Source organism: Streptomyces sp. NPDC033966 (genome assembly GCF_055575955.1).
Genome location: NZ_JBVIRQ010000014.1, coordinates 87,798 through 143,801, shown reverse-complemented (window position 1 = coordinate 143,801; position 56,004 = coordinate 87,798). Strand labels below are relative to the sequence as shown.

The 56,004-nt window shown below is 73.3% G+C and carries 48 protein-coding genes and 6 pseudogenes (1 of these 54 cut by a window edge); 24 read left to right on the top strand and 30 right to left on the bottom strand.

Translation table 11 applies throughout. The features are described from left to right. On the top strand, window positions 1-372 hold the 3' end of the coding sequence (locus ACZ518_RS32155; protein ID WP_469116547.1) for an MFS transporter. 873 nt of this gene lie to the left of the window's left edge; only the last 372 of its 1,245 coding nucleotides appear in the window; the start codon falls outside the window, past its left edge; its stop codon occupies window positions 370-372. Between the two features lie 200 nt (window positions 373-572). Here ACZ518_RS32155 and ACZ518_RS32150 read toward each other — a convergent pair whose 3' ends face one another. Together ACZ518_RS32150 and ACZ518_RS32145 are read right to left on the bottom strand one after the other, a co-directional pair. After that, window positions 573-1,934 carry a tetratricopeptide repeat protein gene (locus ACZ518_RS32150; RefSeq protein WP_469116546.1) on the bottom strand — a complete coding sequence of 454 codons (1,362 nt, stop codon included), beginning with the start codon at window positions 1,932-1,934 and terminating at the stop codon, window positions 573-575. Between the two features lie 15 nt (window positions 1,935-1,949). After that, window positions 1,950-2,612 carry a GOLPH3/VPS74 family protein gene (locus ACZ518_RS32145; protein WP_469116545.1) on the bottom strand — a complete coding sequence of 221 codons (663 nt, stop codon included), beginning with the start codon at window positions 2,610-2,612 and terminating at the stop codon, window positions 1,950-1,952. A gap of 396 nt (window positions 2,613-3,008) precedes the next feature. On the opposite strand from ACZ518_RS32145, the gene ACZ518_RS32140 reads away from it, so the two are divergent. Further along, on the top strand, window positions 3,009-3,479 hold the full coding sequence (locus ACZ518_RS32140; protein WP_469116544.1) for a type II toxin-antitoxin system PemK/MazF family toxin: 471 nt from the start codon (window positions 3,009-3,011) through the stop codon (window positions 3,477-3,479). A gap of 4 nt (window positions 3,480-3,483) precedes the next feature. On the opposite strand, the gene ACZ518_RS32135 is transcribed toward ACZ518_RS32140, so the two are convergent. After that, window positions 3,484-4,434, bottom strand: a complete 951-nt coding sequence (locus ACZ518_RS32135) for a helix-turn-helix transcriptional regulator (protein ID WP_469116543.1) — start codon at window positions 4,432-4,434, stop codon at window positions 3,484-3,486. 92 nt (window positions 4,435-4,526) lie between these two features. Here ACZ518_RS32135 and ACZ518_RS32130 point away from each other — a divergent pair, with 92 nt between their 5' ends. Further along, entirely contained in the window at window positions 4,527-5,240 is a 714-nt protein-coding gene (locus ACZ518_RS32130; protein WP_469116542.1) for an NADPH-dependent F420 reductase, read from the top strand. Between the two features lie 24 nt (window positions 5,241-5,264). Here the strand turns inward: ACZ518_RS32130 and ACZ518_RS32125 are convergent, their stop codons facing one another. Beyond that, window positions 5,265-6,089, bottom strand: a complete 825-nt coding sequence (locus tag ACZ518_RS32125) for a TIGR02452 family protein (RefSeq protein WP_469116541.1) — start codon at window positions 6,087-6,089, stop codon at window positions 5,265-5,267. 108 nt (window positions 6,090-6,197) lie between these two features. Here ACZ518_RS32125 and egtA point away from each other — a divergent pair, with 108 nt between their 5' ends. The 4 genes from egtA to egtD are packed head-to-tail and all read left to right on the top strand — an operon-like array spanning window position 6,198 to window position 10,637. Beyond that, entirely contained in the window at window positions 6,198-7,598 is a 1,401-nt protein-coding gene (egtA, locus tag ACZ518_RS32120; protein WP_469116540.1) for an ergothioneine biosynthesis glutamate--cysteine ligase EgtA, read from the top strand. Further along, complete coding sequence (gene egtB / locus ACZ518_RS32115) at window positions 7,595-8,917, top strand: ergothioneine biosynthesis protein EgtB (RefSeq protein WP_469116539.1); 1,323 nt, start codon at window positions 7,595-7,597, stop codon at window positions 8,915-8,917. Before egtA ends, egtB begins: the two co-directional genes overlap by 4 nt. Next, window positions 8,917-9,675, top strand: a complete 759-nt coding sequence (gene egtC, locus ACZ518_RS32110; protein WP_469116538.1) for an ergothioneine biosynthesis protein EgtC — start codon at window positions 8,917-8,919, stop codon at window positions 9,673-9,675. Before egtB ends, egtC begins: the two co-directional genes overlap by 1 nt. Next, window positions 9,672-10,637, top strand: coding sequence for an L-histidine N(alpha)-methyltransferase (gene egtD / locus ACZ518_RS32105; protein WP_469116537.1), 966 nt, complete (start codon window positions 9,672-9,674; stop codon window positions 10,635-10,637). Before egtC ends, egtD begins: the two co-directional genes overlap by 4 nt. On the opposite strand, the gene ACZ518_RS32100 is transcribed toward egtD, so the two are convergent. The 3 genes from ACZ518_RS32100 to ACZ518_RS32090 form a co-directional block, all read right to left on the bottom strand. Then, window positions 10,529-11,491 (bottom strand): lysophospholipid acyltransferase family protein, encoded by a 963-nt coding sequence (locus ACZ518_RS32100; RefSeq protein WP_469116536.1) that lies wholly within the window; start codon window positions 11,489-11,491, stop codon window positions 10,529-10,531. The two genes, egtD and ACZ518_RS32100, sit on opposite strands and share 109 nt — an antisense overlap. Then, a complete protein-coding gene (locus ACZ518_RS32095) occupies window positions 11,488-12,297 on the bottom strand; it encodes a GNAT family N-acetyltransferase (protein WP_469116535.1) in 810 nt (269 codons plus the stop codon). Before ACZ518_RS32095 ends, ACZ518_RS32100 begins: the two co-directional genes overlap by 4 nt. Before the next feature lie 193 nt (window positions 12,298-12,490). Next, the gene (locus tag ACZ518_RS32090) at window positions 12,491-13,753 is read right to left on the bottom strand and encodes an extracellular solute-binding protein (RefSeq protein WP_469116534.1); all 1,263 of its coding nucleotides are present in this window, start codon (window positions 13,751-13,753) and stop codon (window positions 12,491-12,493) included. A 165-nt stretch (window positions 13,754-13,918) separates the two neighbouring features. Here ACZ518_RS32090 and ACZ518_RS32085 point away from each other — a divergent pair, with 165 nt between their 5' ends. Next, window positions 13,919-14,134, top strand: coding sequence for a dodecin (locus tag ACZ518_RS32085; RefSeq protein ID WP_469116578.1), 216 nt, complete (start codon window positions 13,919-13,921; stop codon window positions 14,132-14,134). A 147-nt stretch (window positions 14,135-14,281) separates the two neighbouring features. Here ACZ518_RS32085 and ACZ518_RS32080 read toward each other — a convergent pair whose 3' ends face one another. Next, window positions 14,282-14,776, bottom strand: coding sequence for a phosphatase domain-containing protein (locus ACZ518_RS32080; RefSeq protein WP_469116533.1), 495 nt, complete (start codon window positions 14,774-14,776; stop codon window positions 14,282-14,284). Between the two features lie 108 nt (window positions 14,777-14,884). On the opposite strand from ACZ518_RS32080, the gene ACZ518_RS32075 reads away from it, so the two are divergent. Further along, window positions 14,885-15,889 (top strand): MsnO8 family LLM class oxidoreductase, encoded by a 1,005-nt coding sequence (locus tag ACZ518_RS32075; RefSeq protein ID WP_469116532.1) that lies wholly within the window; start codon window positions 14,885-14,887, stop codon window positions 15,887-15,889. A 5-nt stretch (window positions 15,890-15,894) separates the two neighbouring features. Further along, window positions 15,895-18,303 carry an excinuclease ABC subunit UvrA gene (locus ACZ518_RS32070; RefSeq protein ID WP_469116531.1) on the top strand — a complete coding sequence of 803 codons (2,409 nt, stop codon included), beginning with the start codon at window positions 15,895-15,897 and terminating at the stop codon, window positions 18,301-18,303. A gap of 15 nt (window positions 18,304-18,318) precedes the next feature. On the opposite strand, the gene ACZ518_RS32065 is transcribed toward ACZ518_RS32070, so the two are convergent. From ACZ518_RS32065 to ACZ518_RS32050, 4 genes are all read right to left on the bottom strand, one after another. Beyond that, complete coding sequence (locus ACZ518_RS32065) at window positions 18,319-18,981, bottom strand: hypothetical protein (RefSeq protein ID WP_469116530.1); 663 nt, start codon at window positions 18,979-18,981, stop codon at window positions 18,319-18,321. A gap of 166 nt (window positions 18,982-19,147) precedes the next feature. Continuing rightward, window positions 19,148-19,888 carry a succinate dehydrogenase/fumarate reductase iron-sulfur subunit gene (locus tag ACZ518_RS32060; RefSeq protein ID WP_469116529.1) on the bottom strand — a complete coding sequence of 247 codons (741 nt, stop codon included), beginning with the start codon at window positions 19,886-19,888 and terminating at the stop codon, window positions 19,148-19,150. Beyond that, on the bottom strand, window positions 19,885-21,837 hold the full coding sequence (locus tag ACZ518_RS32055) for a fumarate reductase/succinate dehydrogenase flavoprotein subunit (protein ID WP_469116528.1): 1,953 nt from the start codon (window positions 21,835-21,837) through the stop codon (window positions 19,885-19,887). Before ACZ518_RS32055 ends, ACZ518_RS32060 begins: the two co-directional genes overlap by 4 nt. Before the next feature lie 2 nt (window positions 21,838-21,839). Continuing rightward, window positions 21,840-22,544: a succinate dehydrogenase gene (locus ACZ518_RS32050; protein WP_469116527.1), complete on the bottom strand. Its 705-nt coding sequence runs from the start codon at window positions 22,542-22,544 to the stop codon at window positions 21,840-21,842. Between the two features lie 95 nt (window positions 22,545-22,639). On the opposite strand from ACZ518_RS32050, the gene ACZ518_RS32045 reads away from it, so the two are divergent. Both ACZ518_RS32045 and ACZ518_RS32040 read left to right on the top strand, forming a co-directional pair. Beyond that, a complete protein-coding gene (locus tag ACZ518_RS32045) occupies window positions 22,640-23,521 on the top strand; it encodes a LysR family transcriptional regulator (RefSeq protein WP_469116526.1) in 882 nt (293 codons plus the stop codon). A gap of 101 nt (window positions 23,522-23,622) precedes the next feature. Next, complete coding sequence (locus ACZ518_RS32040) at window positions 23,623-24,213, top strand: SMI1/KNR4 family protein (RefSeq protein ID WP_469116525.1); 591 nt, start codon at window positions 23,623-23,625, stop codon at window positions 24,211-24,213. A 24-nt stretch (window positions 24,214-24,237) separates the two neighbouring features. Here ACZ518_RS32040 and ACZ518_RS32035 read toward each other — a convergent pair. Beyond that, a pseudogene (locus ACZ518_RS32035) lies at window positions 24,238-24,388 on the bottom strand (IS982 family transposase); the annotation flags it as partial. 137 nt (window positions 24,389-24,525) lie between these two features. After that, complete coding sequence (locus ACZ518_RS32030; RefSeq protein ID WP_469116524.1) at window positions 24,526-25,401, bottom strand: beta-propeller fold lactonase family protein; 876 nt, start codon at window positions 25,399-25,401, stop codon at window positions 24,526-24,528. Between the two features lie 472 nt (window positions 25,402-25,873). On the opposite strand from ACZ518_RS32030, the gene ACZ518_RS32025 reads away from it, so the two are divergent. Together ACZ518_RS32025 and ACZ518_RS32020 are read left to right on the top strand one after the other, a co-directional pair. Further along, complete coding sequence (locus ACZ518_RS32025; protein ID WP_469116523.1) at window positions 25,874-26,464, top strand: hypothetical protein; 591 nt, start codon at window positions 25,874-25,876, stop codon at window positions 26,462-26,464. A gap of 70 nt (window positions 26,465-26,534) precedes the next feature. Then, window positions 26,535-27,218, top strand: a complete 684-nt coding sequence (locus ACZ518_RS32020) for an alpha/beta fold hydrolase (RefSeq protein ID WP_469116522.1) — start codon at window positions 26,535-26,537, stop codon at window positions 27,216-27,218. A 21-nt stretch (window positions 27,219-27,239) separates the two neighbouring features. On the opposite strand, the pseudogene ACZ518_RS32015 reads toward ACZ518_RS32020, so the two are convergent. Next, window positions 27,240-27,643, bottom strand: a pseudogene (locus ACZ518_RS32015) (IS630 family transposase); the annotation flags it as partial. Window positions 27,644-27,869: 226 nt separating this feature from the next. Here ACZ518_RS32015 and ACZ518_RS32010 point away from each other — a divergent pair. Continuing rightward, window positions 27,870-27,971 (top strand): annotated as a pseudogene (locus tag ACZ518_RS32010) (IS982 family transposase); the annotation flags it as partial. A 23-nt stretch (window positions 27,972-27,994) separates the two neighbouring features. Here the strand turns inward: ACZ518_RS32010 and ACZ518_RS32005 are convergent. Continuing rightward, window positions 27,995-29,521, bottom strand: a complete 1,527-nt coding sequence (locus ACZ518_RS32005; RefSeq protein WP_469116521.1) for a class I adenylate-forming enzyme family protein — start codon at window positions 29,519-29,521, stop codon at window positions 27,995-27,997. 53 nt (window positions 29,522-29,574) lie between these two features. Then, entirely contained in the window at window positions 29,575-30,234 is a 660-nt protein-coding gene (locus tag ACZ518_RS32000; RefSeq protein WP_469116520.1) for a TetR/AcrR family transcriptional regulator, read from the bottom strand. Window positions 30,235-30,352: 118 nt separating this feature from the next. Between ACZ518_RS32000 and ACZ518_RS31995 the strand changes: the two genes are divergently transcribed. Further along, complete coding sequence (locus ACZ518_RS31995; RefSeq protein WP_469116519.1) at window positions 30,353-31,417, top strand: FAD-dependent monooxygenase; 1,065 nt, start codon at window positions 30,353-30,355, stop codon at window positions 31,415-31,417. A 26-nt stretch (window positions 31,418-31,443) separates the two neighbouring features. Here ACZ518_RS31995 and ACZ518_RS31990 read toward each other — a convergent pair whose 3' ends face one another. Further along, window positions 31,444-33,591 carry a putative bifunctional diguanylate cyclase/phosphodiesterase gene (locus tag ACZ518_RS31990; RefSeq protein ID WP_469116577.1) on the bottom strand — a complete coding sequence of 716 codons (2,148 nt, stop codon included), beginning with the start codon at window positions 33,589-33,591 and terminating at the stop codon, window positions 31,444-31,446. A 224-nt stretch (window positions 33,592-33,815) separates the two neighbouring features. Next, on the bottom strand, window positions 33,816-34,646 hold the full coding sequence (locus ACZ518_RS31985) for an SAM-dependent methyltransferase (protein WP_469116518.1): 831 nt from the start codon (window positions 34,644-34,646) through the stop codon (window positions 33,816-33,818). Between the two features lie 336 nt (window positions 34,647-34,982). Here ACZ518_RS31985 and ACZ518_RS31980 point away from each other — a divergent pair, with 336 nt between their 5' ends. From ACZ518_RS31980 to ACZ518_RS31970, 3 genes are all read left to right on the top strand, one after another. Continuing rightward, window positions 34,983-35,654 (top strand): hypothetical protein, encoded by a 672-nt coding sequence (locus ACZ518_RS31980; RefSeq protein ID WP_469116517.1) that lies wholly within the window; start codon window positions 34,983-34,985, stop codon window positions 35,652-35,654. A gap of 34 nt (window positions 35,655-35,688) precedes the next feature. Continuing rightward, window positions 35,689-36,459 carry a bestrophin-like domain gene (locus ACZ518_RS31975; RefSeq protein WP_469116516.1) on the top strand — a complete coding sequence of 257 codons (771 nt, stop codon included), beginning with the start codon at window positions 35,689-35,691 and terminating at the stop codon, window positions 36,457-36,459. 189 nt (window positions 36,460-36,648) lie between these two features. After that, window positions 36,649-37,371 (top strand): hypothetical protein, encoded by a 723-nt coding sequence (locus ACZ518_RS31970; RefSeq protein WP_469116515.1) that lies wholly within the window; start codon window positions 36,649-36,651, stop codon window positions 37,369-37,371. Window positions 37,372-37,495: 124 nt separating this feature from the next. Here the strand turns inward: ACZ518_RS31970 and ACZ518_RS31965 are convergent, their stop codons facing one another. Then, a complete protein-coding gene (locus tag ACZ518_RS31965; RefSeq protein WP_469116514.1) occupies window positions 37,496-37,996 on the bottom strand; it encodes a hypothetical protein in 501 nt (166 codons plus the stop codon). Between the two features lie 353 nt (window positions 37,997-38,349). Here ACZ518_RS31965 and ACZ518_RS31960 point away from each other — a divergent pair, with 353 nt between their 5' ends. After that, on the top strand, window positions 38,350-39,012 hold the full coding sequence (locus tag ACZ518_RS31960) for a class F sortase (RefSeq protein ID WP_469116513.1): 663 nt from the start codon (window positions 38,350-38,352) through the stop codon (window positions 39,010-39,012). A gap of 87 nt (window positions 39,013-39,099) precedes the next feature. Here the strand turns inward: ACZ518_RS31960 and ACZ518_RS31955 are convergent, their stop codons facing one another. From ACZ518_RS31955 to ACZ518_RS31945, 3 genes are all read right to left on the bottom strand, one after another. Further along, window positions 39,100-39,969 (bottom strand): polysaccharide deacetylase family protein, encoded by an 870-nt coding sequence (locus tag ACZ518_RS31955; RefSeq protein WP_469116512.1) that lies wholly within the window; start codon window positions 39,967-39,969, stop codon window positions 39,100-39,102. 91 nt (window positions 39,970-40,060) lie between these two features. Continuing rightward, window positions 40,061-43,363, bottom strand: a complete 3,303-nt coding sequence (gene lysX / locus ACZ518_RS31950) for a bifunctional lysylphosphatidylglycerol synthetase/lysine--tRNA ligase LysX (RefSeq protein ID WP_469116511.1) — start codon at window positions 43,361-43,363, stop codon at window positions 40,061-40,063. A 207-nt stretch (window positions 43,364-43,570) separates the two neighbouring features. Then, the gene (locus ACZ518_RS31945; RefSeq protein WP_469116510.1) at window positions 43,571-44,773 is read right to left on the bottom strand and encodes a CapA family protein; all 1,203 of its coding nucleotides are present in this window, start codon (window positions 44,771-44,773) and stop codon (window positions 43,571-43,573) included. A 343-nt stretch (window positions 44,774-45,116) separates the two neighbouring features. On the opposite strand from ACZ518_RS31945, the gene ACZ518_RS31940 reads away from it, so the two are divergent. Then, the gene (locus tag ACZ518_RS31940; RefSeq protein WP_469116509.1) at window positions 45,117-45,650 is read left to right on the top strand and encodes a sigma-70 family RNA polymerase sigma factor; all 534 of its coding nucleotides are present in this window, start codon (window positions 45,117-45,119) and stop codon (window positions 45,648-45,650) included. A gap of 223 nt (window positions 45,651-45,873) precedes the next feature. Next, window positions 45,874-46,374, top strand: a complete 501-nt coding sequence (locus ACZ518_RS31935) for a hypothetical protein (protein ID WP_469116508.1) — start codon at window positions 45,874-45,876, stop codon at window positions 46,372-46,374. A gap of 5 nt (window positions 46,375-46,379) precedes the next feature. Here ACZ518_RS31935 and ACZ518_RS31930 read toward each other — a convergent pair. Together ACZ518_RS31930 and ACZ518_RS31925 are read right to left on the bottom strand one after the other, a co-directional pair. Beyond that, window positions 46,380-46,924: pseudogene (locus tag ACZ518_RS31930) on the bottom strand (transposase); the annotation flags it as partial. 65 nt (window positions 46,925-46,989) lie between these two features. Then, a complete protein-coding gene (locus ACZ518_RS31925; RefSeq protein WP_469116507.1) occupies window positions 46,990-48,294 on the bottom strand; it encodes an FAD-binding oxidoreductase in 1,305 nt (434 codons plus the stop codon). A 981-nt stretch (window positions 48,295-49,275) separates the two neighbouring features. Between ACZ518_RS31925 and ACZ518_RS31920 the strand changes: the two are divergent. After that, a pseudogene (locus ACZ518_RS31920) lies at window positions 49,276-50,198 on the top strand (IS5 family transposase). Here the strand turns inward: ACZ518_RS31920 and ACZ518_RS31915 are convergent. Next, on the bottom strand, window positions 50,162-51,430 hold the full coding sequence (locus tag ACZ518_RS31915) for an IS701 family transposase (RefSeq protein ID WP_469116506.1): 1,269 nt from the start codon (window positions 51,428-51,430) through the stop codon (window positions 50,162-50,164). The pseudogene ACZ518_RS31920 and the gene ACZ518_RS31915 overlap by 37 nt on opposite strands. Window positions 51,431-51,616: 186 nt before the next feature. On the opposite strand from ACZ518_RS31915, the gene ACZ518_RS31910 reads away from it, so the two are divergent. Then, window positions 51,617-51,919 carry a hypothetical protein gene (locus tag ACZ518_RS31910; RefSeq protein ID WP_469116505.1) on the top strand — a complete coding sequence of 101 codons (303 nt, stop codon included), beginning with the start codon at window positions 51,617-51,619 and terminating at the stop codon, window positions 51,917-51,919. 77 nt (window positions 51,920-51,996) lie between these two features. Here the strand turns inward: ACZ518_RS31910 and ACZ518_RS31905 are convergent, their stop codons facing one another. The 4 genes and pseudogenes from ACZ518_RS31905 to ACZ518_RS31890 all read right to left on the bottom strand — a co-directional run. Then, window positions 51,997-52,377, bottom strand: coding sequence for a hypothetical protein (locus ACZ518_RS31905; protein WP_469116504.1), 381 nt, complete (start codon window positions 52,375-52,377; stop codon window positions 51,997-51,999). 27 nt (window positions 52,378-52,404) lie between these two features. Then, entirely contained in the window at window positions 52,405-53,265 is an 861-nt protein-coding gene (locus ACZ518_RS31900) for an Fpg/Nei family DNA glycosylase (RefSeq protein WP_469116503.1), read from the bottom strand. A gap of 85 nt (window positions 53,266-53,350) precedes the next feature. Further along, window positions 53,351-55,414, bottom strand: a complete 2,064-nt coding sequence (locus ACZ518_RS31895; RefSeq protein WP_469116576.1) for a SpoIIE family protein phosphatase — start codon at window positions 55,412-55,414, stop codon at window positions 53,351-53,353. 7 nt (window positions 55,415-55,421) lie between these two features. After that, a pseudogene (locus ACZ518_RS31890) lies at window positions 55,422-56,004 on the bottom strand (hypothetical protein); the annotation flags it as partial.

The following is a 56,004-nucleotide window of genomic DNA, read 5'->3' as shown; positions in this document are numbered from 1 at the left end:
TCGGACCGGCTCGACCGGCGCAAGCTGTTCGTGGGGGCCTCGGCCCTGCTGTCGGCGCTCGCGCTGGTCATCCCGGCCGTGTCGGCGAGCTGGACCGCGATGCTGGCGTTCTCCGTGGTCAACGGGCTGGCGTTCGGCTGCTACATGGCCGTGGACACGGCGCTGGTGACGATGGTCCTGCCGGCGGCGCAGGACGCGGCGCGGGACATGGGCGTGCTCAACATCGCGAACGCCGGTCCGCAGATCGTCGCCCCCTTCGTCGCCTCCGTGGTCGTCTCGGTGAGCGGCGGCTACACCGCGCTGTTCGTCGTCGCCGCCGTACTGGCGGTGGCGGGCGCACTGGCGGTACGCCCGATCCGCGGCGTCCGCTGACCTGTTGGACGGCTCCGGCCCTGATCCGCCGGACAGGCCCTAGTGCTGTGGCCGGGAAGGTTTGCCGGGTCGCGGTGTCCGGTGCGGTGCATCGCAAGGCGGAGGGCCGCGGCTCGTACTGGACGTACGTGCGCGGTCCGACAACGCGGCGAGGTGCCGTGCCGGGCGCCGCGACCCGGTGGACCTTTCCGTGCACGGCACTAGAAGGGCGGGCAGTCGCTGTAGCCCCAGGGGGCGGGCGGGGGGACTTCGGGGAGCGGGGTGCGCAGGAGGCTTACGGCCTCCTCGACGCGGCCCAGTTCCACCAGGAAGGGGCCCAGGGTCCCGCGGTGTTGTGCGCGGTCCGTCTCCAGGAGGGCGACGGCTTCCTCCGGGCGGCCGGAGTCGGCCAGGAGGCGGGCCAGTTCCTCCACCGCGTACCAGCTCGCGCCCTCGGGGTGTGCGCGGGCCTGCTCGGCCGCCTCGTCCAGCCGTCCGCAGGCCGCCAGCAGCGGGCCCCGCAGCCGGAACAGCTCCCATTCCTCCTCGCCCCGCCGGGACTTGAGGGCGTCCAGGTGGGCGAGGCCCTCCTCGGCCCGGCCCTCGGCGGCGAACAGCCCGCACAGCAGGTCGAGGGCGTAGTCGTCGTGGGTTTCGCGCGCCCGCATCACCTCGATGGCCTCGCCGCCCCGGCCGTGGCGGGCGAGGAGGCGTGCCAGGAGGATCCGGGCGTGCCCGAGGTCCTGCCCGGCGTGCGGCCGGTAGGCCTCGACCGCGCCCGCCACGTCCCCCTGCTCCTCCAGGTGCTCCGCCAGCCGGCGGACCGCCGGCGGGTGGCCGCCGTCGGCCGCGTAGGCGCGGAGTTCGTCGATCCGGCCGTGCTTCACGAGGAGTTCGGCGAGCGGGTCCCGGTTGTTGACCGGGGTCGCGCCGTACGCGTACAGCACCGAGAGCGCTTCCTGCGTACGGCCCTGCCGTTCGCGGACGGACGCGATGAGGTTCACCGCGTTGAACGGCTCGGGGCCGCGCCCGGCGCACTCGGCGCTGCCGCACCGCCCGCACGGGCGGTCGGGCGCGATCCGGGCGGCCAGCAGCTCCGCGACCTGGTCGCCCCGGCCCAGGGCGAGGGCCACGTCGGCGAGCGCTTCGGCCAGGTACCACTGCGCGATGTGCGGCACGAGCAGTGCGTACGCCTCCTCGGCCCGGCCGTGACGGGCCAGCAGCGGCGCCAGCTCCTGCAGCGCGGACCCTTCCCCGTCCCGGGCGAAGGGGCGCAGCAGGCCGATGGCCTCCTCGCCCCGGCCCGCCGCGTCGAGCAGCCGGGCGGTCTCCGCCGCCGCGGTGAACCAGCCCGTCGCGGTGTAGGGGGCCAGTACGGCGAGGGCGTCGTCCGTGCGGCCCTGCCCGGCCAGCCGGCGCGCCCAGGCCCGGGCGCAGAACCAGTCGCCGTCCTCCGCGAGGGCCTGCGCGCGCACGACGTCGGCGTGGCCGAGGTCGAGGAGCCGCTCGACGAGGTCGGGCGGTATGCAGTCCCGGTGCGTGCGGGTCCGGTGGTCGAGTACGGCGGCGTCCATGGCGTGCATGCGGGGAGACGGACCTCAGATGAGGATCGTGGTCGTCGTCACCACGGTGACCGCGGTCATCGCCGCCTGCGTGTCGCGGATCGCGGTGCGGACGCTCTCGGCCGCCCACTGGCCGTCGGCTATCTCCGCCATCCGCGCGGCCACCTCCTTGCGCGGGCCGTCGGGGAAGGCCAGGCCGTGCAGTTTGGCGGAGTGAATCAGGGCGATGAGGCCGGCCGTCCGGGTGTCCGGTTCCGCGCCGTCCAGCACGACGGCGGCCAGGCGGGCGCGCAGCTCGCGCTCGACCGTGCCGTCCGCTTCCGGGTAGCGGCGCGCCGGGAACATCCCGAGCACCTTGCGCTTCTCCTCCACGATCACCCCGCGCTCGCAGAGGCGTTCCACGGCCGCGGTGACGGCCTTGGGCTGGTCCCTCGTCAGCCAGTCCGTCGCACGGTGCCGCCCCCGCCCCCGCAGCCAGGTGCCTATCAGCTCCGCGCGGCCGTCGAGCAGCGGTTCCCCGGTCGGGGCCGGGTCCGTCACGACGATCGCCTCGCCGTCGACGGAGACCCGTTCGGCCAGGACCAGTTCGAGCAGGAACCCGCCGGCGACGGCCCAGCCGGCCGCCTGCCGCTGCTGCGCCGAGCCGGACTCGTCGTCCAGCGAGAGCAGCACGATCTCCTCCGCCAGTGTGATCGCCATACCGCTACCCCCGCACGCTCCGTGATCGTTCTCTCGACAGGTGAGACGCCCGAGGGGCGGGAGGAGTTCCCGGCTCCTCCGTTGGGGGGGGCGGCGGCGCTCGACCGCCCGCGCGGCCGGTCCGCCTCTGCTCACGGCGGGCCGGCGGCGCCGGTCGGATCGGCCGGGTCGCAGAGGGCGGACTCGTGGGCGTGAACGGTCCGGAGCAGGTCGACATGGCGCGCGCCCGGGGGTACGGGTCCGCGTGGGCGGGTTCGAGGAGTGGCGGCCGGGCGGGCGGCGGTTCGGGCTGACCCCTTCCTCGCCCGGGTCCGCCGGGCCCCGCGTCAACCCGTACGCAACGGCGCGCGCCGCTCGTGGCCGGCGGCCGTCGCGGCACCCACTAACCTCGCCCGCATGACGGCACTTTCGCACCACGGCAACGGCAGCAGCCACGTCGAGCAGCCCGGCCGGGACGGCCTCACCGCCACCACCGAGGCCGATCCCCGCGCCATCGGCCCGGTCCGCACCGAGTACGCCCCCGACCCGGACGGGGATCCGGACCCCGGCGAGATCGTGTGGACCTGGGTCCCCTTCGAGGAGAACGACGGGCGGGGCAAGGACCGTCCGGTGCTGGTGGTCGCGCGCGAGGCGGGCGGGGCGACGCTGCTCGCCGTCCAGCTGTCCAGCAAGCGGCACGACGACGACCGGGAGTGGGTGCCGATCGGCTCGGGCCCCTGGGACGGCGCGGGCCGTGAGTCCTGGGTGGACGTGGACCGGGTGCTGCGGGTCCACGAGTCGGGCATGCGCCGGGAGGCCTGCGCGCTGGACCTGCCCCGCTTCCGCCTGGTGGTGGACCGCCTGCGCGACCTCTACGGCTGGCAGTGAGCGCTCAGCCCGCCGCTGCCAGCATGCGGTGCGCCGCCGCCCGGAGGTGGGCGAGGACCGCCGGGTCGGCGTCCAGGACGTAGTCCGCGTCCAGGCCCGCCAGGGTGCCGGCGATGCGGGGCAGGAAGTCGTCGGAGGCGTCGACGCGGCAGGTGGTGGCGGTGACCGGCCGGACGCGCGTGCCCAGGTGGCGCAGGCGTGCTGCCGGGGCGTCGACGGTCGCGACGGCCCGGTGGCGGGTCGGGGCCGCCGTCAGGCGCTGCGCGACGAATGCGGCCGGGTCGCCGCCCGGCACCTCGCGCGGCGGGACGCGACGGCCCGTGGCGGTGGGACCGGTGATGCGGTCGAGGCGGAAGAGGCGCCAGTCGTCCTTGCCCGTGTCGTGGGCCAGGAGGTACCAGAGGCCGCCGGAGGCCACCAGGTGGCAGGGCTCGACCCTGCGGTGCGCGGCGGCGGGCCCCTGGCGGGCGGTGTAGCCGAAGGTGAGGACCTCGTGGTCGCGGCAGGCGACGGCGAGGGTGGTCAGCAGGGCGGGATCGACGCGGGGTCCGCGGTCCTGCCAGGTGATGCCGGCCAGTGAGGACTGGAGGGCGCCCACCCGGCCGCGCAGCCGGCGCGGGAGGACCTGTTCCAGTTTGGCCAGTGCACGCAGGGCGGTCTCCTCCATGCCGGTGAGGCTGCCCGCGGCGGTGCGCAGGGCGACCGTGACGGCGACGGCCTCCTCGTCGTCCAGGAGCAGCGGCGGCAGGTCGGCGCCGGCGGCCAGGCGGTAGCCGCCGGCGTGGCCGCGGGTGCTGTCGACGGGGTAGCCCAGCTGCCGCAGGCGGTCGATGTCGCGGCGGACGGTGCGGACGGTGACCTCCAGCCGGTCCGCCAGGTCGGTGCCGGGCCATTCCCGCCGGGTCTGCAGCAGGGAGAGCAGCCGGAGCATCCGTACGGTCATGTCACTTGTCATGGGGTCCACTGTGCCGCGGTCAAAGGACACCTCCTGTCCTGAAATGCCCCTACCTTGGAGTTCCCCGAACGGAACGAAACGGTAGGAACCCCATGAAGATCGCTGTTCTCGGAACCGGCGGCGGCGCCCGCGCCCACACCGCCAGGCTGCTGGAGCTCGGGCACGAGGTGTACGTCGGGACCCGTGACGTCGGGGCCACCATGGCCCGCACCGAACCCGACATGATGGGCAACGCGCCCTACCCGAAGTTCCTCGCCGAGCACCCCGGCGTCACCCTGCTGTCCTTCGGCGAGGCCGCGGCCGCCGCCGACGAGCTGGTCGTCAACGGGATCGACGGGCACAACGCCGTCGCCGCGCTGTCCGCGATCGCGGACCAGCTGGCGGGCAAGACCCTGGTCGACTACGCCGTGCCGTTCGTGTACCAGCACGAGAGCGAGCACCCCTGGCCCACCCCGTGGGGTGTGATGCCGAAGTTCGACCCGTGCGACACCGACAGCCTCGGCGAACAGATCCAGCGCGCCCTTCCCCGCACGAAGGTCGTCAAGTCCTTCGTCACCCAGGAGCAGGAGACCGTGGTGGGCCCGGGCCGCGTCAACGGCGGGGACCACACGATGTTCGTCGCCGGCGCGGACGCCGACGCGAAGCGGCGGGTCACCGAGCTGCTGGAGGCCTACGGGTGGAGCGATGTCCTCGACCTCGGCCCGCTCGTGTCCGCCCGCGGCATGGAGATGTACGCCCACCTGCACAGCGCGATCGGCTTCGCCCTGGGCTTCGGGACCCCCTTCGGGATCAAGGTCGTACGCTGACCCGCGCGCCCGGGGCCGCGCCGGTCAGCAGCCGTCGAAGGCCGCGGCGAAGGCCTCGCGGGTACGGGGGTCGCGGTCCAGGACGCCGAACACGACCCGCTCGAAGGTCCCCGCGAAGCGGCCGGTCAGGGCCGCCCGGAAGGCCTCCGCCACCTGTGCCGGGTCGTTGCGGAACACCCCGCACCCCCATGCGCCCAGCACCAGCCGCCGGTACCCGTGCAGGGCGGCCACCTCCAGGACCAGCCCGGCCCGGCGGGCCAGCGCGGCCGGGATCTCGTGCGCGCGCTCCGGCTCCTGACGGCGGATGGTGCCCGCGTTCGGGGCCGGGGAGGTGAGGAACGCGGCCCGGAACGGGGTGTCCAGCAGTTCGCCCCGGTCGTCGCGGAAAACCGGCACGCCCGGGGAGTGAATCACCCGGTCGGTGTAGAAGGTGCTCTTTCCCGCGCGGTGGACCTCGTAGTACTCCGGGGCCTCCAACAGGGTCTCGTACAGGGCCGAGGCGCGGCACAGGGCCTCCTCCTGGGCCTTGGCCCCGCGGACGTACCCGCCCCCGGGATTGCGGGCCGAGGCGAAGTTCAGGACCGCCACGCCCCCCTCCCCGCCCTCCCCCGCGAGGCGGCGCGCCGCGACCGTGCTGCTCTCGCCGGTGACCTCGAAGACCGTTGGACGGCCTCCCCCGACGGACTCTCCGTCCGGTATGACTCGTTTTGGTCCATATATTCTGGTTCCGGCCTTGGCTCCCGCCAGGTCGGCGGCGAGGGACACCCGCCGCCCGGACCGCGTCCGGTACTCCCCGGATGCCGCGATCAGTGCGTTCTCCCGCGCGATCTCGCGCAATCTGCTGCTCACGCCGGAATCCTCGGCCCCGGGAGCCGGGACGGCAAAGGAATTAGCGCTCCGATGAGGGGTAGGGCACGGGTGACATCACGGCCGACGACAGGAGACGAGGTTCCGGTCATGCCCGAGGACTCGCCCGTTCCATTCGCCCAGAACACCGAGCACACCCCTCTGACCGAGGCGGCCGCCGAGGACCTCGTCCACGGCATCTGCTTCAAGACCGGACCGCCCCGCCTCCTCGGCGCCGAGCTCGAATGGCTCGTCCTGGACGCCGAGCGGCCCTGGCTGCGGCTGCCCCCCGAGAGGCTGACCGCCGCTCACGCGGCCGCCCGCGAACTGCCCCTGAACTCCCGGCTCACCGTCGAGCCCGGCGGCCAGCTGGAGCTCAGCTCGGCCCCCGCCGACTCCCTCACCGCCTGCCTGGACGGCCTGCGGGCCGACCTCACCGCCGTCCGCGGCGCCCTGCACGGACAGGGCCTCGTCCTGCGCGGCCTCGGCCAGGACCCCCGGGCACCGCTCGACCGCCTGCTGGCCAGCCCGCGCTACGACGCGATGGAGGCCTACTTCGACCGCACCGGCCCCGCAGGGCGCGCCATGATGCGCTCCTCCGCCTCCGTACAGGTCTGCGTGGACGCCGGCCACGAGGAGCCCGGCCCGCTCGGCCACGGCCGCCGCTGGCACCTCGCCCACCTGCTGGGCGCCGTACTGGTGGCGGCCTTCGCCAACTCCCCCGGCCGCGAAGGCCCCTACCGGGGCTGGCGGTGCGCCCGGCAGGGGATCTGGAGCGACATCGACCCGCGGCGCGCGCTCGCCCCGCCGCTGGCGGCCGAGCCCCGGGCCGGCTGGGTCCGGCACGCCCTGGACGCCGAGGTGATGTGCGTACGCGCGCCCGGCGACGGCCCCTGGACGGTGCCGACCGGGCTGAGCTTCCGCGACTGGCTGCGCACGGGGCCGCGTACGGGCGCCGGACGGCGGCCCACCGCCGAGGACCTGGAGTACCACCTCACCACCCTCTTCCCGCCCGTCCGGCCGCGCGGCCACCTGGAGCTGCGGATGATCGACGCGCAGCCGGGCGAGGACGGCTGGCTGGTCCCGGTCGCGCTCGTGCACGCGCTCTTCGACGACCCCGAGGCCTCCGAGACCGCGTACCGGGCGGTGAAGGCGCTGGCCGACGCGTACGGATCCCAGTGCGCGCCGCGCAACCCCCTGTGGCGGACCGCCGCCCGGTCGGGGCTCGCCCATCCGGAGCTGCGCACGGCCGCCACCGCGTGCTTCCGGGCGGCGGGCGAGGCGCTGCCCCGGCTCGGGGCGGGCAGGGAGGTCCAGGACGCGGTGGGCGCCTTCGCGGAGCGCTACGTACGGCGCGGGCGCTGCCCGGCCGACGACGCCGAAGCCGAAGCCGAAGCCGAAGCCGCCACGAACGGAGCCGGAGCCGTCAAGGCCCATGCCACAGCCGGTGCCGGACCCGGCTCGGGAGCACACCGGCGCCGGCCGACCGCCGCGAAGGGACCGCGCCCGTGACCGCCGAGACCCGCCCCGAGATCCACCCCGAGCTGCTGCGCGAGCGCGCCGCGGCGGCCCTGACCGCCGCCAGGGCCCGTACCGCCGCCCTGACCGACGCGGTGAGCGACCAGGAGCTGACCGCGCAGCACTCCCCCCTGATGTCACCGCTGGTCTGGGACCTCGCGCACATCGGGAACCAGGAGGAGCTGTGGCTGCTGGGCCGGGTGGCCGGCCGGGAGTCCATGCGCCCGGAGATCAACTCCCTGTACGACGCCTTCGAGCATCCCCGCTCCGAACGGCCCAAGCTGCCCCTGCTGGGCCCGGAGGAAGCCCGCCGGTACGCGGCCGAGGTGCGCGGCCGCGTCTTCACCCTGCTGGAGCGCACTCCGCTGGAGGGTACGGCGCTGCTCGACGGGGGCTTCGTGTTCGGGATGATCGCCCAGCACGAACAGCAGCACGACGAAACGATGCTGATCACCCATCAGCTACGGGCCGGCGCCGCGGTGCTGGCCGCCCCCGACCCGGATCCGCCGCAGGGCCCGCAGCCTCCGGCGGCCGAAGTCCTCGTCCCGGGCGGCCCGTTCACCATGGGCACCTCCACCGAGCCGTGGGCGCTGGACAACGAACGGCCCGCGCACGTCAGGGAGGTGGCGTCCTTCTGGATCGACACGGTCCCGGTGACCAACGCCGCCTATCAGGCCTTCATCGCGGACGGCGGCTACCGGGAGCCCCGCTGGTGGGACCCCGGGGGCTGGGAGCAGGTCCGGGCCCACGACATCGGGGCCCCGCTGTTCTGGCACCGCGAGGGCGGCCAGTGGCTCCGCCGCCGCTTCGGGGTGACCGAGCCCGTACCCGATGCAGAACCGGTTCTGCATGTCAGCTGGTACGAGGCCGACGCGTACGCCCGCTGGGCGGGCCGCCGGCTGCCCACCGAGGCGGAGTGGGAGAAGGCCGCCCGCCACGACCCGGCCTCCGGCCGCTCCCGCCGCTACCCCTGGGGCGACACCGACCCGACCCCCTCGCACGCCAATCTGGGCCAGCGCCACCTGCGCCCGTCCCCGGCGGGCGGCTACCCGGCCGGGGCCTCCCCGCTCGGGGTGCGCCAGCTGATCGGCGACGTGTGGGAGTGGACGGCCTCGGACTTCCTGCCCTACCCGGGCTTCCGCGCCTTCCCCTACCGGGAGTACTCGGAGGTGTTCTTCGGACCGGCGCACAAGGTGCTGCGCGGCGGTTCCTTCGCCGTGGACCCGGTCGCCTGCCGGGGCACCTTCCGCAACTGGGACCTGCCGGTGCGGCGGCAGATCTTCTCCGGCTTCCGCACCGCGAGGGACGTCTGATGTGCCGCCACCTCGCCTACCTGGGGCCGGCCGTGGCGCTGGAACGGCTGCTGAGCGAGCCCGAGCACTCCCTGGTCCGCCAGTCCTGGCAGCCGCGCCGCCAGCGGTTCGGCACCGTCAACGCGGACGGCTTCGGCGTCGGCTGGTACGCCGAGGGCGATCCGGTCCCGGCCCGCTACCGGCGCGCCGGGCCGGTCTGGGGCGACCTGACCTTCGCCGACCTCACCCGCGTGGTGCGCAGCGGCGCGTTCCTGGCCGCCGTACGCGACGCCACCCGGCCGGGGGCCGACGGGGAGGCCGCGGCGGCGCCCTTCGCCTCGGGGCCCTGGCTGTTCAGCCACAACGGGGCCGTACGGGACTGGCCCGACGCGGCGGGCCCGCTCGCCGCCGCCCTGCCTCCGAGCGAGCTGCTCCAGCTGGCGGCGCGCACGGATTCGGCGCTGGTCTGGGCGCTGGTGCTGCGCCGGCTGCGGGAGGGCGACGACATGGGCACCGCCCTGGCGGAGCCGGTCCGCGAGCTGTCCGGGGCGGCCCCGGGCTCCCGGCTGAACCTGCTGCTGACCGACGGCGCCACGATCGCGGCGACCGCCTGGGGCGACTCCCTCTGGTACCTGGCCGACCCGGCGGCGGGGCGCGTGGTGGTGGCGTCCGAGCCCCATGACGACGACGCCCGCTGGTGCGAGGTGCCCGACCGGACCCTGCTGACCGCCACCCGCACGCGGGTCGCCCTGACCCCCCTCAAGGAGACCTCCCCGTGAGCGATTTCCAGTTGACCCGGACCCTGGACGAGAACGCCGCCGACAAGGCGCTGCGCGTCGACGTCCTGAACGGACTGACCCGCTTCCCGAAGGAGCTGCCGCCGAAGTGGTTCTACGACGCCCGGGGCAGTGAACTCTTCGAGGAGATCACCCGGTTGCCGGAGTACTACCCGACCCGCGCCGAGCGGGAGATCCTGCTGGAGCGGGCCGGGGAGATCGCTGCGGTGAGCGGGGCGCGCACCCTCGTGGAGCTGGGCTCCGGATCCTCGGAGAAGACCCGGCACCTGATCGAGGCGATGCCCGCGCTGCGGACGTACGTACCGGTGGACGTGAGCGAGAGCGCCCTGACCGGCGCGGGCGAGCTGCTCCCGGCGCAGCATCCGGGCCTGCGGGTGCACGCGCTGCTGGCCGACTTCACGAAGCCGCTGCACCTGCCGGACTCCGAGGGGCCCCGGCTGGTGGTGTTCCTGGGCGGCACGATCGGCAATCTGCTGCCGGCGGAGCGGGCGGTGTTCCTGGCGTCCGTACGGGCGATGCTGTCGCCCGGGGACGCGCTGCTGCTCGGCACCGACCTGGTGAAGGACGAGGCCGTGCTGGTGGCGGCGTACGACGACGCGCGGGGGATCACGGCGGAGTTCAACAAGAACGTGCTGGCGGTGATCGACCGGGAGCTCGGCGCGGACTTCCACACCGCCGGCTTCGACCACGTGGCGGTGTGGAACCGGGAGCACGAGTGGATCGAGATGCGCCTGCGGGCCAGGGAGGCGGTGACGGTCAAGGTCCGGGCGCTGGACCTGCTGGTGCCGTTCGAGGCGGGCGAGGACATCCTGACGGAGATCTCCGCGAAGTTCCGTCAGGACGGGGTGCGCAAGGAGCTGGCCGGAGCCGGGCTGGAGCTGACGCACTGGTGGACGGACGCGGCGGGCCGCTTCGCGCTGTCCCTGTCGGTGGCCGAGGGCTGATCGGGCTCCCCGCCGGGCCGCTGCCGCGCGGGTACGCCCGCCGGCAGCGGCAGCTCCCGCCCGGGGGCGCCGAGTACGGCCCGCCGCGCCGCCCCCGCCAGCGCGCGGCGGTCGGTGTGGCGGCCCGGCGGGATGCGCGGCAGCAGCCGTACCTCGGCCCGCACTCCCCGCGCCCGGGCGATCCGCCACAGGGAGGCGGTCAGCGGGTCCTCCCCGACGAAGGCGGGCGCCCCTGCGAGCTCCCCGCCCGCCAGCCGGTACGCGATCCGCAGGGGCTGTACGGGTACCCGCGCGTCCAGCGCCGACTGGAACGCGGCCCGCCGGAAGGGCCCCTGGGCGCGGCCGCACCAGGTGGAGCCCTCGGGGAAGACGGTGACCCGGTCCCCGGCCCGCATCGCCCCGGCGAGGGTCTCGACCGTGCCGGGCAGGGCCCGGATCCGGTCGCGCTCGATGAAGAGGGTGCCCGCCCGGGCGGCGAGCGGGCCGAGCACCGGCCAGGCGCCGATCTCGCTCTTGGCCAGCATCCGGCTGGGCAGGACGGCGGCGACGAGCGGGACGTCCAGCCAGGAGATGTGGTTGGCGACGATCAGGCGGCCCCCGTCCGGGCCCGGGGTGCCGTGCACGGTGATCCGTATCCCCATCGACCGCACGAGCGCGGCGGACCAGGCCCGGACCAGGGCGCGCCGGGGCCGGGCGGGGAGCAGCCGTACCGGCGGGGCGGCCGGGACGGCGAGCAGGACCAGGGCGAGGGCGGTGGCGAGCCGGAGTACCGCGCGGGCCGCGCTCGCGGTCGCCCCCGGGTGGCCGGCGCAGGCCTCGGGGGTGCAGGGGGAGACGGGGAGCCAGCCGCTCATGCGCCCGGGGCGAGCGAGAGGAAGTGGTTCAGGTAGCGCGGGTTGGTCCGGCGCAGGGAGAGCAGCACGTACAGGTCGGCGCAGCCGAACTCGGCGTCGAAGGCGGGCTCCCCGCACACCCAGGCGCCGAGGCGGATGTAGCCGCGCAGCAGCGGCGGCAGTTCCATGCGGCCGGGGACGGTGGTCCCCCCGGGGGTCCACGGCAGGTGCGGGGTGACGCGGTACTCCTGCGGGGCGAGGTTGCGGGCGAGGACGGTCTCGCGGGTGGCGGCGGCCAGCACCCCGCCGTCGGACAGCGGTATCGAGCAGCACCCGGCGAGCCAGTTGTGGCCGGTGCGCTCCATGTAGCGGGCCAGGCCGGCCCAGATCAGGGCGATGACGGCGCCGTTGCGGTGGTCGGGGTGGACGCAGGAGCGGCCGACCTCGACCAGGTCGGGGCGGATCGGGGCGAGGGCGGAGAGGTCGAACTCGCCCTCGGAGTAGAGACGTCCGGCGACGGCGGCGCGCTCCGGGGGCAGCAGCCGGTAGGTGCCGACGACCTGCCCGGTCTCCTCGTCGAGGACGAGGAGGTGGTCGCAGTACGCGTCGAAGGCGTCGGCGTCCAGGCCGGGCTCGGGGCCGTCGAGGCGGGCGCCGAGCTCGCCGGCGAAGACCTGGTGGCGCAGCCGCTGGGCGGCGCGGACCTCGTCCTCGTCGCGGGCGAGGCGGACGGTGTACCGGGGGGCGGCGGGCGCCCCGGGGGCCGTGGGGGCGGCGGCCGGGGCTGGGTGTGCGAGGGGGGACGGGGACAGGGGGGCGATGGTCATGGCTGCTCCTGATCCGGGCACGGGGAGCCGGGTCCGCGGGCGGCGGGCCCGGCTCCTCTACTTCTTCCGTGACCGGCTGGATTCGACATGACCGATCGGCGGCCCCCGGATGTGCGGAGGCTGAACTCGGCGGTCGGTGCGCCGGCGGGTTCCCCGGCCGCGGTTCCCCTTCCGTCGTTCCCCGGCCGCGGGGTCAGCGGTCGGAGTTGAGGACCCGGCTCATGCTGTCGGAGGCGGTCTTCGCCGCCTGGCGCGGGTCCTGGCCGCCGAGCACGGCCGTCATGTACGGCTTGATCGGGTTGGTGGCCTCGACCTCGGCCCAGCGCGCGGACTTCGGGGTGGCCCGTCCCTGCGCGGCGCCGGGGGCCATGGCGGCGGCGCCGTCGTTGCCCTCGACCACGCGGGCGAGGGTGGTCTTGTTGGGGACGTAGCTCATGGTGCGGGCGAGTTCGGTCTGCCACTTCTCGCTGACCAGGGCGGTGATCACGTCCACGGCGCGATCCCGGTGGGCGGTCTTCTCGGGGATGATCAGGTCGGATCCGCCGGTGAAGACGGAACCCGCCTTGTCGGAGGTCTTGCCGGGGATGGGGAAGAAGCCGAGCTTGCCCTTGAGCGCAGGATTGGCGGCTTCGATCTGGGCGACCTGGCCGGGCGTGGCGATGATCTGGGCGACCTGCCCGCGGGCGAAGACCTCGGACTGCGGGGGCGTCTCCTCGTCGCCGCCCTTGGGGCCGTCACCGAGGGCCTGGAGCTGCTTGTAGAACTCCATTCCGGCGAGGGCCTTCTCGTCGTCGAGGGCGCCGACCCACTGGCCGCCGGTCTCGACGGCGAGGTCACCGCCCTCGTCCCAGACGAACCCGGCGAGGACGTACCAGTTCTGGCCGGGCAGGTAGATGCCCTGCTGGTCGCCCTTGTCGAGCTTCTGGGTGGCGGCGATCCAGTCCTGGCGGTTCCTGGGCGGGGTCTTGATCCCGGCGGCGGCGAACAGGTCCTTGTTGTAGATCACCACCCGGTTGGCGGCGTACCACGGGACGCCGTACTGGGCCCCGTTGACGCTTCCGGGGTCGGAGAGGCCCTTGAGCCAGTCCTTGCTTCCCCATTCGCGCAGGCCTTCGAGGGTGACCTCGGATACGCCGCCGGTCTCGACGTACTGGGCGACCTGGGTGTTGCCGACCTCGATGACGTCGGCACCGCCCTTGGCCTTGCCGTTGAGGACGGCGTTGACCTTGTCGCCGATCCCCTTCCACTCCTGGATCTTCACGTCCAGGTCGGTGCCGGGGTGCTGCTCCTCGAAGTCGGCGGTGAACTTCGCGATGAAGTCCTCGGAGGCGCTGCCCTTCATCAGCCACAGGGTCACCTTGCCGGAGCCTCCGTCGGATCCCGCCGACTGGCCGCAGCCGGTCAGGGCGGTCGCGGCCGCGAGGGCCGTGCACACGGCGAGGAAGCGCATCTTCACGGGGGGTCACCTTCTGGGGATGGATCTCAGATGGCTTGAAATTGGCATAGACCAATGGGCGGGTCAACCCCCTTTCACCCGGGATTGTTCACGCATAGCTCGCGGACCGGGGCTTACTGGGGCACCGTGGAACAAGGCAACAGCGACGACTGGCGGGAGACCCCCATGTCCAACCACACCTACCGGGTGACCGAGATCGTCGGCACCTCCCACGAGGGCATCGATCAGGCCATCCGGAACGGGCTCGCACGTGCGGGGCAGACCCTGCGCAACCTGGACTGGTTCGAGGTCACGCAGATGCGCGGACACATCGAGAACGGGCAGGTCGCGCACTACCAGGTCGGGCTGAAGGTGGGCTTCCGCCTCGACGGCGAGGACTGAGGGCCGATCGGGCCGTACGGGCGGGGCGGGAGCGCAGGCGGGGCGGGCGTCACGGGCGGAACGGGGCGTCACGGGCGGGGCGGGCAGCCCGGACGCCGGTGCCAGCCCGTACGGCCCGGGCAGTGCGGGCGGGCACCGGCGGGACCGTCAGGTGCGGCCCTCGCCCTCCTGCGCCTGCTGGAGTTCCGGCGCGTCCGCGGCCCAGTCCGCCAGCAGTACCCGGAAGCCGGCCGCGCGGGCGGCCTCGCAGACGAGTTCGTCGTCGTCGACCAGCACCCGCACCTCGCGCCCCCGGGCGATGCGCCGGAGCACCTCCAGCTTCGTCACCCGGGCCGGGCGCCGGTCCTGGTTGCCGCGCATCCACACCCGGCCCTCCGGCAGCCCGTGCCGGGCCAGCCAGTCGGCGGTGTCGGCCCGGCAGCGCTCGGGCCGGCCGGTCAGGTACACCACCTCGCAGTCGGCCGCGCTCTCCACCGCCAGCGCCACACCCCGGGCGAGCGGCGGATCGGCCGGCGCCGCGCCGAAGAAGCCGGCCCAGTCGCGGGGCCGGCCCTCCAGGAAGTGCTGGCGGTGACCGGTGTCCGCGAGGGTGTTGTCGATGTCGAAGACGGCCAGCGGAGGGCGGGACGGGGTCTGTGTCATGCCCGCAGCCTAGGCGGCCGGTACGACAACCCGACGACAACCTGACGGCAACGCAACCGGGCCGGGGAGGCCGGGGAATCAACGCCGCCGCCGCGCGTTGAGACGGGTGTGATCCGAAAAGTCTCGATACTCGACCGGTCCCGCACCCGCGAGGGGCACACCGCCCCCGAGGCCCTGCGCGACACCGTGGAGCTGGCCCGCGCGGCGGACGAGCTGGGCTACCACCGCTTCTGGGTGTCGGAGCACCACAGCGTGCCCGGGGTCGCCGGCTCCGCGCCCACCGTGCTGGCCGCCGCCGTCGCCGCCGCCACCCGGCGGATCCGGGTCGGGACCGGCGGGGTGATGCTGCCCAACCACCAACCCCTGGTCGTCGCGGAGCAGTTCGGGGTCCTGGAGGCCCTGTTCCCCGGCCGGATCGACATGGGCCTCGGCCGCTCCGTCGGCTTCACCGGCGGCATCCGCCGCGCCCTGGGCCGGGACACCGCCGACGCCGACCGCTTCGAGGAGCAGCTGGCCGAGCTGCTCGGGTGGATCGACGGCACCCAGCGCGCCCACCCCGAGGTGCACGCCCGCCCCGCCGAGGGACTCCGGATCCCGCCCTTCGTACTGGCCACCGGCGAGGGAACGGGGATCGCCGCCCGAGCCGGGCTCCCGGTGGTGGTCGGCGACCTGCGCGCCCGCGCCAAGGTCGGGGAGGCGGTGCGCCGGTACCGCGAGGAGTTCCGGCCCTCCCCGTGGGCGGCGGAGCCGTACGTAGTGGTCGCCGGGACGGTCGCGGTCGCCGCGACCGAGGAGGCCGCCCGGCGGATCCTGCTCCCGGAGGCCTGGGCCCTCGCCCGGTCCCGGACCCGGGGCAGCTTCCCTCCCCTGCTCCCGGCCGAGGAGGTCGCGGCGCTGGAGATGACCCCGAAGGAGCGGGAGCTGTACGAGGGCGGGCTCGCCGGGCACATCGCCGGTACGGAGGCGCAGGTGGCCGCCGCCCTGGCCGGGGTGGCGGAGGCCACCGGGGCGGACGAGCTGCTGGTCACCACGTCCACCCACGACCGCACGGCCCTGCTGGACTCCTTCACCCGGCTGGCCAGGATCACGGGAACCGTCCAGCGCCTAAAGTAGGGCGAATGCGCCACTCCCCCGACACCTCCGCCGAGCCCGGCCGGCCGGACGCCCCCGATCCCTGCGTACGGGTACGCGGTGCCCGGGAGCACAACCTGCGCGGGGTGGACGTGGACATCCCGCGCGACACCCTGACCGTCTTCACCGGGGTCTCCGGCTCCGGGAAGAGCTCCCTGGCCTTCGGCACCCTCTACGCCGAGGCGCAGCGGCGGTACTTCGAGTCGGTGGCCCCCTACGCGCGGCGGCTGATCCACCAGATCGGCGCACCGAAGGTGGACTCGGTGACGGGGCTGCCGCCCGCGGTCTCCCTGGAGCAGCGCCGTTCCGCCCCGGGCTCGCGGTCCTCGGTGGGGACGGTGACGCTGCTGTCCAACTCCCTGCGGATGCTGTACTCGCGGGCCGGCACCTACCCGCCGGGCGCCGGGCGGCTCGACTCGGACGCCTTCTCCCCCAACACGGCGGCGGGAGCCTGCCCTTCCTGCCACGGCCTGGGCCGGATCCACCGCACCAGCGAGGATCTCCTCGTGCCGGATCCGGAGCTGTCGATCCGTCAGGGTGCCGTCGCCGCGTGGCCCGGCGCCTGGCAGGGCAAGAACCTGCGCGACATCCTGGAGGTGCTCGGCCACGACGTGGACCGGCCCTGGCGGGAGCTGCCGGCGAAGGACCGCGAGTGGATCCTGTTCACCGACGAGCAGCCGGTGGTCACCGTGCACCCGGTGCGGGAGGCCGACCGGATCCAACGGCCCTACCAGGGCACGTACATGAGCGCCCACCGCTATGTGATGCGGACCTTCTCCGACACCAAGAGCGCCACGCTGCGGGCGCGCGCCGAGAAGTTCCTCACCGACGCCCCGTGCCCGGTGTGCGAGGGACGCAGGCTGCGGCCGGAGGCCCTGGCCGTGACGTTCGCGGGCCGGACGATCGCGGAGCTGGCGGCGCTGGCGCTGGACGACCTGGACGGCGTACTGGCCGCCGCGCCCCTGGCGGACGAGGCGGCGCGGGTGCTGGCCGGGGACCTGCGGGCGCGGATCGCGCCGGTGGCGGAGCTCGGCCTCGGCTACCTGAGCCTGGACCGGACCGCACCGAGCCTGTCGGCGGGCGAGCTCCAGCGGCTGCGGCTGGCCACCCAGCTACGGTCGGGGCTGTTCGGGGTGGTGTACGTACTGGACGAGCCGTCGGCGGGACTGCACCCGGCGGACACCGAGGCACTGCTCGGCGTACTGGAGCGGCTGAAGCGGGCGGGGAACACCGTCTTCGTCGTGGAGCACCACCTGGACGTGGTGCGCCGCGCGGACTGGGTGGTGGACGTGGGGCCGCGGGCCGGGGAGCACGGCGGCCGGGTGCTGTACAGCGGGCCTCCGGCGGAGCTGGCCGCCGTCGCGGAGTCGGCGACGGCGCGGCACCTGTTCGCGCCGTCCGCGCCCGGGCCGGAGCGGACCCCGCGCGAGGCCACCGGCCGGATCCGCCTGTCGGGCGTGGACCGGCACAACCTGCGCGGTGTGGACGTGGAGTTCCCGCTCGGGGTGTTCACGGCGGTGACGGGGGTGTCCGGTTCGGGGAAGTCGACGCTGGTGGGGCAGGTGCTGGCGGGCGAGGTCGCCGGGCGGCAGGCCGGGGCGGACTTCCCGGTACGGCGGCTGGTGGAGGTGGACCAGAAGCCGATCGGGCGGACCCCGCGCTCCAACCTGGCCACGTACACGGGCCTGTTCGACGTCGTGCGCAGGCTCTTCACGGCAGCCCCCGAGGCGCGGGCACGCGGCTGGAAGGCGGGCCGGTTCTCCTTCAACGTGCCGGGCGGGCGCTGCGAGACCTGCCAGGGCGAGGGGTTCGTCTCGGTGGAGCTGCTGTTCCTGCCCAGTACGTACGCCCCGTGCCCGAGTTGCGCGGGCGCCCGGTACAACGCCGAGACGCTGGAGGTGCGTTACGCGGGGCTGAACGTCGCGGAGGTACTGGGGCTGACCGTGGAGGCGGCGGCCGGCTTCTTCGCGGAGGTCCCGGCGGCGGCGCGCAGCCTGCGGGCGCTGGAGGACATCGGCCTGGGCTACCTGCGGCTGGGACAGCCGGCGACGGAGCTGTCGGGCGGGGAGGCGCAGCGCATCAAGCTGGCGACGGAGCTCCAGCGGCTGCGCCGCGACCACACCCTGTACCTGCTGGACGAGCCGACGACGGGGCTGCACCCGGCCGATGTACGGGTGCTGCTGCGGCAGTTGCACGGGCTGGTGGACGCGGGGCACTCGGTGGTGGTCGTGGAGCACGACATGGAGGTGGTGGCGGGTGCGGACTGGGTCATCGACCTGGGGCCGGGCGGCGGGACGGACGGCGGCCGGATCACGGCCGCGGGTCCGCCCTCGGTGGTGGCCGCCTCGCCGGATTCCCGCACGGCCCCCTATCTGGCGCGGGCGCTGGGGCTGTAGCACCGGACGGGCGGTTCAGGCGTCTCCGGGCAGCAGTTCCTGCGGGAGTTCGCGGAAGGCCCACTCGCCGCGCGTGCGGGTGAGCGTCCAGACGAGGTCGCAGCGGTCGGGCCAGGCGGCGGGGACGCCGAGGACGTGGTGGGCGCCGAGGGCCCGGACCAGCCGGGGGATCCCGGCGGCCTCCCAGCACACGAGTACGGGTGTCCGGGCCTCCAACGCCGCCCGGGCCAGGCCGGTTTCGGCTCCGAGCGCGAACTGCGTCCGTACGGGGATCCGCAGGGCGGCGGCCAGGGGCGCCAGGGTCTGCCTGGACCGGGCGGGGGCGGACCGCGGCCCGCCGGTCGCGAACAGCACGGCGGGCCGGGGCAGCCGGGCACTGTGGGCCGGGCCGAAGAGCCGGGGCAGTTCTTCCGCGCGGCGGCGTCCCCGGCCGGCGAGGAAGCCGGGGTCCTCGTTGCCCTCGTCGTCCTCGCCGGTGGCTCCGGTGAAGGGCTTCTCCGCGTGCCGGATCACCATGACGAGGGCGTCCTTGGCCGCGGGCTGACCGAGGGCGGGGCCGTGCGGCCTCCTGCGGGTCGCGGTGTCCTCGGCCGTGCAGCCGGCCGCGGCCAGGCAGCCGAGGGCTGCGGCCAGCGCGGTGCGGCGGCGCGGTCCGGACCCGGCGGGGGCTTGGGGCATGGGGTCCACTGAACCCCACGCACCGGACCGGGCCGGGGCACGGCGCGGCCCACGGCCCGTACGAGCGCCCGGTCGGCGGATCGGGTCAGCCGATCGGCCCAGGCAGGGGGCCGGGGGCGGCTCGTACGGGGGTGCGGGGGCGGCGCCGGGCGGGGCGCCGCGGCGGTCAGGCCTTGCGCAGGGCGCGGAGCCACTCCTTGTTCATCGCCGCGATCGACGGCAGCGGGATCCCCTTGGGGCAGGCGGTCGCGCATTCGCCGGTCAGGGTGCAGCCGCCGAAGCCCTCGTCGTCCATCCGCGCCACCATGTCCAGCACCCGCGTCTCGCGCTCGGGCGAGCCCTGTGGGAGCACGTTCAGGTGGTTGATCTTGGCGGAGGTGAACAGCATCGCGGAGCCGTTGGGGCAGGCCGCCACGCAGGCGCCGCAGCCGATGCACTCGGCGTGTTCGAAGGCGGAGTCGGCGGCCGGCTTGGGCACGGCGGTGGCGTGCGCCTCGGGGGCGGAGCCGGTCGGGGCGGTGATGTAGCCGCCGGCCTGGATGATGCGGTCGAAGGCGCTGCGGTCCACGACGAGGTCCTTGACCACGGGGAAGGCCGAGGCCCGCCACGGTTCGACGTCGATGGTGTCGCCGTCGGCGAAGGAGCGCATGTGGAGCTGGCAGGTGGTGGTGCGTTCGGGTCCGTGGGCGTCGCCGTTGATGACGAGGCTGCACGCGCCGCAGATGCCCTCGCGGCAGTCGTGGTCGAAGGCCACCGGGTCCTCGCCGCGCAGGATGAGGTCCTCGTTGAGGGTGTCGAGCATCTCCAGGAAGGACATGTCCTTCGATATGCCGTCGACCTGGTAGGAGGCCATGGCGCCGGGGGCGTCGGGGTTCTGCTGGCGCCAGACGCGCAGGGTGAGCTTCATGCGTAGCTCCGCTGGGTGGGGTGGACGTACTCGAAGACGAGGTCTTCCTTGTGCAGGACGGGGGCGGTGCCGGTGCCCTGGTACTCCCAGGCGGCGGCGTAGCCGAACTCCTCGTCGCGGCGGGCGGCTTCGCCGTCCGGGGTCTGGGACTCCTCGCGGAAGTGGCCGCCGCAGGACTCGGCGCGGTGGAGGGCGTCGAGGCACATCAGCTCGGCGAGTTCCAGGTAGTCGACGATGCGGTTGGCCTTCTCCAGCGACTGGTTGAACTCTTCGCCGCTGCCCGGGACCTTGATCCGCCGCCAGAACTCCTCGCGGATCTCCGGGATCCGGGCGAGGGCCTTGCGCAGGCCCTCTTCGGTCCGGGACATGCCGCAGTACTCCCACATGAGTTCGCCGATCTCGCGGTGGAAGGAGTCGGGGGTCCGGTCGCCGTCGACGGCGAGCAGCTTGGCGAGGCAGTCGCGGGTCTCGCGGACCGCGGCCGCGGCCTCCGGGTGGCTGTCGTCGACCGGTTCCGGGTGCGGGTGGCGGGCGAGGTAGTCGTTGATGGTGGCGGGGAGCACGAAGTAGCCGTCGCCGAGGCCCTGCATCAGGGCGGAGGCGCCGAGGCGGTTGGCCCCGTGGTCGGAGAAGTTGGCCTCGCCGATCGCGAACAGGCCGGGGACGGTGGTCTGGAGGTCGTAGTCGACCCACAGTCCGCCCATCGTGTAGTGGACGGCCGGGTAGATCCGCATCGGGACCTCGTACGGGTTCTCCGCGGTGATCCGCTCGTACATCTCGAAGAGGTTGCCGTACTTCTCGGCGACCTTGTCGCGGCCCATGCGGCGGATGGCGTCGGCGAAGTCGAGGTAGACGCCCTGGCCGCCGGGGCCGACGCCGCGCCCCTCGTCGCAGACGTTCTTCGCGGCGCGGGAGGCGATGTCGCGGGGGACGAGGTTGCCGAAGGACGGGTAGATCCGCTCCAGGTAGTAGTCCCGCTCGGCCTCGGGGATCTCGGCGGCGGGGCGGGTGTCGCCCTTGGCCTTGGGGACCCAGATGCGGCCGTCGTTGCGCAGGGACTCGCTCATCAGGGTGAGCTTGGACTGGTGGTCGCCGGTGCGCGGGATGCAGGTGGGGTGGATCTGGGTGAAGCAGGGGTTGGCGAAGTACGCGCCGCGCCGGTGCGCCCGCCATACGGCGGTCGCGTTGGAGTTCATGGCGTTGGTGGAGAGGTAGAAGACGTTGCCGTAGCCGCCGCTGGCCAGGACCACGGCGTCGGCGTAGTACGTGTCGATGCTGCCGGTGATCAGGTCGCGGGCGACGATGCCGCGGGCCACCCCGTCGACGGTGATCAGGTCGAGCATCTCGGTGCGGGCGTGCAGCTCGACGTTGCCGGCGGCGATCTGCCGGGACAGCGCCTGGTAGGCGCCGAGCAGCAGCTGCTGGCCGGTCTGGCCGCGGGCGTAGAAGGTGCGGGAGACCTGGACGCCGCCGAAGGAGCGGGTGTCGAGGAGGCCGCCGTACTCGCGGGCGAAGGGGACGCCCTGGGCCACGCACTGGTCGATGATCTCCACGGAGATCTGGGCGAGGCGGTGGACGTTGGATTCGCGGGCGCGGAAGTCGCCGCCCTTGACGGTGTCGTAGAAGAGCCGGTGTACGGAGTCCCCGTCGTTGCGGTAGTTCTTGGCGGCGTTGATGCCGCCCTGGGCGGCGATGGAGTGGGCGCGGCGCGGGGAGTCGCTGAAGCAGAACTGGACCACGTGGTAGCCCTGCTCGGCGAGGGTCGCGCCGGCGGCACCGCCCGCCAGGCCGGTGCCGACGACGATTACGGTGTGCTTGCGGCGGTTGGCCGGGTTGACCAGCTTGGCCTCGAAGCGGCGGCGGTCCCAGCGTTCGGCGATCGGGCCCTCGGGGGCCCTGGTGTCGCGGACGGGCTCGCCGGTGGTGTAGGCGGCGTACTCGGTGCTCATGGTCAGCTCACCACTCCGGTCATGACGGCGACGGGCACGGACACGAAGCCCGCGAAGAGGACGAGGGCCAGGGCGTTGGCCAGGGACTTCAGGGCCCGGTCGCGCCGGGCGTTGCCCGCGCCGAGGGTCTGGGCCGCGCTCCAGAAGCCGTGGCGGACGTGCAGGCCGAGGGCGGCCACGGCCACGATGTAGACCGTGTTGCCGTACCAGGTGGAGAAGGTCGAGAGGACGTTCTCGTAGGGGTGGCCGGCCCAGGCGCGCTCGTTGACGGTGAGGGTGGTCAGGTCGAGGAGGTGCCAGACGATGAAGAGGCCGAGGATGACGCCGCCCCAGCGCATGGTGCGGGTGGCGTAGCTCGCGCGGCGGCGCCTTCGGGCGTACTTCACCGGGCGTGCCTTGATGTCGCGGCGGCTGAGCTGGTAGGCGCAGACGGCGTGGGCGACGACGGCGGCGACGAGGACGACGCGGACGATCCACAGGGCCCACTCGTGGTGCAGGAAGGGGGAGCCGAGGGTGCGCAGCCAGTGGGCGTAGCCGTTGAACTCGTCCGCCCCGAAGAAGATCTTCAGGTTGCCGAGCATGTGCACGACGAGGTAGCCGAGCATCACCAGGCCTGATGCGGCCATCACAGACTTCTTGCCGACGGTGGAGTCCCAGAGCGTGCGCGTGGTGGACGGCCGTCGATCCGTCCGCGTTGCCAGAGCCATGCCGTCGACGGTAAGGACCAAGGTCCCGAGAGGTCCAAGACATGGTGGAGCTGATCGCGATAGGCAAAGCCTATGGAGGGCGGTAGCCTGGGGGCATGCAGTTCCAGCAGCTGGTCTATTTCGTGGCCGTCGCCGAGACCCGGCACTTCACGCGCGCCGCCGAACGGGAGCACGTGGCACAGCCGTCGCTGTCCCAGCAGATCAAGGCGCTCGAACGGGAGCTGGGCGCCGAGCTGTTCAGCCGGGCGCGGGGGAACATCGCGCTGACGGACGCGGGCGAGGCGTTGCTGCCGCTGGCGCGGCGGATCCTGGCGGACGCGGACACGGCGCGGCTGGAGGTGCAGGAGCTGGCGCAGCTGCGGCGCGGCCGGGTGCGGCTGGGGGCGACCCCGAGCGTGTGCACGGGCCTGCTGCCGGCGGTGCTGCGCGCCTTCCACACGGCGCACCCGGGCATCGAGCTGCTGATCGAGGAGAGCGGCTCGCTGGACCTGGTGCGGGAACTCGCGCGCGGGGTGCTGGACCTGGCCCTGATCGCGCTGCCGCTGCCGCCGTCCGCGCCCGCGCTGACCACGGTGGAGCTGCTGACGGAGGACCTGGTGGTGGTCTCGTCCGCGGACCTCCCGCCGCCGGCGGGCGGCGGCGAACTGGCCATCGCCGACCTGAGCGAGGAGCCGATGGTGATGTTCCGGCACGGCTACGACCTGCGGGACCTGACGGTGGGGGCGTGCCGGGCCGCCGGGTTCGAGCCGGTGTTCACCGTGGAGGGCGGGGAGATGGACGCGGTACTGGGCTTCGTGCGGGCCGGGCTGGGCATCGCCGTGGTCCCGGCCATGGTCGTGGACCACGCCGGACCGGGCCTGCGCGCCACCCGTCTCGCGGGCTCCCCGCTGCGCCGCACCATCGCCCTGGCCCACCGCACGGACGTGGCACCCCCGCGGGCGGCCCGCGAGCTGAAGCGCATCCTGGTCGGCGGCTGAGCCGTCCGGCCGGCGGCGTGCCGCCGGCCGGTTGGGCCGGACAGGAGGCCGGACGTCGGGGAACCCGGACCCGGGAGGCCGGGACGTCTCCCCGGTCTTGCATGATGACCGGCATGAACACGGAGACAGCCGACCCCGCCGAGCTCGCCGCCCTCCGGGAGGTCTTCTCCTCCCGCCCCGAGGCCGCTCCGCCGGCCGGCTGGGAGGCGGTGCGCTCCTTCGAGGCGGAGCACGGCGTCGTGCTGCCGGAGCCCTACCGCACGTTCGTGGCGGAGATCTGCGACGGACTGCGCGCCGGACCGCCCTACTACGGTCTGCTGCCGCTCGCGCAGACGCCCCCGGACTGGGGCGCCGACCGCCCCCGACGCCTGCTCGCCGAGCCCTTCCCGCTCACGGCGGCCTGGCTGTGGGAGGCGGAGGACGACGAGGCCGAGCTGACGGAGGAGGAGTTCGAGGCCCTGACGGACCCCGTGTTCGACCACGGCTCGCTGCTGCTGGGCACCGACGGCTGCGGCATGTACTGGCACCTGATCGTCACCGGCCCGCAGCGCGGCCACGTCTGGCAGATCGCCGGCGAGGGCGCGATGCCCTTCGGCCCGGACTCCCCCGACGCCGTGATGCCGGGCACCCCCGGCTTCACGGGCTGGGCGGCCCACTGGGCCGGGGGCCGCTCCTGGTTCCCGGACGCCTAGACGAGTAATTCCGAAGTGCTCGGGTCAGTGGTCGTAGGCGATCAGTGAGCGGGTGGTGGGTGTTCCCGTCTGCCGGTTGTGCCAGATGGGCCGCGGTCAGGGTGAGGATGCGTTGGCCGACGCGGGCCAGGACCCCAGCGGGGGTCCTGGCGCCGTGGCGTTCGAGGTCGAGCTGCAGGCGGGGGTGGATCCGGTGGAAGCGGCCCGGCAGGCGGGGCACGGTCCCTCGGTGCTCTGGAAGTTCTACGCGGAGATCCTTCAGGGCCAGCAGCACGCGTCGAACCAGCTGATCGACCGGGTTTGCTGCGGCTATCAGAAGGCAGCGACCCCCTGCGGTTGGGCCCCGACGGTGACGCTTGTGACTGCGTTGTTGGTGGTGTCGATCACCGACACGGTATTGGAGAGGAAGTTGGTCACGTAGGCGCGGGCCCGGGGCGGGTCCACCGCCACCCCGAACGGCAAGTCTCCGACGATGATGCGGGGCAGGATCTCCGTGTTGTTGCTGGTGTCGATCACCGAGACGGTGTCGTCGGCGGAGTTGGCCACGTAGGCGCGGTCGATGGCCGGGTCCACCGCCACCCCGAGCGGCTCGCTACCGACGGGGATGCGGGGCAGGATCTCTGTGTTGTTGCTGGTGTTGATCACCGACACGTTGTTGTCGCCCAAGTTGGTCACGTAGGCGCGGGCACTGGACGGGTCCACCGCCACCCCCTCCGGGTCGGTGCCGACGGGGATAGGCGATCCGACCACCCGGTTGCTTCTGGTGTTGATCACCGTGACGTTGTCGTCGAGAGAGTTGGTCACGTAGGCGCGGGCCCGGGGCGGGTCCACCGCCACCGCGCTAGGGCTGGCGCCGACGGGGACAGGCGATCCGACCACCCGGTTGCTTCTGGTGTTGATCACCGACACGGTGCGGTCGACGAAGTTGACCACGTAGGCGCGGGCACGGGTCGAGTCCACCGCCACCGCGGCCGGGTTGGTGCCGACGGGGATGCGGGGCAGGATCTCTGTGTTGTTGCTGGTGTTGATCACCGACACGGTGTTGTCGGCGCCGTTGGTCACGTAAGCGCGGGCACGGGGCGGGTCCACCGCCACCCCGATCGGGTTGTCGCCGACGGGAATGGTGGCGGTGACCGTGTCGGTGCTGGAGTCGATCACCGACACGGTGTCGTCGCCAGAGTTGGCCACGTAGGCGGTGTGGGAGCACCGCGGGTCTGGGTGCTCGTCTGCCGAGGCGTGAGGGGTGACGCCGGGCAGCAGTGCGGTGCACACTGCGGCCAGGGCCCCAACCACCCATGCCCGTCGACAGTGACGCGCCCGCCTCGATGTCTGATTCCTACGTCGCTCGGGGACATGGGCGCACTCGTCCCGGCTGGTGTGCATACACATCTCCTGACAGGGGTGGCCGCCTCTCGTGTTCCAGCTGACCGGGTATGGCTGCCGGACTGTGCGCGGCTGCAGGTGATCCAGTAGGAGAATCCTCAAGTCGGTTTTGTTCCTCGCCAAGGAGGCTCGTCCGAACAAATTGCCAATGTCACCGGTTCGGCTGGTCAGAGATCAGGTCGGACGAGCGACTTGGCCGGGAGCTGCTTCGGCGCGAGTGATCATGCCCCCGTAAGCTTCCGGCGCGCCGGGCAGTCTGTTGACCTGCACGGCCTACATGCTGATGAAGTGGCCCAAGGCGGCGGCCGAGCACCGCGCGAGCATCGCCGAGACGCTCGCCACCGTCGCGCCCGCCTTCGCATCCACCTCGCGGGGTGCGCCAGCGGCGCCCCTCCTGCGCCGCGCCCTCTATGGCTGGGCCTTCCGGGCGGTCAAGGACAAGGACAACGTCCTGCGGGCCCGCCGCGAAGTGGAGGAGCCGCCCGAGGACATCGCCACGGCTCTGGCCCGGATCGCGGACAACACGGTCAAGATGAGCGAGGTCGACCGCTTGGAGCGGCTCCGGGCCGCCCTGGACGCGCTGTCCCGGAAGCTCGACGGCAACTTGGCTGCGGGCAACACCGTGAGCCGTAGGCGCATGGTGCTGAGGAACGTCCTGCGGTACGCGGTCGAGCGCGGGATCCTGACCGGCAATCCCCTGCTCCGGGTGGACTGGACGGCACCCGACAAGGACGACGAGGTCGGCTTCCGGTACGTCCCCAACCCTCGGCAGGCCGCGGCCCTCACCGAGGCCGTCCGGCAGAACGGCGAGTGCGGGGAGCACCTAAGTGCTGTGACCGGGAAGGTTCGCCGGGTTGAGGTGGCCTGAGCCCGTCAATGTCAGAGCCTCCGGATAGCGTGCCGGCAGTCAGCTTCGGTTCCTCTCCGGGAGATCAGACGTGGATATCCTGCTCATCGTCGGCCTGTGGCTCGACAGATCCGCATGGGACGACGTCGTGCCCGAACTCACCGCACTCGGCCACCGTCCCGTGCCGATCGCCCTCCCCGGCCAGGGCGACGGTGCCGCCTCCGCGACGCTCGACGACCAGCTGACAGCAGTGCTCGCCGCCGTTGACGCGGCGCCAGGGAATCCCCTGGTGGTGGGGCACTCCGCCGCGTCGAGCCTGGCCTGGCTGGCCGCCGACGCACGACCGGAGAAGGTGGCCAAGGTTGCACTGATCGGCGGCTTCCCTGCCGCCGACGGGCAGGCTTACGCCGACTTCTTCCCGATCGACGACGGCGCCATGCCCTTCCCGGGCTGGGGCCCCTTCGAGGGAGCGGACTCCGCCGACCTGGACGACGAGACCCGGCGCCGCCTTGCGTCCGCCGCTGTTCCTGTCCCCGAGGGGGTCGCCCGGGGGGTGATGCGCCTGACCGACGAGCGCCGCTTCGACGTCCCCGTCGTAGTCGTATGCCCCGAGTTCACCCCCGCCCAGGCCAAGGAGTGGATCGCCGCCGGCGAGAGCCCTGACCTCGCCCGCGCCACCCACCTTGAGTATGTGGACCTCGACTCGGGCCACTGGCCGATGGCCACCCGCCCCCGCGAGCTCGCCCGCGTCCTGGCGGAGGCTGCGAGCTCGTAGTGCTGTGGCGGGGTTGGGTGGTCAGGCCGCGGCCGTTAGTGGCCGGCCGCCCCAGCGGAGACCTCGTTCGCTGCGGATGCGTGCGCGCTCGCGGCGTTGGGCGGCCGGGACGTCGGGGTGGCGGGCGTTCTGGTTGCCTTGTTCCTCGCCGCCCACCTGCGGATCTTCCAGTTGAGGTGGGCGGAGAGGTTGTCGAGGATTACGTAGATCGGGGCGCCGTCTGGCCGGGTTGCTCGGATCGACCGCAGGGCGGCCCAGGTGTGGTCGATGCCCTTGCGGCGCCGGTTGACACCCCACAGCTTGTCGTCACCGACCGAGTAGCAGCCGTGGAAGTAGGTGATGCCATGAGTGCGGCGGTAAGTGGCCGGCAGCCGGTCGGGCCGGCTCTGTTCGGCCCAGCAGGAGCCAGCTGTCGGCGTAGTGCCTGCCGCCAGGACGCCGTGGGGAACCTTTGCGGTGGTGGACAAGAGTTTCGCGTCGTGGGGGACGGCGATCCTGCTTCCACTGCTGCCTCTCGGAGCTGCAGCGTTGGCTGCGTACTTCGCAGGCGGCAGACCGCGTCCAGTGCGTCGTGAGGCTGAAGGATCAGGCCTTCATGCCACGTCGTTCTCTCGCTCGATGGCCTTGAGGCGGTTCTTGAGCCGGTAGCTGGCCCGCGTCGGCCAACGCATCCTCACTCTGACCGCGGCCAGCTGGCACAACCGGCAGACGGGAACACCCACCACCCGCTCACTGATCGCCTACGACCACTGACCGAGCACTTCGGAATTACTCGTCTAGTCCCTGTCCGGGCGCCGGGCGCGGCCGGGCGGCCCGGGTTCCGCGGCGGCGGCGCGCTGCCGCAGGAGCCGCTTGTCGGGCTTGCCGCGACCGGTCAGCGGGATCTCCCGTTCCCAGAACACAGCAGTAGGCCGGTGGGCCGGGGCCAGATCCCGCTCCACCTGGTCACATGCTCCCTCGGCCGCCGCGCGGCTCGGCTCGCAGCCGGGGGCCGGCACCAGGAAGGCGCAGACCTCCTCGCCGGTGAGCGTGCTGGGGCGGCCGACGACCACCGCCTGCGCAACGGCGGGGTGCCGTGCGAGTGACGCCTCGACCGGCAGGCAGTAGATGTTGACGCCGTTGACGATCACGATGTCCTTGACCCGGTCGTCGAGGTAGAGGTACCCGCCGTCGCCGACGTGCCCGATGTCCCCGGTGCGCAGCCATCCCCCGCGCAGCACTTCGGCCGTCAGGTCGGGCTGGTTCCAGTAGCCGGTCATGACCGTCTGCGAACGGACCCAGACCTCGCCCTCGCGGCCGGCGGGCAGTACGGCGCCCCGGTCGTCCCGGACCTGGAGCTCCACCCCGGCCGCGGGCCGGCCCGCCGATGCCAGCAACTCTGGGCGGCCGGCCACCGCCGCGTCATGGTCGGCGGGGGTGAGCCGGCAGATCACCGCCGCCTCGTTCATCCCGTAGCCCTGCCGCCACCGCACGCCCCACTGGGTCACGGCCTCGCGCAGACGTGCGGGGAGGACGGGCGAGGCGCCGTACGAGACGGCCACCAGGCCCGGGATTCCCGCCGCGGTGGCCGGGTCGTCCAGCAGCCGGTAGAGCATCGGGGGTGTCAGGTACGTGGACACCGGCCCCAGGCGCCGGCAGGCGGCGGCGAACTCCCGCGGCTCGAAGGGGTCGAGGATCTCCACCCTCCCGCCGGCCCGCAGCTGCTCCAGGCACCGGCCGCCGGAGCGCTGGGCCAGGGTGGTGACCGAGAGGTACGCCGACTCCGTCCAGCGGGCCCCGCGCCCGCTGTCACGCGCCGCCAGGGCCCCGAAGGTCGAGGCCACCCCCTTGGGCCGCCCCGTGGTCCCGCCGGTGTACATGACGCGGGCGACGTCCTCCTCCCGCGCCCGCACCGGCACCTCGGCGGGATCGCGTACGGCCGCCGCCACGAGCAGCTCGTCCAGGCCGAGCCGGGGCGCGCCGGTCTCCGGCACCGGAACGTCGTGCACCACCAGGCCCGGACGGCAGTCCCGCAGGACGAAGTCCACGCCGTGGACGGCCGGGCCGCCCACGACCTGGGTCAGCCGCGCGCCCAGCACGTGCGCGGCGAGCCGCACCAGCAGCGCTTCCGGCCGGTTGCCGCCCGTCACACAGGCCAGGCCCGTGCCCCGCCCGACGCCGGCGTCGTCCAGGGCCCCGGCCAGCCGGTACACGGCGTCCAGGGCCTCGCGGAACGTCAGGACCTCGGCCCCGACGCCGATCGCCGGCCGCTCCCCGTATCGCTCCAACGCGCCGATCAACTCGGTTACGTACCTGGCGACCATGTGCTCACCCGCCTCCGTGACCCGGTTTCCCGCGGCGGTCCCGTCCGCCGGTGTCAGGAGGGTATGAGCGGCCCGAGGGTCCGGTCGAGGCCGTCGGCCAGCATGGCGAAGGCCCGGTCGGCTTCCGCGACGGCGGCCGGGTAGGCCGCGTCGGCGCTCTGGCCGGCGGAGATCCGGCGCCAGTTCTCCCGGCCCAGCTCGTGCCGGACGGTCACCAGGTGCAGCGCCGCCAGCCGCGCGGTGAACGGGGGGATCTCCTCCGCCTCCAGGGCGGCCGAGAGCGCATCAACCTCACCGGCCGTGTAGTGGGCGATCCGCGCCTGCAGGCTGGCGGTGGAGTACAGCAGCCCCTGGAAGGCGAGCACGTTCGGGTGGTCGCAGAGCCCGGTGATCGGGTCCCGCCCGGCGAGCGCCGCCAGGAAGTGCTCGTGGACCGCCCGCACGGGGGTCAGACCCGCCGGACGGTCGCGCACGATCCGGGCCGCCTCGTCCTGGTGGTCGGCGAACCGGTCGAGCACCAGGTCCTCCTTGCTCGGGAAGTACCGGAACAGGGTGGGCTTGGACACCTCGGCCGCGGCGGCGACGTCGGCCACCGACACGGCGTCGAAGCCGCGCTCGAGGAAGAGTTCGAGCGCGGTGGCGGCCAGCTGCTGCCGCGTGCGTGCCTTCTTGCTCTCGCGCAGTCCCGTGCGCGAACCCGTGGTGTTTTCCATGCCTCGACCGTACCACAAAATCATGACCAAGTTAATTTCGTGACTGGGTTGCATTTCTGTCCGGGTTGCGCTTTCCTTAGGTCATCGAGCCATTCGTTACCGACGAGAGGACACTCCGATGAGCGACGTACTGATCGTGGGCTCGGGCCCCACCGGACTCACGCTGGCCTGCGACCTCGCCCGCCGCGGCATCCCGGTCCGCGTGCTCGACCAGCGGCCCGGCCCGCACCGCGAATCCCGGGGCAAGAGCCTCAACCGGGACGGCCTCGGCGCGATGGCGGACCTCGGCGTGTACGAGCGGATCTCCGAGGTGGGCCGGGAGCTGGTCCTGCGCAAGTATTTCGACGGCGCGCACATCAACGACACCCGGTTGACGGACATCCTGTTCATGGGGCAGTGGCAGATCGAGGAGATCCTCCGCGAACACCTCGCCTCCCTCGGCGTCCGGGTGGAGCACGGCGCCCGGGTCACCGGGCTCGACCAGGACCCGGAGGGGGTCACCGCGCGGCTGGCGGACGGCGGGTCGATCCGCGCCGGGTACCTCGCCGGGTGCGACGGCGGCCGGAGCACGACCCGCAAGCTCCTCGGGATCGCCTTCGACGGGACCACGGAGCAGACCGAGACGATGGTGCTGGGCGACGTGACGGCACCGGACCTCAGCCGGGACGTCTGGCACCAGTGGTTCACCTCGGACGGCGGGGCCATGATGCTCTGTCCGATACCGGGGACGCCGATGTTCCAGCTCCAGGCCTCGCCCGAGCCGGACACCGGCGGCGAACCGGTGCCGCCCTCCCTGGAGGGCTTCCAGCGCCTCTTCGACCGGCACGCCCGGATGGAGGGGATACGGCTGGCCGGGGCGACCTGGCTCTCCACCTGGCGGGTCAACGTCCGCATGGCCGCCCGGATGCGCGAGGGCCGGGCCTTCCTCGCCGGGGACGCGGCGCATGTCCACTCGGTGGCCGGCGGGCTCGGGATGAACACCGGGATCCAGGACGCGATGGCCCTCGGCCGGACGCTGGGCGCGGCCCTCACCGGGGATGCCGGGGCGCAGGTGCTCGACGCGTACGAGGCCGAGCGGCTGCCGGAGGCCGCGCGGGTGCTGGCCGACACCTCCGAGCGGCACCGGCGGGTCATGGCCGCGGTGAGCGAGCCCGGCCGGGGGACGGAGGCCGGCCTGGGCTGACCCGCTCGCCCCCGGCCGGGGCCGGCTCAGGGGGTGGGTACGGCGTCCGAGAGGGAGAGGGCGTGGATCCGGTCCGGGGCGCCGGGGCGGGCGTAGTACCAGCCCTGGGCGGTGTCACAGCCGAGGGCGCGGAGCTGGGCCGCCTGGGCTCCCGTCTCGACCCCCTCCACGGTCACCGCCAGTTCCAGGCTGTGGGCCAGAGCGACGATGCCCTCCACGATCTTGACGTCGACGGGATCGGCCGGCTGCTGCTGCATCCCCTGGGTGAAGGAGCGGTCCAGCTTCAGGACGCTGACCGGGAGGCGGCGCAGGTTGGCCAGGTTCGAGTAGCCGGTGCCGAAGTCGTCGAGGGCGATGTCCACGCCGAGCGCGGCGAGCCGGCGCAGCGGTTCGAGGAGCTCGTCGTCGGCCCCGATCAGCGCCGACTCGGTGACCTCCAGGCACAGGGCGCCCGGGGCCAGCCCGGAGGCCTCCAGTACCCGGACGGTGTCGGCGACCAGGCCGGGGTGGTGGAGCTGGGTCGGCGAGAGGTTGACGTTGACGCGCAGGGCGGCCCCGCCGTGCTGGCGCTGCCAGTTGCAGGCCTGGCGGACGGACTCCTCCAGCACCCAGCGGCCGAGCGGCACGATCAGCCCGGTCCGCTCGGCGAGCGGGATGAAGCGGTCCGGGCCGAGCACCCCGTACTGGGGGTGCGACCAGCGGACCAGCGCCTCCGCGCCGTGCACGCTGCCGTCGTGCATGTGCACCAGGGGCTGGTACTCGATGAAGAACTCACCGCGCTCCAGCGCCGCCGGCAGGGCGTTGGTCAGGCCGTGCCGGGTGATGGCGCGGGCATCGGCCTCGGCGTCGGCGAACTCGAAGCGGTTGCCGCCGGCCGCTTTGGCCCGGTACATGGTGATGTCGGCGCTGCGCAGCACCTCCGCCGGGGTGCGCTCCCCCGCTCGGCCCTCGACGATGCCGATGCTGCCGCGCACCGACAGTTCCCGGCCCTCCAGCCGGATGGGGGTGGAGAGCGCCGACAGGATGCGCACGGCGAGGTCGGTGACCTTCTCCCCGGGATCCTCGCCGCTGCCGGCGGCGGGGCCGGTGGCGAGGGCCACGAACTCGTCGCCGCCCAGGCGGGCCACGACCTCGCCCGGGCCGGTGGCGCAGCTCTGCAGCCGGTCGGCGACCTCGACGAGGAGCCGGTCCCCCGCCGAGTGGCCGAGGCTGTCGTTGACCGCCTTGAAGCCGTCCAGGTCGAGGTAGCACAGGCCGAAGCGGCTGCCGGGGGTACCGCCCAGGGCCTTCTCCAGCCGCTCGAAGAACAGCGTGCGGTTGGGCAGCCCGGTGAGCGCGTCGTGGGTGGCCTCGTAGCGCAGCCGGAGGTTGAGCAGCCGGCGCTCGGTGGTGTCCTCCATCAGGGCCAGCTGGTACTGCGGCACTCCGTCGGCGTCGCGCAGCAGGGACACCGTCAGGTTGGTCCACAGCACGGTGCCGTCGTGACGGTAGTAGGGCTTCTCGACACGGTAGTGCTCGCGTTCCCCGCGTACGAGCTCCCCGTACATCCGCCAGACGTGCGGGGTGTCGTCGGGGTGGCCCCATTCGCTGACGTTGCGGCTGCGGACGTGGCCCTCCAGGCCGCCGAACATCTTCAGCAGGGTGTCGTTGACCTCGAGGACGTTGCCGTCGAGGTCGGCGATCCCGATGCCGACGGCCGCGCCCTCGAAGACCGCCCGGAAGCGCTCCTCGCTGGCGTGCAGGGCCTGCTGGGCGTCGGTGCGGGCGGTCAGCGCGGAGCGGGCGATGGCCTCCTGCTCCCGCAGGGTGCGCTCGCGCAGCGCGCGGGCGAAGCCGGCGGCTATGCCGTGCTGGAGCCGGGCGCAGCGGGAGCGGTACTCCTCCGTGCCCTCGGTTCCGGCGCCGTCGGGCCCGCAGTAGAGCACGAGGTAGGACTCGACCACCCCGAGGGTGCCGGCGAGCGCCTCGGGGTCGGTGCAGTGCACGGCGACGAGCTCGGCGCCCACGCGCTGGGCGACGCCCGCGTCGAAGGGGCGGGCGTGCAGGGCCTCGGTCAGGGTCCGGGTGAGGGGGAGGAGGTGCTGTTCGAACTCGGGGCGGGTCAGGGAGGTCGCCGTGACGGGGAAGATCGCCCGGCCCCAGATGGTGGCGAAGCGGGCGATACGGTCCTCCAGCCCGCTACGCAGTTCAGGCACCGGCGCCCGGCCCGGCTGCGGGCCGGGCTGCTGGGCGGGGTCCGCCGCGCCCAGCGGGGGCGCCTGCCGTCCGGCGGTCCCCGCCTCGGCGGGGGCGGAGGCGGCACCGGGCATGGCGGCACCGGGCGTGGCGGAGGCCCGGCCGGCGGAGGCGGGGCCGGCCGGGCGCGGGCCGGCGGGCGGGGGCGTCGGAGCGGGGAGTCTCACGCCTTGCGTCCCACGCCGCCGTAGCCCGAGAAGGCGTACGGATCCTCGGGCTCCTCGCCGTCCGCGAGGGGCACGGTGTTCTCGGGGCGCCAGTCGGGCATGGACACCAGACCCGGCTCCACCAGCTCGAACCCGTCGAAGAAGCCGGTGATCTGCTCGTGGCTGCGCATGACGAGCGGGTTGCGGATGTCCCGGTAGACGCCGACGGCCCCGCCCGCGACCTCCTCGGTGAGCGGGATGCCCTCGTAGGAGGCGTGGGTGAGGACCAGCATGCTGCCCGGGGCGAGGGCGTCGCGCAGCTCGGCGACGGCCTCGTACGGCCGGTCGCTGTCCTCCAGGAAGTGCAGTACGGCGACGAGCAGCAGCGCGACGGGCCGTTCGAGGTCCAGCAGCCGGCCGGCCTCGGCGGAGCCGAGAATGTCCTTCGGCTTGCGCAGGTCGGCGGGGACGACGCCGGTGCGGTCGTCCCCGGCCAGGACGGCGCGGCTGTGGGCGACGGCCACCGGGTCGTGGTCCACGTAGACGACGCGGGCCTCGGGGCTCGCGGCCCGGGCGACCTCGTGGACGTTGCCGAAGGTCGGGATGCCGGAACCGATGTCCAGGAACTGGGTGACGCCCTCGGCCACGGCGTGGCGGACGGCGCGGCGCATGAAGGCCCGGTTGGCCTGCATGATCTTGGGCAGGCCCGGCATGAACTCCATGGCGCGGCGGGCGGCCTGGCGGTCGACCTCGAAGTTGTGGGAGCCGCCCAGGTAGTAGTCGTAGATGCGGGACACACTGGGCACCGATATGTCGATGCCTGGCGGGGCCCAGGCGGGGCGTTCCATCGGGGTCTCCAAGCCTCGTCGTGCCGTGGTCGGGCGGGTTCCGTCCGGGGGCGGGACGGTGGTCGGACTGCTGTCCGAGCCGAATGTACTGATCATTTCCCAACAGGGCGAGCAAAAGCGGAAATTGGCGGTCCGTTCTTGGTCACACACCAAAGGCACGTGCGGACCCCGTCACCTGCGAAGAAGAAACCGACAAATACCATTTGAGATTTCGACCGCGAACGCTGGGAAGCGGTCCGGAACTGGCTCAAACATCTACGCTCCACACTCCACCCGATCAGGCGAACCAATACCGGGCCTCGCGTGCGCGGGCGCGCGCGGGCCCATGCTCCCCGGGTGAACAGAGCCTTAGCCAGACGCCTGCTGGCGGTACCGGTCCTGCTGTGGGCATCGCTTTCCGCCACGCCGGCCGTGGCCGATAGCTGCGCCTACGCGACGATCGGTGCGGCGGACGGCGGAACCGTCGTCGAGCTGTACGCGTTCGCCGGCAGCGGCGGCAGCGGGGCCGGCCGGGGTGGCGGACATCACGGCGGCCACGGGCACGGACACGGCTGCGGGCACCGCGGCAAGGGCCACGCGCACGACTGCCCGCCGCCTCCCCCGCCGTGCCCGCCCAAGCCGACCCCCAAGCCGCCGCCTCCGCCGCCGCCCACCCCGCCGCCCAAGCCGCCACCGCCCAAGCCCACCCCGCCACCGCCGCCGAAGCCGGCCCCCGAGCCGCCCCGGCCGGCCCCGGCCCCGCCGCCACCGCCCGAACCGGCGCCCAAGCCGCCCCCGCCCCCGCCCCCGGCGCCGCGGGTGTACAAGGCACCCGCCCCGCCACCGCCCGCGCCCGAGCCGCCGCCCGCGCCGGCGCCGGCTCCCGCACCCAAGCCCAAGCCCGTGGCCCGTCCCAGCTACCACACCTCCGCCCGCAAGCCGGTGGAGCACCACATCTCACCGGTCACCTTCACCCTCATGACCGCAGCCCCGGCCGTGCTCGCGATCGTCGCGCTGCGCCCGCGCTAGGCCGCCCCTCACCGCTCATCGATTGGGAGTCATCTTGTCGGAATGGCTCGTCCTGTCCCTCGCGATGGCCGCGGCCTGTGCCGTGGTGCTGTCCATCGCCTTCTTCAACCACCGCAGGATCGGCGAGGACGACGATCCGAACGAGACCCCGGACGTCATCGAGTACATGACGATGATGATCGGGGTGATCTACGCGATCGTCCTGGGCCTGGCGATCGCGGGCGTCTGGGAGGGCCGCGGGGCCGCCCAGGAGTACGTGCGCCAGGAGGCGCAGGCCCTGCACGAGATCAGCGTCCGCTCCGAGGTCTACCCGGCCGAGGTGCGCGGGAAGATCCGCTCCGACGTCGACGCGTACGTGACCTACGTGGTCGACACGGAGTGGCAGAGGATGGCCGACGGCGGCGACCTCACCGAACGCAGCGGGGAGCTGCTGGAGAAGATCCGCCGGGACGTCACCGACTACGAGCCGCGGACCGACCACGAGGGACAGGCCTATCAGCCGCTGGTCGACCAGGTCGCGATCGTGGACGACGCCCGCAACTCACGCGGCCAGAGCGCCGGGGCCACCATGCCCGGCGTGGTGTGGTTCGGGCTGATCGCCGGCGCCCTGGTCACGGTGGGCCTGATCTTCACCCTGCAGATCCGCCGCTCCTTCCGCGAGATGCTGCTGGCCGGCCTGTTCAGCGCGCTGATCGCCTTCCTGCTCTTCCTCATCTGGGACTTCGACTCGCCCTTCGGGCGCGGTATCTCCGCCACCGCGGAGCCGTTCCTCGCCCAGTTCCCGCACCTGGACCTGAAGAGCTGAACGCGCGCCCGCTCCCGCGAAACCGGGAGCGGGCCTCCCGTCGCCGGTTCGGCCTAGGGCCGTGCCCCATTCGCCCGCTCCTGATCGCGCGTCACCGGACCGGCGCCTAGCGTGGCGCACAACGAGGTGCACGACCCCCACCTGCGCAAACGCTGCGCGACTGCTCCTCGGGGATCCGGAGGACCGACCATGGGTGCGATACGCGGCTCCGCCACCGCCCTGCTCAGCGCCGGCGCCTTCCTCGCGCTCGGCGCGTTCGGCGTGTTCGGCCCGCTCAGCACGTTCGGCCAGCCCGCCGCCCAAGCGGTCGAGGCCGCGCCCGTCACCTCCTTCGCCTTCGGGATCATGCCCTCCACGGTCGCCCCGGGCGGCCAGGTGGTCCTGTCCGTCAGCGACTGCGACGCCGCGTACGCCACCGCCTCCTCCGGGGTCTTCGACACCGTGAGCATCGCGCGCGGGCAGACCGCCCGGGTCACGATCGACCGCGACGCCCGGCGCGGAGCCGTGTACTCCGTCACCTTCACCTGCAACGGGGAGAACGGCTCCGCCGACCTCACCATCGCCGGCGGTACGTCGACGCCCAGCACCAGCTCCACCACCGGTGTCCGCCGCACCCCCTCCGCGGAGACCACGACCGGTGCCCGGCCGCGGGCCACCGCCCCCACCGTCGCCCCCACCGCCGTGCGCACCGCCCCGGCCGCCCGGATCACGCCCACCGCGCGCGGCTCGGCCCCGCCCCCCGCCACGGCCTCGCGCAGCACCGCGGCCGCCCTCGGCGTGCGCGGCGGCCTCGGCGGCAGCGTGGCGGGGATGGACCCCGTGGAACTCGGGGTGGGCGCCGCGCTCTTCGTCACCGCCGCGGGCGGTACCGCGTACGCCCTGCGCCGGCGCCGCCCGGCGCGCGGCCACTGACCCCGCACCGCACCCCTGCCCCTGCCCCTGCCCGCGGCCCTGTCCCGGATACCGGCTGCCGGCACCGGCCGGTGGCCCCGGGTCCCGGACCCGGGGCGGACCGTGGCCGCGGCTCGCGGGCGCGTCAGCCCCGGGAGCCGACCGGACGGCGGCGGCGGATCACGTGCGCGCCCGCGCCGAGCGCCGCGGCGCCGACGAGGCCCGCGCCGATGGCCGTCTCGGCGGTGGACGGGCCGAAGGAGCCGCCGACGCCGCCCTGTGCCCCGTTGCCGGGCAGGATCGTGAACCGGTGCGTGGCGACGAGGCTGTTGTCGTGGCACTTGACGGACAGCGTGTGGTTGCCGGGCGAGGCGTGGTTGAAGATCCGGACGGTCGCGAAGCCGATGGAGCCGGCCGACAGGTTGGTCTGCGGAAAGTTGCCGTTCGACCAGACCGTGCCGCCGTGGCCGCAGCCCGCGGCGCTGACCTGCATCGAGGCGCCCTGGTGCACGGAGTACGGGTTGACGGTGACGTTGCTGGGCCCGTTGCCGCCGCCCTGCGGCGAGTTCGCGGCGGCGAACGGGACACTGAGACCGATCGCGGCGCAGGCGGCCGCGGTCACGGTGAGAGCGCGCAGAACACGCATGGTGGAACCTCCAGCGGGAAGCGCCCCGGAGCGGTGGCCCGGGCAGATCGACGAGAACGCCTCCCATCACGAACCCTCGGGGCGCCGTGCAACCAGCGCATTTCCACCTTTGGGCCGCCCGGTTGAGCGACACGCCGAAGCACGAACTGATCATCTGACGGATCCGCAGGTCATGAGCCGTCAGGCATTTATGTGACGAATACCTGGATGGGCGCACCCCAACCGGACGCGACCACCCGTTCGCCCCTCCCCGATCGCCGTCCCGAGCATGCACCCTTAGCGTGCGTGAAGAAGGGCGTACCGGGGAGGGACTGGAACGCGGGTCGGGACCCCCGCGTCGGGAAGGGAGAGCCATGACCGAGGACGAGTACGAGCAGCGGCCGAGGAGACGCTCCCCCTGGGGAGTGCTCGCGCTGGTCATGCTCAGCGGCCTCGCCATGATGAGGAACGGGGCGAACGCCGAGGAAGGGCCGCCGCAGCCGGCCGCCGCGGCGGCGGTCGCGCGCGCGGAGCACCTGCCGGCCCAGGCGCCCACGCCGCCGGCGGACATGGAGGTGCTGGAGCACTCGTCGGTGCAGCGCATCCGGATTCCGACGATCAACGTGGACGCGCCGGTGATGACGGTCGGGCTGGACGCACAGGGCTGGATCGACGCCCCGCCGCCGCAGGACCGCAACCTCGCGGGCTGGTACCTCAACGGCATCTCGCCGGGCCAGCAGGGCTCCGCCGTGATCGTGGGCCACGTGGACAACGCGCAGGGGCCGGCGGTCTTCTACGGCCTCGGCTCGCTCAAGCCGGGGAGCCGCGTCGAGGTGGAGCGCTACGACGGGCGGACCGCCGTCTTCGAGGTGTACGGCGTGGAGGTGTTCTCGAAGGAGGCCTTCCCCGGCTCCCGGGTCTACGGGGACACCGGCCACCCGGAGCTGCGCGTGATCACGTGCGGCGGCAGCTATTCCAAGGCCAAGGGCTACGACGGCAACGTGGTCGTCTTCGCCAGGATGGTGGCAGCCCGCTGACGGAACGTTTCCCCTCAGCAGCCGCGGGTCCGCGCCGCCCCCGTGGTCCCCCGGGCCCACCGGCACGGGGGACCACCGGGGCCGGCCTCAGCGGGTCGGCAGCGTCATCCGGTAGCCGCGACCGATCAGCTGCGGCAGGTACGCCTCCAGCGCCCGGACGGTCTGCGAACGGTTGCCGCCGGCGTCGTGGTTCAGCACGACCACCCCCGGCCCGGCGCCCGACAGCACCCGGGAGATGATCGTGGCGCTGCCCGGCTCCTTCCAGTCGAGGGTGTCCACGGTCCAGGCGAAGGGCTCCATGTTCAGGTCGGCGCCGATCTCGAAGGCGGCCCGGTTCCACGCCCCGTAGGGCGCCCGGAACCACAGCGGGGCCTGCCCGACCGCCTGGTGCACGACCTCGCTCGTACGCCCGATCTCGGACTCCAGGGCGGACCGGGAGAGGCTGGGGATCAGCGGGTGCGTCCAGGTGTGGTTGCCGATGACATGGCCCTCGGAGGCCATCCGGCGCAGCAGGTCGCGGTTCTCGGTGGCCATCTCCCCGCAGACGAAGAACATCGCCCGGACCCCGTACCGGGCGAGCGTGTCGAGGATGGCGGGGGTGTACCGGGGGTCGGGGCCGTCGTCGAAGGTGAGCACCATGGCGTTGCCGGTGTCCGGCCCGGCCGGCAGTTCCAGGATGGGCCGGGTGCGGACGGCGGGCTTGGCGGCGGGCGGCCGGGCGGGGGCCTCGGCGGTCATGGGCCGCAGCCGGTAGGACTTGTCCGGGGGCCCTTCGGGGCGCAGCCCGGGGGCTCCGGGGGCGGGAGCGGCGGTGCCGGGCGCCGGGGCGCCGGCCGTGGACCCGCCCTGGGGGCCGCCCTCGCCGGCGCTGAGCAGTCCGGAGGCGGCGGCGATTCCGAGGAAGACGGCGGTACGCAGGAGCACGCGTCGTCCCACTGTCGGCTCGTCATTTTTCATTATTACTACGTATCAACGACATCGCCGGAGATGTCGAGAGGCGCGGACGCGCCCGGCCCCCGTCACCCCCTCGGACCAGCCACCCCGCTGATCAGCCCTGTCGTACCAGGGGGAACGGCAGCGTCTCGCGGATCGTCAGACCCGTGAGGAACATGACCAGCCGGTCGACCCCGATGCCGAGTCCGCCGGTGGGCGGCATCGCGTACTCCAGGGCGTCGAGGAAGTCGTTGTCGAGCTCCATCGCCTCGGGGTCCCCGCCCGCCGCCAGCAGCGACTGGGCGGTCAGCCGGCGGCGCTGCTCGACGGGGTCGGTCAGCTCCGAGTAGGCGGTGCCCAGTTCGGTGCCGAAGGCCACCAGGTCCCAGCGTTCGGCCAGCCGGGGGTCCTTGCGGTGCTGCCGGGTGAGCGGGGAGACGTCGGTCGGGAAGTCCTTGTAGAAGGTGGGGAGCTTCGTCCGCTCCTCCACCAGCCGCTCGTACATCTCCAGGACCACGTCACCGCGGGTGTCGTCGGGGCCGTGCGGTACGCCCGCCCGGTCGCACAGCACGCGCAGCACGCGCTCCTCGGTGTCGGCGTCGACCTCCTCGCCGAGGGCCTCGCTGATGGCCCCGTACATCGTCTTGACCGGCCAGGGCCCGGAGATGTCGTGGACGACGAGCTTGCCGTCGGGGCCCGCCTTGTGCGCGACCGGCGAGCCGAAGGCGGCCGTGGCGGCGCCCTGGATGAGCTCCCGGGTGAGGTCGAGCATCACGTCGTAGTCGGCGAAGGCCTGGTAGGCCTCCAGCATCGTGAACTCGGGGTTGTGCTTGTAGGAGACGCCCTCGTTGCGGAAGGTGCGGCCCATCTCGAAGACCTTCTCCATGCCGCCGACGCACAGCCGCTTGAGGTACAGCTCGGGCGCGATGCGCAGGTACAGGTCGAGGTCGTAGGCGTTGATGTGGGTGCGGAACGGCCGGGCGTTGGCCCCGCCGTGGATCTGCTGGAGCATCGGCGTCTCGACCTCCAGGTAGCCGCGGTCGAGCAGGCCCTGGCGCAGTGCCTGCACGGCGCGGGAGCGGGCGCGTACGACGTCCCGCGCGCCGGGGCTGGCGACGAGGTCGAGGTAGCGGCGCCGGACCCGGGCCTCCGGGTCGGCGAGGCCCTTGCGCTTGTCGGGCAGGGGGCGCAGGCACTTGCCGGTGAGCTGCCAGGAGCCGACCACGACGGACGGCTCGCCGCTGCGGCTGGCGCCGACCTCGCCGGTGGCCACGACGTGGTCGCCGAAGTCGACCTGGGAGGTGAAGGCGTCCAGCACGCCGGGGCCGGACTCGTCGCGGGTGAACATCAGCTGGGCGTCGCCGGTCCAGTCGCGCAGCACGGCGAAGACCACGCCCCCGAGGTCGCGCACGACCATGACCCGCCCGGCGAGGGTGACCTGCTCGCCGGTGCGGTCGCCGGGGGGCCGGCCGGGGCGGGCGGCCCTGAGGGCGGCGACGGTGTGGGTGCGCTGCGGGATCCCGACCGGGTAGGGGTCCGTCCCGGCGGCCCGGATCCGCTCCAGCTTGGCGTGGCGCACCCGGACCTGTTCGGGCAGCCGCTCGGCCTGGGCGCGCTCGCCCTCCTCCCCGACGAGGTCCAGGCCCAGGGAGTCGATGGAGGGCAGCGCGGCGGTGTTGGCGGGGGCGGTGAGGCCCTTGGCGTGGCCGTTGCCCCAGAGCTTGCGCATGCTGGGTACGGAGACGAAGCCCTCGGCGATGCCGGAGGCGAGGCTGACCCGGGCGAGCGAGCCGGCGTCCTGGTAGCACAGGAAGCGCGGGTACCACTCGGGGCCGTACTTGACGTTGGAGCGGTACAGGGCCTCCAGCTGCCACCAGCGGGAGAAGAACAGCAGCAGCCGGCGCCACAGCTTGAGCACCGGGCCCGCGCCGATCCGCCCGCCCTCCTCGAAGGCCGAGCGGAACACGGCGAAGTTGAGGGAGATGCGGCGCACGCCGAGGCCGGGGGCGGCCGCGCACAGCTGGGCCACCATGAACTCCATGACCCCGTTGGGGGCGGCGCGGTCGCGGCGCATCAGGTCGAGGGAGATGCCGTCCCTGCCCCAGGGGACGAAGGACAGCAGGGCGATCAGCTCGCCGCCCGCGTCGAAGGCCTCGACGAGCAGGCAGTCCCCGTCCTCGGGGTCGCCGAGCCGGTCCAGGGCCATGGAGAAGCCGCGTTCGGTCTCGGTGTCGCGCCAGCGGTCGGCCCGGTCGACGATGGTCCGCATCTCCTCCTCGGTGAGGGCCGAGTGGCGGCGGATCACGGTGGTGGCGCCGGTCCGCCCGACCCGGTTGACGGCCTGCCGGGTGACCCGCATGTCGCGGCCGTCGAGGTCGAAGTGGGCGACGTGCAGGATGGCCTCGTCGCCGAGCTGGAGGGCGCTCAGGCCCGAGCGGGCGTAGGCGGTCGCCCCGTCCTCGGAGGCGCCCATCACGGCCGGCTGCCAGCCGTAGCGGCGCGCGACGGCGAGCCAGGCGTCGATGGCGGGGGTCCAGGCGCCGGGGTCGCCCACCGGGTCGCCGCTGGCCAGGCAGACCCCGGCCTCGACCCGGTAGGTGACGGCGGCCTTGCCGTTCGGGGCGAAGACCACGGCCTTGTCCCGCCGGGTGGCGAAGTAGCCGAGGGAGTCGGCCCGTCCGTAGGCGCCCAGCAGGGCCCGGATCCGGGCCTCCTCGTCCCCGTGCAGGGCGGCGGTCAGCCGCTGCGAGCGGAACAGGGTCGCGGCCGCGTTCAGCAGGGCGAGGGCGCCGAAGAGGCCGAGCAGGAAGTAGAGCGGGCGGGGCGGGCGGCCGTCGAACTGCCGGGCGGAGAAGAGCCCGCCGAAGACCTGCTTGGCGGCCCAGTCCAGCCACTGCCCCTTGGGCAGGGTCCCGGGGAAGAGCGCGACGAGCGCCCAGCCGAGGAACACCGCGCCGAGCAGGCCGAGGCCGAGCACCAGCATGGCCCGCCAGACGGCGCCGGGGCGCGAGGCCGCGTAGAACTCCTTGCGGGCGGCGACCAGGACGCCGAGCGCGGCCACCGCGAGGACCATCGAGGGGCCCCCGACCCAGAAGTCCCCGTCGGCGATGATCAGCAGGTCGACCAGGATCAGCAGGGCCAGATAGGTGACGACGATCCACCAGGCGATCTTCTTGCGGGTGCCGAGGGCGGCGGCGAGGAGGAAGAGGAAGACGGCGTACGCGAGGTTCTCGCTGACCGGCACCACGAAGTCGTCGAGGAAGCGCACCACGGGCCGCAGGAGCCTGCGCAGCGTCGGGGAGAGCGCCAGCAGCGCGCACACCAGCCCGAGCGTCCCGAAGAACGCGCCGAAGGCGTCTGGGACCCGGTGCAGGAAGCGGTTGCGGGTCCCCCGGGTCTCCTCCAGCGTGGCACTCATGCTTGGCACTGTAGGGAGGGCCGCCCCGGTCCGCGCGCCGAACCGGCCAGGCCGTGTCTTCCGGATCAGGCCGGATCAGCCCGCGTCTCCCCCGGCCACCGCTGGGAGGGGCCCCAGGCGCCGTGCATCGCAAGGCGGAGGGGCTCCCGACTGGTGCGCCTGGTCGAGGCGGGCCGCCGGCCGGTGACGGTCGTCCCGCGGCCGGGGTCACCGGGCGCGTTTCAGGCCGTCCTTGGCGGCGCCGCGGCTGAGGACGGCCTCGGTGACGGCCTCGTCGGCGCTCTCGTACTCCTCGTCGCCGGGGTCCTCGGCGAGGGCGGCGGGCAGGTTGACGACCCTGCCGATGGACAGGTCCATCATCTGCGGGACGAACTCGGCCCCGGTCACCCGCCAGCGCTGCCCGGGGGCGGCGGGCGGGGCGAAGGTGAAGCGGGCGATGGAGCCGTAGTTGCCGCGCATGTCGCGCGCGCCGGAGTGGTTGAACATCTCGCCGGCGACCTGGTCGCCCATCCCGTAGACGATCCAGGTCCCGTTGACCTTCTCGTAGGCCTGCGGGATGTGGGCGTGCGTCCCGAGGATCATGTCGATGTCCGGGCGTCCGCCGGTCTGCGAGGCGGTGAGCGCCTTCCCCAGCGAGAGCTGCGTCTCGTCCGGTTCGGTCTGCCATTCGGTGCCCCAGTGGATGCTGACCAGCACCACGTCCGCGCCTGCCTCGCGGGCCGCGCGGGCGTCCGCGACGATCTTGTCCTGGCGCATCAGGCTGACCGCCCACGGCTGTCCGTCGGGCATGGGGTACCCGTTGGTGTCGTAGGTGTAGGCGAGGTGCGCGACCTTCGCGGAACCCGCCGTGTAGAGGGTGGTCCGCGCCGCCTCGGCGGCGGTGCGCGCGGAGCCGGCGTGGCCGAGGCCGACCTTGTCGAAGCGGTCGAGCGTGCGTTTGAGCCCGTCTGCCCCGTCGTCGAGGGTGTGGTTGGAGGCGGTCGAGCAGCCGTCGTACCCGGCGTCCTTGAGGGCGTCGGCGACGGTGGGCGGGGAGACGAAGGCCGGGTAGCCGCTGAAGGGGCCGTCGTCCTCGCCGTAGATGGTCTCCATGTGGCACAGGGCGAGGTCGGCCGCCGCGACCACCGGCTTGACCCCGGAGAACATCGGCCGGAAGTCGTACCCGTCGCCGCCCGCGTCGGCCGCCGCGCGCTTGATGACCGAGGTGTGCGGGAGTACGTCTCCGCTCGCGACGAGGGTGAATCCGCGGGCCGCGGAGGGGGCGGCCGGGGCCGTGCCGGCGGGGGCCCCGGCGGCGCTGGAGCCGAGGCGGGCCGGGGTGCGGCCACCGGAGGTGGAGCAGCCGGCCGCGGACGCCGGGAGCAGCAGGGCGGTCAGCAGGGCGAGGGCCCGCCGGGTGCGCTTGGTCATCCGTCCCAGCTCCCGTTCATAGGACTGTCAGATCAACTGAAATCCATAGGAGAAGGGCTTTCAAGTCAAGGACCGGCGCCGTCCTGCGGCCGTCTCCCACCCCGACGGCCCATGGCCGTTCGCCGCGCCGTTCGACCGTTCGTCGCCCGGCGCGGCCGCCCACCGGACGACCCGGGGCCTTGGGCGCAACGCCCCCGCCGGACGGTTCCCGGGCGGCTCCGTGCAGGTGAGGGTGAGTGGGACGCCCACAGCCCGAGCCCCGCGGCGCGGGCCCACGGCCCGGCGGCCGGCCCGGCCGGCAGCCGGGCAGCCCAGCGGACCCCGGACCCGGAAGGAGCCACTCGTGTCGCCCTCCCCCACCCTCCAGCGCACGGAACCCGAGGCGCTCGCGGAACTCCAGCGCGACCACGGGCGGGCCCTGTTCGGATTCCTGCTCGGCCTCACCGCCGGGGACGCCCAACGTGCCGAGGACCTCGTCCAGGAGACCCTCGTACGCGTCTGGCAGCATCCGGAGGTGCTGGCGACCGGGCACGAGTCCATGCGGCCGTGGCTGTTCACGGTGGCCCGGCGGCTGGCGATCGACGCCCGCCGGGCGCGGCTGTCGCGGCCGCAGGAGGTCGACCCCGACGGTCTGGAGCAGGCGCCGGCCCCCGAGGACGCGGTGGCCGGCTCGGTCACCGCGATCGACGTCCGGCGGGCGGTGGGGAGCCTGGGGCCGGAGCACCGGGCCGTACTGATGCAGGTCTACTTCCAGGACCGCTCGGTGGCCGAGGCGGCGGCGGAGCTCGGCATCCCCGCCGGGACGGTCAAGTCCCGTACGCACTACGCCCTGCGCGCCCTGCGGAAGGACCTCCAGGGGTACGGGCTCGGCGCCTGACCGCTGCCCGCCCGCGGCCCCGCGCCGGGCCCCGGCCCGCTGGAGAAACACTCAAGGAACGCCCCCGATGCGCACGATCCGGACACGGAACACACCGATATCGGCACCAGTGCGTGCAAGTTGAGTAAACATCCCCCGGTCCGCGAGCCGTCCGGTGAAGGCTCGGGGATGACGGCGGCAGGCTCGACACGCGGGAGAGGGTGGCACGGTGCAGCCCGAGGGTATGAACGGCACCAGTGACGGCGGACTTGCGGTTCCCATGGCGTGGCTCTACGCGGAGTACATCGCCGACGAACTGCTGCGCACGGGCCGGCTGATCCCGGTGAGCACGCTGGAGTTCCGGGCCGGGCGCGACACGCTCGCGCTGACGATCTACCTCTCGGACGCGGCCGGCGAACTGTCCGGGATCCGGGTGGTCTCGCAGCTCGACGAGTGGCTCTCCCTGACGGCGTACGGGCACCCCTGGCGCGACTGGGTCCACACCCGGTTCCTCGCGCTGGGCGAGGAGGCCCGCGAGCGCGGCCGCGGCGAGGACCCGGACCTCGAACTGGCCCGGGCGGCGTGGCGCTGGCTGGACCACACGGAGCTCTTCGCCACCAACCTCGACCCGGGCCGGCACGGCGGCGCCGACGTCCCGCCGGCCCTGGACGAGAACGCCCGCGTCTGGACCCCGGCGTGGCAGCTCGGCCTGCCGCTGGGACACCTGGCGATGCACCTCTTCTAGGGCCTGAGGTCGGCGTCGTGGCTGACGGGCCGGCCGCCTTGTGCGCCCTTCTTCTTGCGGTTGGCGGCTTGGTCCCGCTTTTCCGGGATGACCGCCTTGATACCGCGTCTGCGCAGGTAGGAGCGGTTACCGCGGGACGAGTAGGCCTTGTCCGCGGCGACTGCGTCAGGCGTCGTGCGGGGACGGCCGACAGGCAGGCGGACTCTCACCCTCGCGAGCACGGGGACGAACTGCGGGCTGTCCCCGGCCTGCCCGGCGGTCAGGACCAACGCGAGCGGACGGCACCCGCGGTCCGCGGCGAGATGAATCTTGCTGGTGAGTCCGCCCCGGGACCTGCCGAGCAGGGCTTCCTTCAGGCGGAGCTTGCGTCTGCGCCGGATGGTCCGGCGCTCGGCCTGTCCGTCCTGTTCCTCCGGTCCGCCCCCTTTCGCCGGGCAGCTTCCTGCTCCTGCGCGGCTTCTTCCATGGCCTCCATGAGGTGCCTGCTGACGCGCATGCCGGCGGCGTCATGGCGGGCGCGGACCCTTGTGGAGTCCACGCTGACCAGCGTTTGCGAGTACGCGGACACTTGCTCATACCGTGCGCCTCGAAGCGAAGATCACGCATGACGGTGCGTCAGGCTGCGGCGGGAGTGACGTTGGCGTTCCGGTGGAAGACGTTCTCCGGGTCGTACTTGGACTTGATCCGGGCCAGCCGCTGGTACTTCTCCGGCCCGTACGACGCCCGGACGCGGTCCTCTTCGATCTCTGTCATGAAGTTGACGTAGCCACCGGGGCCGACCGCGTGCGGCAGCAGCTCGGTCCACAGCGCCTTGACCCAGGCGGTGTCGGCCACCAGCTCCTCCGGGTCGAAGGTGAGGGCGGTGAGGGCCATCATGTAGCCGGGTTCGCGCGGGCTTCCGTAGGCCGTGGCGTCCTCGTCGACCTCGGTGAAGGCGCCGTCCAACCGGAAGGTCGGGCAGAAGGTCAGCGGCGAGGTCTTGCGCCGCAGGTACTCGTTCAGCAGCGCGATCACGTCGTCGCTCAACTCCGGGATGAGGAGCCCCTTCTCGTAGTCGAGGATCCCGTACGGCGAGGAATCGTCGAGCATGCTCTGCAGGTGGGTGTAGGGCAGCGGGGTCCGCATCTCGAAGAGCCTCGGCGGCCCACCGTCCAGCAGGGCGGCCGCGGCGGCATGCTCCTCCGCGCTGCCGAAGCCTCCGATGATCAGTGCATGGCCGAGCTTGCCGCGGTCCTCGACCCGTACGAAGGGCTCTGGCGGGGCGTTCAGCCCGATGCCGACCAGCACACTGTGTCCCGGTGGCAGCGCCGGGACCACCTCGCGGATCAGCACCAGCGCCTCGCGGCCCACCGACATGTCCCAGAAGAAGACACCGACGTGCACCTCGGGCCCCACCGCGTGCAGCCCGAAATCGAAGGCCGTGACCACCCCGAAGTTCCCACCGCCGCCGCGCAGCGCCCAGAACAGGTCCGGGTTCTCCTCCGCCGATGCGTGCACCAGGGTGCCGTTGGCCAGCACCACCTCGGCACCCAGCAGATTGTCGACGGTCAGTCCGTGCTGGCGGGTGAGCCAGCCCATACCACCGCCCAGGGTCAGGCCACCGACGCCCGTGTGGCTGATGGTGCCGGACGGCACGGCGAGGCCGTGCGCCTGGGTGGCGGCGTCGAGCTGGGCGAGGGTGGCTCCGCCGCCGCAGCGGGCGGTGCGGGCCTCGGGGTCGACCGTAACGGCGTGCATCGCGGTCAGGTCGACGACCAGCCCGTCGGGGCAGACGGCGGCACCCGCCGGGTTGTGCCCCCCACCGCGCACCGACACCTCAAGGTGCTCGTCACGAGCGAAGGACAATGCGGCGGCTACATCCGCGGGTTCGACGCAGCGGACCAGGAGGGAGGGGCGGTGGTCGATGGCTCCGTTGGCCACGGAGCGAGCGGCGTCATACTCAGGATGCTCCGGCCCGAGGACATCTCCCCTGATCCGACCCTTGAGTGAGCGGACGGCATGCTCGGTGAGCTGGGTCACGACGGCCTCCGCGGAGCAGACGAGGCTTACCCCTGCCACGCTAGCCCCCGTCCCGCAGTATGACAATCCACGCAAATCGGGTAAGGGATCCTGCCGGAGCACCCCGGCGACGGGATGCGGTTCGACCTCAACGTTCGCTCCGGGGCACGTTGATCTTCGGTAAGCACCGTCCAGTGAACACGGTCCGCGCGGGATCCCCCCAGAAGCTGCCGCAAGTGCCTATTCACCGGATCGGCCGGGTAGCCACATCGCTGTGCCTGATCAGTCACAGGGCCGCGCATTGATCACGACTCAATACGCGCCCCAGGCTGTCTCCTTTGGATCTTGTCGGCCAGCCCGTATCCACCGGCACCGCATGGGACGCCAGGTGCCGGCAGTCGCCAACGGCCAGGCAGAATGTGGTGTGACCTGTGATGTCTGTGGCCATGGGATGCGGCGAATGCCGGTGGGTGAACCGTCGATGTGGGATGCCGTGAAGGAGCGCTGGTTCTGCCCCTGGTGCTATGCGTGGACCGAATTCGGACACGACCCGCGCGAGGTCTCGCGGCCGCAGTACGGCTACATACCGTGGGAGCGGGCGGAATCCCCGCAACTTCCGGAGGGAGTCGCCCACGTGTATGACGTGGCGTGCGCGTACTCCGCCGACGGATTCGGTGCAACGCTGTGCGGGCTGGCCCATGAGGGCCTCACCGCCTCAGCGTACCTGTGGATGTCCGAGTGGCCGAGTGCTTGCGAGGCGTGCAAGGAGGCGGTTGCGCTCATCGACGAGCGCTGGCCTCTGCATATGCGGAACGGCAACCGGGTCTCTCCCACCCCGCCTCCGGGTTCCGACTGGCCGCCCTTCTGAGCGCTCCCTTTAGATCATCTGATCGTTGGTCCGGTGTGTCGTTGACTGACGCCCAGTGGGCTCGCATTGAGCCGTTGTTGCCGGACCGGACTCCTCGACGGGGTGGGCGGCGGCGGGATCACCGGCAGGTGATCGACGCGATCGCGTTCAAGTACCGCACCGGCACTCCATGGATGGACCTCCCGGCGCACTTCGGGTCGTGGAAGGGCGCCCACAACCGGCTGCGGAAGTGGGCGGCCGACGGCACGTGGGCGAAGGTCTTCACCGCCCTGCTTGCCCAGGCCGACACCGAAGGCGACCTCGACTGGGTGGTCTCGGTCGACTCCACGATCGTCCGGGCTCACCAGCACGCCGCCGGGGCCCCTAAAAAGGGGCGCCGGCCGACGAGCCGACCGACCATGCCCTCGGACGCTCCCGCGGAGGACCGACCACCAAGATCCACCTTGCTGCGGACGGCCGGTGCCGGCCTCTCGCGTTCGTCGTCACGCCGGGACAGGCTGGTGACGCACCCGCATTCGAGCAGGTCATGGCCCACCTGCGGGTACCCAGGCTGATCGGCCGCCCCAGGGTCACGCCGGATGCGGTCCTGGCTGACAAGGCCTACTCGTCCCGGGCGATCCGACATCATCTGCGGCGACGCGGAATCCGGGCGGTGATCCCGCAACCCGCCGACCAGGCTGCCAACCGCAAGAGGCTCGGCCGGCTCGGCGGGCGACCGCCAGCCTTCGACCGTGAGGCATACAAGCAGCGGAATACCGTCGAGCGGTGCATCAACAAGCTCAAGCAGTGGCGCGGCCTGGCCACTCGCTTCGACAAGAACGCCACCGTCTACCTCGCCGGACTCCACCTCGCCGCCATCTTCATCTGGTCGGCGAGACGATCCGAAGGAGACGGCCTAGCACTCCAGTGCGGTTTCGTGATCTATCCGCTGGTTTCGTGGGCTGAGCGTCGTCGGTAGTGGCTGCGCCGGGCTGTTGCCTGGTGGCGTCTGCGCCAGTTCGACCAGTGCAGCAGTCTGGCCAGGGGCCCGACTGGTGGGTTGAGGACGGCGGTGAAGAGGTGGCGGATTTCTGGAACGGTCAGCGGGATCGGGTCGCTGCCCCGGACGTGGTGACGCGGCTTCGCTGGCCGGTCGGGGGCTGCGTCAGCGGCGACGGCGGCCAGGAACGCCAGCGCGAGCATGGCGAGCGTGACGTGCCGGTGCCATGAGGTCCAGTGCCTCACCCGGTAGTGGTCCAAGCCGACTTGGCCCTTGGCGGCCTGGAAGCATTCTTCGACGTTCCAGCGGGTGCCGGCCACGCGGACGAGCTCGGCCAGGGGTACTGCGGCAGGTGACCAGCACAGGTAGAAGGCGAGTTCCCTCGTGGTGGGGTTGCGGCGGATCAGCAGGTGGCTGTGTTCGCCGGTGCCGATATGGATCCAGGCCCAGTCGTAATAGCGCGGGCCCTTCGCGCCGTTGCCGGCGCTTTGCCGGTGCCAGGCAGTCGTGGGCAGGCGACTGGCGACCGTGTCTGCGCGAATCGGTGTGCGGCCGGAGTTGATCCGGACCCGGATGGAGCAGGCGACGGCCAGAACGTATCCGGTCCGGTTTGCCTCCAGGGCGGCACGAAGCTGCGGGTCCTGCCCGTATGCCTCGTCGCCGGTCACCCACCGTGCTTCCACCCCGGCACCCAGTGCGGCGGCGATCATTTCCCAGGCCAGGCGGGGTTTGGTCGCGAACTGCACCTCGTCGGGTATCCCGGCAGCCTGGCGGCGCTCCGGATCGGTGCACCAGGAATGCTCAGGCAGGTAGAGCCGGCGGTCGATCAGTGCCCGCCCCCGGCCGGTGGCGTAGGCGAGAAAGACACCGACCTGGCTGTTCTCGATGCGTCCGGCGGTGCCGGTGTATTGCCGCTGCACGCCCGCCGAGGACCGGCCCTTCTTCAGGAAGCCGGTCTCGTCGACGATCAGCACGCCACCGTCGCCGCCGAGGTGGTCCACCGCGTAAGCGCGGACTTCGTCGCGGACAGCATCAGCGTCCCAGCGGGCACTTCGCAGCAGTCGCTGCATCGGTCCGGGACGTGCGTGACCAGCCTGTTCTGCCAGCCGCCAGCAGTTCTTGCGCTCGACGCCGGACAGCAGCCCAAGCAGGTACGCGCTGGCGGTCGCCCGCGGTTCCACCCGTCGGAACCGACCCGCGATCCGTGACATGGCCTGGTCGAACAATGCCCGCCACCGGACAGGCTCTACGCTATGGCCCGCGGCCACCGCACGATCTTCAGGAGTCCACACAAACCCCGATGATCACGCGGTGGCCGCCCTCGCTCCAGGCCGGGTCCTGGACAGTGCCGAACTCCTTGCTCCGGTCCGACGGCCCCTGATCGACACAATGAGCACATGGACAGCGAACCTCTGCAGATCCCGCTTGACCAGCTGCGGCACGCCTTCGAGCTGGCAATGCAACACATCGAAGCGTCAGCCGGCAGCGCAGTGGCGCTCGAACACGATTACTTCTGGTCCGTTCCGGGCGACGAACTCTACGACGTCCCCAACGAACCGAGAACGATCACAATCGGGCAGCTCTCCGAGTCATGGCAGCACCTTGAGGACCTCCTCGCCGACCCGAACCGGGCCGTGGGCCACCACCTGGTCTGGCTCGCCGATGTCCTCCGTGCGATCGGACAGTCCACCGCCCAGTAGCCACCACACGCGCGACGTGACGTGGAACTACGAAGTCACACTGGAGTACTAGGCCGGGCCGGTCCGGGAGCCCGCCGCTACGCCGACTCGGCCGGGTCCGTCACCAGGCCCGTGAAGTCGGCCTCGTTGCGCTCGGCCCGGCCCACGTACCAGCGGGCGATCAGCCACATCACCGGGTACGCCGCCAGCCCGAGCGCGACCCAGACCAGCGGGCCCGCGGCCGCCCGGGGCAGCAGGAAGCCCAGCGGCAGCAGCCCCAGGACCAGGGCCAGCACCGCCAGCGCGCCCAGCCCCGCGCGCAGCTGGCTGCGCATCAGGGCCCGTACGTAGGTGGCGCCGAGGCTGGTCTGCTCGGAAATCTCCGAGCGGGCCGGGGTGTGCGCGGGCGGACGGCGGCGGGCGCCGCGCGGGACGCCGGTGACGATCTCCCGCCGGGGCGGCGGCTGCTGCTCGGCCATGGTGCCGGAGTCTACGCATGGCACCGGCTACTTGAGGAGGCGGGAGAGCCTGCGGTCCGCGAGCGGCTTGCCGCCGGTCTGGCAGGTGGGGCAGTACTGGAGCGAGGAGTCCGCGAAGGACACCGAGCGGACGGTGTCCCCGCACACCGGGCAGGGCTCGCCGTCCCGCCCGTGGACCCGCAGCCCGCTCTTCTTCTCGGCCTTCAGGTCCTGGGCCGCCAGCCCGTGGGCCCGCTCGACGGCCGCCCGCAGGGTGTCCCGTACGGCCCCGTACAGGTGGGTGACCTGCTCCTCGTCGAAGGAGGCGGCCAGTTTGAACGGCGAGACCTTCGCGGCGTGCAGGATCTCGTCGCTGTACGCGTTGCCGATCCCGGCGATCACGCCCTGGTCGCGGAGCACGCCCTTGATCTGCCGCCGCTCCCCGGCCAGCAGCGCGGCGAAGGCCTCCCGGTCGAAGCCGTCGGCGAGCGGGTCGGGGCCGAGCCGCGCGATGCCCGGGACCTCCTGGGGGTCGTGCACGACGTACACGGCGAGGCGTTTCTGCGTGCCCGCCTCGGTGAGGTCGAAGCCGCCGCCGCCCTCCAGTACGAGGCGCAGCGCGAGCGGGCCCTTGCCGGGGCGGGGCGGCTGCGCGGGGAAGTCCTCGCGCCAGCGGAGCCAGCCGGCCCGGGCCAGGTGGGTGACGAGGTGGAGCCCGCCGACGCGCAGGGCGAGGAACTTGCCGTACCGGGCCACGGGTCCGGCGGGCTGCCCTTCGAGGGCGGCGGGGGGAGGGTCGTAGGTCTTGAGCACGCTGACGGCGAGCGGGAGGACGCGTTCGACCACCCGCCCGGCGAGGTGCTCGTCGAGGAACTCCCTCAGGGCCTCGACCTCCGGCAGCTCGGGCACCCTCCCAGCCTGGCGCCCCGGCACGCGGCCCGCGACCGGAACCGCGACCGGGACCGCAGCGGGGACGGCGGGCCCGGCCCGCCGCTCAGCCCATCACGAACTCGCACCACACGCATTTGCCGCTGCCCCGGGACTCGACGCCCCAGACGTCCGCCAGCCGGTCCACCAGCATCAGGCCCCGCCCCGAAACCCCCGCCTCCCCCGCCTCGCGGCGGCGCGGGAGGGCGCTGGAGCGGTCCTCCACCTCCACCCGCAGCCGGCGCTCCGGGCCGGCCAGGACGCGCAGGGTCACGATCGCGGGGCCGTCGGTGTGCATCAGGGCGTTCACGATCAGCTCGTCCGCGACCAGTTCGATCTCGTCGGCCCGCTCCCGCGCACCCCACGAGTGGACGGCCGCGCCGATCATGTGCCGGGCGGCGACGAGCGCCTCGGGGTCCCCGGGGGCCACGTGCTGCTGGAGCCGTCCGCCGCCGGGCCGGGTGTCCTCGCCCTGGCGGCGCAGCAGGAGCAGGGCCATGTCGTCGTCGCCGCCCCGGTCGTCGACGACCTCGCACAGACGGTCGGCGAGCCGCTGGAGGTCGGCCGGGCCGCCCTTGACCAGGGAGGCCAGCAGGCTGACGCCGTCGTCGAGGTCGGCGCCGGGCTGTTCCACCAGTCCGTCGGTGCACAGCACGAGCGTCTCCCCCGCGTCCAGTTCCACGGTGGTCACCGGATACTCCAGCCGCCCGAACTCCGCCGACAGGCCCAGCGGCATCCCGCCTTCCACCGGCAGTCTGCGGCACTCCCCGTCGCGGGTGCGAAGGAGCGGGTCGATGTGGCCGGCGCGCACCAGCTGGAGGACGCCGGTGGAGAGGTCCGCCTCCACGTAGGTGCAGGTCGCGAAGCGGTCGGTGTCCAGTTCGTGCAGGAACACCGAGGCCCGGGCCATCACCGTGCCCGGGGAGTGCCCCTCGGCGGCGTACGCGCGCAGTACGATGCGCAGCTGGCCCATGACGGCCGCGGCGTGGGTGTCGTGGCCCTGCACGTCGCCGATGACGGCGCCGACCCGGCCGCCGGGCAGCGGGATGACGTCGTACCAGTCCCCGCCGATGTCCTGGCCCATCCGGGCGGACCGGTAGCGCACCGCGATCTGGGCCCCGGGGACGGCCGGGATCCGGCGGGGCAGCATGGCCTGCTGGAGGCCTTCGGCGAGGTCGTGCTCCTGTTCCAGCAGCATGGCGCGCTGCAGGCTCTGGGCGATGCTGCTGCCCAGGGCGACCAGCAGGTTCCGCTCGTCCTGGGTGAAGCCGTCCTTGTCCTGGTAGAGCAGTCCGATCGCGCCGATCGGGCGGGCCTGCGCGATCAGCGGCAGGTACGCGGCGGCCGATATCTTCATGTACGAGATCTTCGACCAGAGGTCGGGGTACCCCTCGGCGAACTCCTCGGCGGAGTCGAGGAAGCGGGGCTGGAGCGAGCGGACGACCTCGCTCATCGGGTACTGCTCGTCGATGCGGGTGTAGCGGGTGCCGGGCACGAAGCTGTCGGCGGGGCCTTCGGCCACCAGGTGGATCCGGCCTGCCTCGACGAGGCCCATCACCATGCCCATGGAGCCGAGCCGCTCCAGGCCGTGGGCGTCGCCGATGACGTCGATGACGTCGCGCACGGTCCGGGCGTGCGCGAGGGCGGCGGTGGTGCTCTCGACCACGGTGGTCTGGCGCCGCCGCTCCTCGTCGAGGCCGAGGCGTTCGGCGGAGTGGCTCAGCTCCTCGGTGGCGTCGCGGACGATGCCGATGATCCGGTACGGGCGGCCGTCCGGGTCGCGCATGACGCGGCCCTGGGTGTGGGTCCAGCGCAGGCCGCCGTCGCGGCAGCGGATGCGGAAGTACGCGCCGTAGGTGTCGACGCCGCTCTTGAGGGCGCTGGAGACGAGGGCGTCCAGCCGGGCGGACTCGGCGGGCGGGACGCGCGGGGAGAGCGATCCCGGCCGTCCGTCGTACTCGTCCGGGGTCGTGTCGAAGACGTCGAGGGCCGCCGCGTCCATGTGCATGAGCCCGGTGACCAGGTCCCAGTCGAAACTGCCCATCCGGTTCAGTGACAGGGAACGGTCCGCGTGTGCGGGCCAGTCCTCCGGCAGCGATACGGTGCTCGGCACCGGTCCACCATGACACAGCGCCGCGTCAGGCGCTCTCCAGGTACGGGGGCTCGTCGGTGGCCTGCTGCCCGTCGGGGAAGCCGTCCGGAGCGGCGGGATCGACCGGGTCCGGGGGCAGGGCCGGGTCGTTGCCGGTGCCCGGCCCGTCGTCCGGGGTGTGGGTCAGGCCCTGGTCGGGCGGGACGTTGCCGGGCACGTCGCGCGGGAGGTCGCCGTTCGCGTCGGGCGGGGTGGCGGCGGGGCCGTCGGACGGGGGCAGGGCGCCGCCGGGCCGGTCCTGGGGGCCGGCGGGCTCGCGCGGCACGGTACCGGCCCCGGACGGGCAGGGGCTGGGCGAGGGGGTGGCGGCGGCCGGCGGGCCGGCGGCGCCGGGGCCGGAGGGCGGTGCCACGTCCACGCCGGGCGGCGGCACCAGGTCCGAGGCGGGGGGCTCCCCCGCGTCCGGGCCGGGGGCCGGCGCCGTGTTCGAGGCGGAGGGCGGTGCCACATCCAGGCCGGGCGGCGGCACGAGATCCGAGGCGGGGGGCTCCCCCGCGTCCGGGCCGGGGGCCGGCGCCGTGTTCGAGGCGGAGGGCGGTGCCACATCCAGGCCGGGCGGCGGCACGAGA

Coding starts and splice junctions, on each gene's coding strand:
- ACZ518_RS32055 (WP_469116528.1), bottom strand. CDS start 21,837: ATGAGCACCGAGTACGCCGCCTACACCACCGGCGAGCCCGTCCGCGAC.
- ACZ518_RS32000 (WP_469116520.1), bottom strand. CDS start 30,234: ATGGAAAACACCACGGGTTCGCGCACGGGACTGCGCGAGAGCAAGAAG.
- ACZ518_RS31970 (WP_469116515.1), top strand. CDS start 36,649: ATGGGTGCGATACGCGGCTCCGCCACCGCCCTGCTCAGCGCCGGCGCC.
- ACZ518_RS32025 (WP_469116523.1), top strand. CDS start 25,874: ATGCTGATGAAGTGGCCCAAGGCGGCGGCCGAGCACCGCGCGAGCATC.
- lysX (WP_469116511.1), bottom strand. CDS start 43,363: ATGAGTGCCACGCTGGAGGAGACCCGGGGGACCCGCAACCGCTTCCTG.
- ACZ518_RS32140 (WP_469116544.1), top strand. CDS start 3,009: ATGACGGCACTTTCGCACCACGGCAACGGCAGCAGCCACGTCGAGCAG.
- ACZ518_RS32100 (WP_469116536.1), bottom strand. CDS start 11,491: ATGAGCGGCTGGCTCCCCGTCTCCCCCTGCACCCCCGAGGCCTGCGCC.
- ACZ518_RS32050 (WP_469116527.1), bottom strand. CDS start 22,544: ATGGCTCTGGCAACGCGGACGGATCGACGGCCGTCCACCACGCGCACG.
- ACZ518_RS31915 (WP_469116506.1), bottom strand. CDS start 51,430: ATGTCACGGATCGCGGGTCGGTTCCGACGGGTGGAACCGCGGGCGACC.
- ACZ518_RS31985 (WP_469116518.1), bottom strand. CDS start 34,646: ATGGAACGCCCCGCCTGGGCCCCGCCAGGCATCGACATATCGGTGCCC.
- ACZ518_RS31955 (WP_469116512.1), bottom strand. CDS start 39,969: ATGAAAAATGACGAGCCGACAGTGGGACGACGCGTGCTCCTGCGTACC.
- ACZ518_RS31905 (WP_469116504.1), bottom strand. CDS start 52,377: ATGGCCGAGCAGCAGCCGCCGCCCCGGCGGGAGATCGTCACCGGCGTC.
- ACZ518_RS32070 (WP_469116531.1), top strand. CDS start 15,895: ATGCGCCACTCCCCCGACACCTCCGCCGAGCCCGGCCGGCCGGACGCC.
- ACZ518_RS32085 (WP_469116578.1), top strand. CDS start 13,919: ATGTCCAACCACACCTACCGGGTGACCGAGATCGTCGGCACCTCCCAC.
- ACZ518_RS32040 (WP_469116525.1), top strand. CDS start 23,623: ATGATGACCGGCATGAACACGGAGACAGCCGACCCCGCCGAGCTCGCC.
- ACZ518_RS32065 (WP_469116530.1), bottom strand. CDS start 18,981: ATGCCCCAAGCCCCCGCCGGGTCCGGACCGCGCCGCCGCACCGCGCTG.
- ACZ518_RS31965 (WP_469116514.1), bottom strand. CDS start 37,996: ATGCGTGTTCTGCGCGCTCTCACCGTGACCGCGGCCGCCTGCGCCGCG.
- ACZ518_RS31935 (WP_469116508.1), top strand. CDS start 45,874: ATGAACGGCACCAGTGACGGCGGACTTGCGGTTCCCATGGCGTGGCTC.
- ACZ518_RS31945 (WP_469116510.1), bottom strand. CDS start 44,773: ATGACCAAGCGCACCCGGCGGGCCCTCGCCCTGCTGACCGCCCTGCTG.
- ACZ518_RS32045 (WP_469116526.1), top strand. CDS start 22,640: ATGCAGTTCCAGCAGCTGGTCTATTTCGTGGCCGTCGCCGAGACCCGG.
- egtA (WP_469116540.1), top strand. CDS start 6,198: ATGCCCGAGGACTCGCCCGTTCCATTCGCCCAGAACACCGAGCACACC.
- ACZ518_RS32005 (WP_469116521.1), bottom strand. CDS start 29,521: ATGGTCGCCAGGTACGTAACCGAGTTGATCGGCGCGTTGGAGCGATAC.
- ACZ518_RS32080 (WP_469116533.1), bottom strand. CDS start 14,776: ATGACACAGACCCCGTCCCGCCCTCCGCTGGCCGTCTTCGACATCGAC.
- ACZ518_RS32060 (WP_469116529.1), bottom strand. CDS start 19,888: ATGAAGCTCACCCTGCGCGTCTGGCGCCAGCAGAACCCCGACGCCCCC.
- ACZ518_RS32150 (WP_469116546.1), bottom strand. CDS start 1,934: ATGCACGCCATGGACGCCGCCGTACTCGACCACCGGACCCGCACGCAC.
- ACZ518_RS31995 (WP_469116519.1), top strand. CDS start 30,353: ATGAGCGACGTACTGATCGTGGGCTCGGGCCCCACCGGACTCACGCTG.
- egtC (WP_469116538.1), top strand. CDS start 8,917: ATGTGCCGCCACCTCGCCTACCTGGGGCCGGCCGTGGCGCTGGAACGG.
- ACZ518_RS32095 (WP_469116535.1), bottom strand. CDS start 12,297: ATGACCATCGCCCCCCTGTCCCCGTCCCCCCTCGCACACCCAGCCCCG.
- ACZ518_RS31910 (WP_469116505.1), top strand. CDS start 51,617: ATGGACAGCGAACCTCTGCAGATCCCGCTTGACCAGCTGCGGCACGCC.
- ACZ518_RS31960 (WP_469116513.1), top strand. CDS start 38,350: ATGACCGAGGACGAGTACGAGCAGCGGCCGAGGAGACGCTCCCCCTGG.
- ACZ518_RS32135 (WP_469116543.1), bottom strand. CDS start 4,434: ATGACAAGTGACATGACCGTACGGATGCTCCGGCTGCTCTCCCTGCTG.
- ACZ518_RS32130 (WP_469116542.1), top strand. CDS start 4,527: ATGAAGATCGCTGTTCTCGGAACCGGCGGCGGCGCCCGCGCCCACACC.
- ACZ518_RS32145 (WP_469116545.1), bottom strand. CDS start 2,612: ATGGCGATCACACTGGCGGAGGAGATCGTGCTGCTCTCGCTGGACGAC.